Origin of the sequence: Antarctobacter albus (assembly GCF_900101505.1) — a bacterium.
In the GTDB taxonomy this organism is placed as follows: Bacteria; Pseudomonadota; Alphaproteobacteria; order Rhodobacterales; family Rhodobacteraceae; genus Antarctobacter; species Antarctobacter albus.
The window spans coordinates 1-56,693 of the sequence record NZ_FMZI01000013.1 but is presented as its reverse complement, the minus strand read 5'-3'; the positions used below and the strand labels follow the sequence as shown (position 1 = coordinate 56,693).

Here is a 56,693-nt window from a genome sequence, read left to right as displayed (position 1 = left end):
ACCATTCGCCGCAGATGGCGTTTCTTGGGCTTTACCTCTGCCTGCCGGAATATCGTGGACGGGGAATCGGCTATGCGCTGTGGACACAGGCGCTGACCCACGCCGGGGCGCGCACAGTGGGGCTGGATGGCGTACCCGCGCAAGAAGCAAACTATGCCAAGTCCGGTTTCGTGCTGGCCGGCCGCACCCGGCGGTTCGAAGGCACGTTGGACCGCTGCGATACCGCCGCGAGTCTTGCCGGCGCGGCCGATCTGGATGCCATTACGCGATTGGACAGGGCGGCCAACGGCTATGACCGGCCCGCTTTCCTTGCAGAATGGACAACACAGTCAGACAGCCGAAAAACGGTCTTGCTGCGGACGCCGCAGGGCATCACCGGCTTTGCCAGCGCCCGCCTTTGCCGGAAAGGCTGCAAGATCGGCCCGATCGTGGCCCCGACCGTCGACGAGGCATTGAACCTGACCCGGCAGGCCGCCTCGGCGCTGGAGTGCACAGACGTCATCATCGACACGCCCGATGTTCCCGGCGCCCTGGGTCAAAACCTGCAAGGCATGGGCTTCGAGGAAAGCTTTGCCACAGCCCGCATGTACCGTGGCCCGGCCCCCTCGCCCGGCCCGACACTGCAGGCCATCGCAACGATGGAACTGGGCTAGAGGCTCAGCCGCGCCGGGGCGGCTCGTTGCCGCCTGCCCCCTTACGCGGTTTGCCCGGGCCTTTCCCCGCACCGCCGGCGCGCGGCCTGCCCGGTTTGCCAGCCGCTCCCGGAGGCGTGAACCGCTTGGACGTGTCAGAGGCCTGCGCCTTGGGCGCCGCGGGCTTGCGCGGACCGCCGTCGGGTTTGGCGCCACGTCCTTTCGGGCCCGCCCCACCCGGTTTGCCGAAGGGCTTGCCCCCGGGCTTGCCGCCGGGTTTACCCGCGGGCCTGCCGTCCGGTTTTCCCGTGTATTTTCCCTTGGGCTTGCCGGGGCCTTCCTTGCCGGCGGCGGGCTTGCCCGGCCGCCGCTCCTTGTGGGCCTCACCGTCGGGCCGTTTCGGCTTGCGCGCGACCGGAGCATCGGGCGCCGTAGATGCGGGCGCCTCGGCAACCGGCGCAGCGGACGCCTCGGCCTTCGGCTCCGGGCGCGGTTTGCCCTTCGGGCGATCATCCGGCCGGGCCGGTTTCTTGTGGCCCTGCGGGCGGTCAGGTTTGCGTCCGGCCGGGGCAGGCTTGCGCGGCGCAGAGGTGAATTCCGGAGCGCTGTCCAGTTTGCGGACCGTCACGCCCTCTTGCAGCTCCGCCCCTTCGCCAATCGCGGAGAGGAACCCCGGAACGCTGGCCTCGGCCAGTTCGACATAGCTTTCCGATTGCTGGATGCGGATCGCACCGATGGCGTCCTTGTCCAGGTTCCCCACGCGGCACAAGAGCGGCAACAGCCAGCGCGGTTCTGCCCGGTCGCCCCGCCCGACAGACAGCGCGAACCACGTGCTGGGACCGAAAGGCTTGCGCTCCTTGCGCTCGGGGCGGGCGTCGGGGTCCGCCAGGTCCTCCGGGGCGGACAGGCGAGCACGATGCAGCGCCAGGTAGGCGGCGGCGATCTTTTCCGGTCCGTAGAGATCAAGCAGACGGGCGGCGAAGGCCTCCTGCTCGGGCGTGGTCTCTGCCTCCCAGACAGGATCGGCCAGAAGGCGTTCCTCGTCCTTGCGCAGGATGTCGTCGGCAGAGGGCGGCAGGATCCAGTCGGCCTCAATCTTGGCGAATTTCAGCAGGCGCTCGGCCTTCTTGGTCACCTTGGGCGGCACGATCAGTGCGGAAATCCCCTTGCGCCCAGCCCGGCCCGTGCGTCCGGAACGGTGCAGCAACCCTTCGGCGTTCGAGGGCAGTTCGGCGTGAATCACCAGTTCCAGCCCAGGCAGGTCGATGCCGCGCGCCGCCACGTCGGTCGCCACGCAGACCTTCGCGCGCCCGTCGCGCATCGCCTGCAGCGCGTGGGTACGTTCGTTCTGGCTCAACTCGCCCGACAGGGCCACGACGGAAAAGCCCCGGTTCGTCAGTCGCGCGGTCAGGCGGTTCACCATCGCACGGGTATTGGCAAAGACGATTGCATTCTGCGCATCGTGAAAGCGCAGCAGGTTGATGATGGCGTTTTCCGCGTCCTGTTGGGCCACGCGCAACGCCTGGTAGGCGATGTCGGCGTGCTGCCGCTCGCCGGTGAGCGTGGTCACGCGGACCGCGTCACGCTGGTATTGCTGGGCCAGCTTGGCGATCATCGGCGGCACGGTGGCCGAAAACAGCAGCGTGCGCTTGTCCTCGGGCGCCTCGCCCAGCATGAATTCCAGGTCCTCGCGGAACCCGAGGTCCAGCATCTCGTCCGCCTCGTCCAGCACGATGGCGCGCAGGCTGCCCAGGTCCAGCGAACCGCGCTGGATGTGGTCGCGCAGACGCCCGGGCGTGCCGACGACGATATGTGCCCCCCGCTCCAGCGCACGGCGTTCGTCACGCATGTCCATGCCGCCGATACAGGTCGTCACCCGCGCGCCCGCCTTGGCATAGAGCCAACCCAGCTCGCGCATCACCTGCAACGCCAGTTCACGCGTGGGCGCGACGATCAGGGCCAGGGGCGCCGCTGCCGGTTCCATTGACTCTGCCTCGCCCAATAGGGTCGGTGCGATGGCAAGGCCAAAGCCCACCGTCTTGCCCGATCCGGTCTGGGCCGAGACCAGCAGGTCCTTGTCCTCGAGGTCGGGATTGGTGACGGCCTCCTGGACGGCGGTCAAAGTTTCGTAGCCGCGCTCGGACAGCGCATCGGCGAGGGCCTGGATCATGTTTGAAATCAGTCTGGACATTTGGGGCGCAGATGCGCGGTCGGCCCGTGCCGACCGGCAAAGGCAAGCCTAGCCCATTATACCCTTGCGGGCCGGCTGTATACCTCTAATCGCGCAATATGTTGGCCGAAACGCCGTGTTCACCCCGACCCGGCGATCAGCAGGATACCATGCGCGACCAGCGCGGGCCGGTCCTGGCCCTGTATCTCGAAGGTGGACTTCAGTTCGACACGGACGCCACCGTCTCGCGGTTCCGCCGCGATCACCTCCTGTCGCAGCCGGACGAAGGCGCCACAGGGCACCGGCGCGGTAAAGCGCACCTTTTCATAACCATAGTTCAGCCCGGCGCCGCGCCGTTCGATGCGGAACAACTGCCGTTGCAGTCGCGGCGCCAACGCCAGCAGGAACAGCCCGTGCGCGATGGTACGCCCGTCCGGCTGCTCGGAGGCGGCGCGTTCGGTGTCGACGTGAATCCAATGGTCATCGCCGGTCAGCTCGGCGAAAGCGTCGAGCTTGTCCTGCGTGATTTCCACCCAGTCCGTGGCGCCTAGGCTGGCACCCTGGTGGTCCGTGAAATCCATAGGGGTCTGCAGGATCAGCATCTCTTTCCTCCCGGCTGGCGGAACTGCCGGTCCGCAAATGAATCATTAAATCATAAATATAATTTTTAACTTGCGCAAGCGGGCGGTTCTCTTGAAGATACGGCGCAACTTGACGTGTTTTGGAGGGACAGGATGCCCGGGGCTTTGAATCACCTGAAGGTGCTGGATTTCAGTCGGATCTTCGCGGGGCCGTGGACCGCGCAGATGCTGGCCGATTTCGGCGCAGATGTCGTGAAGGTCGAACATGTGAAAGGCGGCGATGACGTGCGCCGTATGGGCGTGCCGCACCTTGGGGCCGATGGCGAACCCACCGGAGAGACCTCGTCTTTCCTGGCGATGAACCGGGGCAAACGCTCGCTCGCGCTGGACCTGTCGAAACCCGAGGGGCAGGACATCGCACTCCGCCTCGTCGCCGAGGCCGACGTGCTGATCGAGAACTTCAAAACCGGCACGCTGGCGCGTTTCGGGCTGGACTACCAGGAAGTGGCCAAGCTGAACCCCCGGCTGGTCTATTGTTCGATCACCGGCTTCGGCCAGACCGGCCCGATGAAGCACCTGCCCGGCTACGATCCGATCTTCCAGGCGATGAGCGGGCTGCTCAGCATGACCGGCATCCCCGATGGACAGCCGGGCGCGGGCCCCGCGCTGGTGGGCTACTCGATTTCGGACATCACCGCCGGCCAATACGCGGTCTCCGCCATCCTTGCCGCGCTGAACCACCGCGACGCGGTCTCCGGCGAGGGACAGTTCATCGACATCGCCCTGCTGGACACACAGATCCACGCGGCCTCGCACATGGCGATGAACTACCTGTCCTCGGGCCGCCTGCCCCGGCGCAACGGCACTGCCTCGCAGATCACCTGCCCCTGGCAGGCCTTCGACTGTGCCGACCGCCCGATCATGATCGCCATCGGCAACGACGCACAGTTTTCCCGGTTCGCCGACTACCTGGGCCTGCCGGAGCTGGCGCAGGACGACCGCTATGCCACCAACCTTGCCCGGGTGCAGAACGCCGACACGCTGATCCCCCAGATCGCCGCCAAGCTGGCCACGAAACAGGCCGACGCCTGCTATGCCGAGCTTGAGGCCATCGGCATTCCCGCCGGGCCGCTCAACAGTTTCGACGACGTCTTTCGCATGGAACAGGTGCAAGAGCGCGGCCTCCTGCAGGAAATGCAGCACGGCAGCGCGGGCCTCGTCCGCTATGTGTCCAACCCGGTGAAATTCTCGGGGCTGGACGCGGGCACCGACATGCCGCCGCCGCGCTTTGCCGAACATACCGACGCGGTTCTGACAGGGCTGGGGCTGGACGCGGACCAGATCGCGGGCCTGCGGGCTGCAGGCATCGTGAAATGAAGGAGACCGGCATGGACGGAAGCATGAACGAGGACTGGCAGGAAAACGCGCGCATGATCGTCGAAAGCGCGCGCGCCGTGGTGCCCGCCGATGGCGCGCTCGACCGGGTCCGCAAGGCGCGGTTCGACGGGGCCGGTTTTGACCGCGCTGTGATGCAGCAGGCTGCCGAACTGGGCTGGCCTCTGATGTGGATCGGTGAAGAGGCCGGCGGCCTGGGTCTTGGCCTGCGCGAAACCTGCGCCCTGATGGAGGTGCTGGGCCGCGGGCTGGTGCCCGAACCTGTGCTGTCCACGATGATGGCCGGCGCGCTCTTGCAAGAGGCGCTGCCCGAAACCGTCATGACCGGCGAGGCGGTGATCCTGACTGCCTGGCAGGACGTCACCGGCGCGCTGGACTGGCAGGGCGGTGCCAAGGGCGACCTCCTGATCGGCACCAAGGTCAACCTGCGCGGCGCTGTCGAGGCGGATCTCTTTGCCATCGTCACTGACGCAGGGCTTGCCGTTGTGCCCCGCTCCGCCGAGGGCCTGACCATCGAAACAGCAGAGACGCTGGACGGCGGCACGATGGACCGCCTGCACATGACCGGCGTCGCGGCGGACTTCTTGCCCTGCGCCCGGGTCGAAGCCGTATTGCAGGACGCCACGCTGGCCCATTCGGCCTACCTGCTGGGCCTCGCAGACCGCGCGCTGGAGATCACGCTGGACTACCTGCGCGTCCGCAAGCAGTTCGACCGCCCCATCGGCAGCTTCCAGTCGCTTCAGCACCGGGCAACCGAAATGAAAATCCAGCTGGAACTGACCCGCGCCGCGATTGCCGCCACCGCGCGGCGGTTCGACACCGGGGCGGACGCCGCCACCCGCGCCGCCGGCGCCGCCCGTTGCAAGCTGCGCGCGGCAGAGCTGGCCATGCTGGTCGCTCGCGAGGCGGTGCAGATGCATGGTGCGATGGGCATCACCGACGAGGCCGACATCGGCCTGTTCGTCCGCAAGGCCATGACAGAGGCCAATCTTTTTGGCAGCCCGCGCCAACAGCGCCGCATGCTTGCCACCCGGCTCGACCAGGAGGAGGCCGCATGACCGCCCTGCCCGATTACAACGCCATGAGCGACGCCGAGTTTCGCCGGACCGTGCGCACCTTTGTCGAAACCAACTATCCGGACATCCCGCGCTATTCGCTCAGCCGCCTGCATTGGGACGAGGTGAAACCCTGGTACATGGTCTTGTCGGAACATGGCTGGATCTGTCCCACCTGGCCGCGCGAACATGGCGGCATGGGCCTGAACGCGGGCAAGCACCTGATCCTGATCGAGGAATTCGAACGCTTTGGCGCCGCGCGCGTGAACGACATCGGCCCGGTCATGCTGGGTCCCCTGCTTCTGAAACACGGGACAGAGGCGCAGAAGGCACATTTCCTGCCCCGGATCCTGTCCGGTGAGGACGTCTGGGCACAGGGCTATTCCGAACCGGGCGCCGGGTCCGACCTGGCGGCGGTGCGCTGCGAGGCGGTGCTGGACGGCGAGGAATGGGTCATCAACGGGCAAAAGACCTGGTGCACGCTGGGCATGGATGCCAACTGGATCTTCATCCTCGCCCGCACCGACAAGACCGTGAAGAAACAGGCGGGTATCAGCTTTCTGCTGGTGCCGATGGATGCGCAGGGCGTGACCATCCGCAACATCGAGAATCTGGAGCTCGAGGCAGAATTCTGCGAGGTCTTTTTCAATGACGTGCGCGTGCCCGCCGATCACATCGTGGGCCGTGTCAATGACGGTTGGTCGGTGGCCAAGGCGCTGCTGGGGCATGAACGGGTCTTCATCGGCGCGCCGCGCCTGTCTGCCGCTGCCCTGTCGCGTCTGAAACGCATCGCCCAACGTGCCGGGGCCTGGGACGACCCCGTCTTCCGGGATCGCTACGTGGCGCTGCAATGCGACGTGCTGGATCTCAGCGACCTCTTCGAGACCTATGTCGACCGGTTGCGCGATGGGCGCGAGATCGGTGCCGACGTGGCCATGCTCAAGATCTTCCAGAGCGAACTGTACCAGCGCATTTCCGAACTGATGATTCAGGTTGCCGCAGAGGACGCGGGCCTGCGCCATGCCCCCGAGGGCGACCGCCAGTTGCACGCGGCGGCCACATACCTGTCGGCCCGCCCGACGACGATTTTCGGCGGCTCGACAGAGATCATGCGCAATGTCCTGGCCAAGGCCGTGCTGGAGCTTCCAAGCTGACTAGGCTCTATAAACTATAGTTTTGACTTTTTAATACATCACGTCTAGTTTCGACCAGAGTTGAAACGGGGAGGAGACCCCCGGATTCGGACCGACCAAGCAACAGGAGGAGTTACGTTGCTGTATTCCAAGATCATCCGTGGGGCCGCCATCGCCGCCCTTGGCCTTGCCGCGCAGGCCGCCTTTGCCCAGGACGTGACCTTGCCGCGCGCAATGGTCTGGACATCCTATGACCTGGGCTCGACCGGTTATGCCGAAGCCTCGGCAATGGCCGATGCGCTGGACAAGAAATACGGCACCACCGTGCGCCTGACGCCCTCGGGCACGGCCATCGGCCGGATGCTGCCGCTGGCTCGTGGCCGGGCGACCTTCGGCTTCATGGGCAATGAAATCTTCTTTGCCTCCGAGGCCGATTTCGAGTTCGCCGCACCCGACTGGGGACCGCAGGACGTGCGCGTCCTGCTGGGCCGTCCCGCCGCCGTGGGTCTGATCACCGGCGAAGACACCGATATCCAGTCGATCCAGGACCTGAAGGGCCGCAAGGTCGGTTTCGTGCAGGCCAGCCCCTCGACCCTGATGAACACCAAGGCCGCGCTGGCCTTTGGCGGGCTGACCGTCGATGACGTCGAAGAAGTGATCTACCCCGGCTACGGCGCGATGGTCCAGGGCTTCATCTCGGGCGAGATCGACGCCGTCCCCGTCACCCCCACCGTTTCGGCCCTGCGCGAGGCAGAGGGCGGTCGCGGCGTGCGCTGGCTGGACATGCCCGGATCGGACGCTGCGGGCTGGGAGCGCGTGCGCGCCTCGTCCTCGGTGTTCTCGCCCGTCTCGATGACCGTGGGCGTCAGCATCTCGGAAGAGGACCCGGCGGAACTGCTGGGCTACCGCTATCCGCAGCTGACCACCTATGCCGCAACGGACGATGACGAGGTCTACAACTTCGTCAAGGCCCTGGACGAGAGCTTTGATCTCTACAAGGACGCCAACAAGGTGATCGGTCGCTGGAACGTCGGCGATGCCGGCACCTCTCCGGCGGGCGCCCCCTTCCACCCGGGCGCGATCAAGTACCTGCGCGAGATCGGCGTCTGGGATGCCGAGGATGACGCCTGGAACGAGGCCCGCATCGCACGGATCGAGGCCGTCAAGACGGCCTGGGCCGCAGCCCGTGAAAAGGCCGAGGCAGACGGTGTCTCCGACGCAGACTGGCCCGACTTCTGGCAGGCCTACCGCGCCGAAGCGCTGGACTGATCCCCCCACCGACCGCGCCTGCCGCCCTCACTCCCGGCGGCACGGCACGGTCACGGCGCGGGCCGACCGGCCCGCCGCCGCCCGGCCCCGGCCCGCGTGCCGGCGGCTCTCCCCTCCCGCATTCCGGATACCGCCATGCAGACCGACACACTTTCTCAGACGCAGGACCAGCCAAAGCCCTGGGCGCAACCCGGCAGCAGGCTGACCGGCCCGGCCTGGTTCACCGTCCTCATCCTGTCGACGACGGGCCTGGCGATCATCATCAACCAGATCTTCAACCTGCAGTTCCTCGGGTTCCGCCCGATCAGCACGGCCTACTATTACATCATCGTCGGCCTGTTCATGCCGGTGGCCTTCCTCAATTCCCCCGCCCGCACCGCCGATGCCGATCGCGTCCGCTGGTACGACTGGCTGCTGGCCGCGGCGGCGCTGGGAACCTGTTTCTATTTCGCCCTTCACGCCAACGACATCCTGACCCGGGGCTGGGAATTCGAGGCGCCCCTGCCGGTGGTCCTGCTGGCCGGCCTGCTGGTGCTGATGTCGCTGGAGGCCGTGCGCCGCTGCGCGGGCTTGCCGCTGTTCCTGATCTGCGCGGTCTTCGCGGCCTTCCCGCTCTATACCGGTCACATGCCCGGTTTCCTCTGGGGCGTTCAGATGTCGCTGTCGGAAACCGTGCTCAGCCATTCCCTGGGGGTCGAAAGCATCATCGGCATCCCGATCCGCGTGATCGCGGACCTTCTGATCGGCTTCATCGTCTTCGGCGTGGCACTGACCGTCTCCGGCGGGGGCACCTTCTTCATGGACTTGGCCAGCGCCCTGATGGGCCATGCCCGCGGCGGCCCCGCCAAGGTGGCCATCCTGTCCTCGGGCTTTTTCGGTTCGCTCTCGGGCAGCGTGATTTCCAACGTCATCTCGACCGGTTCGATGACCATCCCGACGATGAAACGCTGCGGTTATCCGGCGGCCTATGCCGGCGCGGTCGAAAGCTGTGCCTCGACAGGTGGCGCGCTGATGCCGCCGGTCATGGGCTCGGTCGCCTTTGTCATGGCCTCGTTCATGAACGTGCCCTATGCCGACATCATGGTGGCTGCGACGGTGCCCGCGCTGCTGTTCTACCTTGTCCTGCTGATCCAGACGGATTGCTACGCGGCGCGCAACGGCCTGCAAGGCCTGCCGCGTGACCAGCTGCCAAAGATCTGGGTCGTGCTGCGGTCGGGCTGGATCTTCCTGCTGAGCCTCGGCCTGCTGGTCTTTCTGCTGCTCGCCACCAACGCCGAGGCGAAATCGCCCTTCTACATCACCGTGCTGCTGCTGATCACCGCCCTGGTGCGCGCCCGCAAAAGCGGAGTCCTGACCCCGATCCTGACCCTGCTGATCGAGACCGGAGCCACCATCGGGATGCTGGTGGGCGTGCTGGCCGGGGTCGGCATGGTCGTCGGTGCGCTGGCGATCACCGGGGTCGGCAATGCCTTCAGCCGCGAGCTGCTGCAATACGCGGGCGGCAACGTCTACCTGCTACTGGCCTTCGGCGCATTGACCAGCTTCATCCTGGGCATGGGGATGACGGTTTCGGCCTGCTACATCTTCCTCGCCGTGGTGCTGGCGCCTGCCCTGGTACAGGGCGGCCTGTCCGAGATGGGCAGCCACCTGTTCATCCTCTATTGGGCGATGCTGTCTTACATCACGCCGCCGGTCGCGATGGCCGCCGTTGCCGCCTCTTCGATCGCCAAGGCACCCGCCATGCGGACCGGCATCGTGGCGATGCGGCTGGGGGCGATCCTCTTCGTGCTGCCCTTCCTCTTCGTTCTGAACCCCAGCCTGATCCTTCAGGGCGAGCCGCTGGAAATCACCCTGTCGGTCTCGACCGCGATCCTCTCCATCCTGATGTTGTCGGCCGCTTCCGAGCGTTACATCTACGTCCTCGGCCGTGGCGCCCGTGGGTGGGAGGCGCTGGTGCTGCTGGCAGGCGGTCTGTGCCTGCTGGTGCCCGACCTCCTGACCGATCTCGTCGGGCTGTCGGCGCTGGCGCTGGTCATGGGCATCGGACTTCTCAACAAACCTGCGATGGCGGCCACTCCGGTCAGCCAGAAAGGGATCGAATGACCCGCAACCTCACTGTCCCCCTGCCCGATGGCGGCCAGCTGAACGCCTGTATCGACGGGCCGGACGGGGCGCCCTGGGTGGTCTTTTCCAACTCGGTCATGACCGACCTGTCGGTCTGGGACGCACAGGCCACCGCCCTCGCGGACCGCTACCAGGTGCTGCGCTACGACCAGCGGGGCCACGGCGCCTCCAGCCTGCCCGACCGCCCGATGAGCTTTGACGGCTACGGCGCGGACCTGACAGCGCTGCTGGATCATTGCGGGATCACCCGCTGCGTCCTGGTCGGCCTGTCGATGGGTGTGCCCACCTGCCTCGCCGCCGCCAAGGCCCGGCCGGACCGCGTTGCCGCATTCGTCATCGTGGATGGCGTCTCGCGCAGCGCAGCGGGGCGCGAGGCCTTCTGGACCGAGCGACGTGAGACCGCGCGTGCCGATGGCATGGCGCGCATCGCCGCAGAGACCGCGCCGCGCTGGCTGCCCGATGTGGCTGCGGATGCCCCGATTGCACAGGGCCTGAGCGCCATGATCGCCGCCACCCCGGTGGAGGGCTTCGCCGCCGCGACCCATGCCCTGGCCTCTTACGACCAGTCCGCCGCGCTGGCGTCCCTGACCTGCCCCGTGCTGGGCCTGGCCGGGGAAAAGGATGGCGCCATGCCCGACGCGATCCGGGCCCAGTTCGGCCCCCTGCCCGACATACGTTTCGATACCATTCCCGGGGCGGGCCATGTGCCCAACTTCCAATGCCCCGAGGCCTTCAATGCCGCGCTTGCGCCGTTCCTGGACGCCGTGGCCCAAGACCAACAGGAGCTTTCGTGATGCCCGGCCCGCTTTCTCATATCCGTGTTCTCGACCTCTCACGCATCATGGCCGGCCCCTGGTGCGGCCAGATCCTGGCCGACCTGGGGGCTGACGTCATCAAGGTCGAACGCTTGGGCGCCGGGGACGATACCCGCCGCTGGGGCCCGCCGTTCCTCAAGGACAGCGAGGGCAACACCACCAAGGAGGCCGGTTATTACCTGTCGGTCAACCGGGGCAAACGCTCGGTCGAGCTGGACCTGAAATCCGAAGAAGGCCGCGATGCCGTCCGCGCCCTGGCGCGCGAGTCCGACATCCTGCTGGAGAACTTCAAGACCGGCACCCTAGGCCGCATGGGCCTGGGCTATGACGACCTCAAGGAGGTGAACCCGCGCCTGATCTACGCCTCCGTCACCGGCTTTGGCCTGTCCGGGCCACAGGCGAACGACGCGGCCTATGACTTCATGATCCAGGGCATGGGCGGCCTGATGAGCGTCACCGGCGGCCCGGATGGAGAGCCCGGCGGCGGCCCGCAGAAGGTCGGTGTGCCGATCATCGACATCATGACCGGCATGTATACCGCCATCGGCACCCTTGCGGCGCTGGCCAACCGCGATCAGACCGGCAAGGGCGATCACATCGACATCGCCATGCTGGACGTCTCCGTCGCGATGCTGGCGAACCAGGCGATGAACTACCTCGTCTCGGGTCAGAAGCCCGTGCGGCGCGGCAACCGCCACCCCAATATCCAACCGCAGAACGTCTATCCGGCTAAGGACGGTTTCATCGTCCTGGCGGTGGGCAACGACGGCCAGTTCGTCAAGTTCTGTGAGGTCATCGGGCAACCCGCCCTGTCCGGTGACCCGAAATTCGCCACCAATGCCGCTCGGGTCGAAAACCTGGAAGAGCTGGAGGCGCTGCTGATCGCGGCCCTGGCCGACCGCACCATCACCGAGTGGTGCGAGGCCTTTGCCGCGGCGGGTGTTCCCTCCGGCCCGATCAACACCATCGACCGGGTGTTCGAGGAACCGCAGGTCAAGCACCGCCGGATGCTGCGCGACATTCCGCATCCTCTGTCGGGCACGGTCAAACAGGTGGTCAGCCCGATGAACTTTCTCAACGCGCCGCTGAGTTTCGACAAGGCGCCGCCGCTGTTGGGGGAACATACCGAAGAGGTGCTGCAGGCACTCGGACTGGGGGAGACGCAGGCATGAAGACCGGACAGGACACCGCCAAGGTCGAGGGACGCATCAGCTTTCCCGAGCCGGAGACCATGACCGCCGCCCAGCGCGAGGTCTATGACCAGATCATTTCCGGCCCGCGCCGGACGTTGGTCGGGCCCTTGCGCGCCGCGCTGCACAACCCGGTGCTGGCCGATCGCTGGCAACGCATGGGCCAGGTGCTGCGGTTCGAGACATCGCTGCCGACGCGCCTGTCGGAACTGGCGATCCTCGTGACCGCGCGGCGCTGGAACAGCCGCCTGGAATGGGCGATCCACGCCCGCGACGCGGACCGCGCGGGTCTTGACCCGGCCATCGCAGAGTCGGTGCGCCTGTGCCAGCCGCCCAGCTTCGGCGACGATGCCGAAGCCCGCGAGATTTATGATTTCGCCCGCCAGATCGTGCAGACCGGGGATGTGGCGCCCGACACCTATACCGCCATCGTCGCCCGCTGGGGCGAAGTCGGCGCGGTCGAACTGACCGCCGTCATCGGCTACTATTCTCTGGTGGCGATGACGCTCAACGTCCACCGCATTCCCCTACCCGAGGGCGTCAGCGCCACTCTTCCGGGCGAGGCGGGCGTTCTGGCCGAGCTTCCGGCGCCGGCGGGGGCCTGAGCGTCATGTTCCACGACCCCCGGCACGACGCGCACGGGTTGGCGCATGGCCCCTGGATGGCCCTGATCGCCCCCCGTCCCATCGCCTGGATATCGACCGTTTCGGCGGAAGGGGTGCGCAACCTTGCCCCCTACAGCGCCTTCAACACCGTCGCCTCCAAGCCGCCATTCGTGATGTTTTCCTCGGACGGGCCAAAGGACACGCTGGCCAACATCGAGGCGAGCGGGGAATTCTGCGTGAACATCCCCGGCGACGACCTGAAAGAGGCGATGAACGCCACCTCTGGCAGCTACCCGCCAGAGGTCGACGAATTCGCCATCGCGGGCGTCACCCCCGCCCCCTGCACCAACATCGACGCCCCCCGCGTCGCCGAGGCGCCGATCTCGATCGAATGCCGTCTGGACAAGATCGTGGGGCTGGACACCTCTACCGGCGTGCCCTGCCACAACCGCGTGGTCTTTGGCGAGGTCGTCGGCATCCACATCGCCGACCGCATCCTGCGCGACGGCAAGGTCGCGACAGATCTGCTGCGCCCGCTCGCGCGGCTGGGATACCGCGACTACTGCACAGTGACAGAGACATTCGAGATGATCCGCCCCCTGGTGGACCAGACAGGCACGAGGACTTGACGAAAATGAGCCACGAGACACTGACCCTGGACGTCAGCGACCATATCGCCACCATCACCATCACCCGCCCGCCGGTAAATGCCCAGAACAACCGCTTTCGCGAAGAACTGGTCGAGGTGGTCGATGCGCTTGGCGACCGTTCGGATGTGCGCGCCATCGTGATCACCGGCGAGGGCAAGGCCTTTTCCGCGGGCGCCGACCTGTCAGAACGTCCGACGCAGGACCCCGGTCATTACACCGCGCACAATCGCCGCGTGCGAGCCAGCTTTGACTGCCTGCTGGAATCCCCCAAGCCGATCATCGCCGCCGTCAACGGCGCGGCCATCGGCGCGGGCTGCGTGACCGCCTTGTGCTGCGACATCATCGTGACGTCCGAAAAGGGATTCCTGCAGATGACCGAGGTCATGGTCGGCCTCGCCGGGGGGGTGACCCATGTGCGGCGGCATTTCGGCGAAAGCGACGCCCGCATGATGATCTACACCGCGCGCCGCGTCTATGGCCCCGAGCTGTTGCGGATGAACGTCGCCTCGGCCTGCGTCGCGCCAGAGGACCTTTTGGAGACTGCGCGCGGCATCGCCACTGACATCGCCAAGGCAAGCCCCTCGGCGGTGCGGGCGGCCAAGAAGTCGTTCCAGGTCACGGAAGGCGTGTCGATCTACGAAGGCTACCGGTTCGAACAGGGCCAGACCAAGGCGCTGTCCACCTCCGAGGATACCGCCGAGGCGATGGCGGCCTTCCGCGAAAAGCGCGCGCCGGTCTTCAAAGGCTGAGCGGCCCGCGGCGCTGCCGCCCGGCAGGTTCGACACACCAATCCGCCAGCCCGTTTGTTCGGGCTTGCGGCCAAGCCGGTTCTTGCGCGATGGCCTTCCCGGGATTTCCGGAATAAGAGAACCGGCAAAGTTTCATCGCGCGGGAAGGACAGCATGATACCCTATCGCTCAAAGACATCGACTTCTGGACGCAACATGGCCGGCGCCCGGGCCCTGTGGCGCGCCACCGGGATGAAGGATGGCGACTTCGGCAAGCCGATCATCGCCATCGTGAACTCCTTTACCCAGTTCGTGCCCGGCCACGTCCACCTCAAGGATCTGGGCCAGATGGTCGCCCGCGAGGTCGAGGCGGCAGGCGGTGTCGCCAAGGAATTCAACACGATCGCCGTGGACGATGGCATCGCGATGGGCCACGACGGCATGCTCTACTCGCTGCCGTCGCGCGAGATCATCGCGGACAGCGTGGAATACATGGTCAACGCGCATTGCGCGGATGCCATGATCTGCATTTCCAACTGCGACAAGATCACGCCCGGTATGCTGATGGCGGCGATGCGCGTCGATATTCCCGCGATCTTCGTCTCCGGCGGCCCGATGGAGGCCGGAAAGGTCAATGTCGACGGCAAAGACATCGCGGTCGACCTGGTGGACGCGATGGTGCAGGCGGCGAACCCCGACCTGAGCGATGAACAGGTCAATGCTTTCGAGGTCAACGCCTGCCCGACCTGCGGGTCCTGTTCCGGCATGTTCACCGCGAACTCGATGAACTGCCTGGCCGAGGCCCTGGGCCTTGCCCTGCCCGGCAACGGTTCGACCCTGGCCACCCACGCCGACCGCAAGGCCCTGTTCCTGGAGGCCGGGCGCCGGATCGTGGACCTGGCCAAGCGCCACTACGAGGGCGGCGACCAATCGGTCACGCCGCGCGGCATCGCCACCCATGCCGCATTCCAGAACGCCATGACGCTGGACATCGCGATGGGCGGCTCGACGAACACGGTGCTGCACCTGCTGGCCATCGCCCGCGAGGCCGAGGTGGACTTCACCCTGGACGACATGGACAAGCTGAGCCGGATCACGCCCTGCCTGTGCAAGGTCGCGCCCGCCGTGGGCGACGTGCACATGGAAGACGTGCACCGCGCCGGCGGCATCTTCGGCATCCTCGGGCAGCTCGACGATGCCGGGCTGATCAACCGCGATGTTTCGACCGTCCATGTGCCGACCATCGGCGAGGCCATCGACCAGTGGGACATTGCGCGCACCAAGGACAACAAGGTGCACGAACTGTTCAGCGCCGCGCCGGGCGGCGTGCGCACCACAGAGGCCTTCAGCCAGGCCAGCCGCTATCGCAGCCTCGACACGGACCGCGAAAACGGCGTCATCCGGTCCAAGGAACACGCCTTCAGCCAGGACGGCGGCCTGGCCGTGCTGTTCGGCAACATCGCGCAGGAAGGCTGCGTGGTGAAAACCGCGGGCGTGGACGACAGCATCCTGAAATTCAGCGGGCCGGCAAAGGTCTGCGAAAGCCAGGACGAGGCGGTGAACCGGATTCTCGGAAAGGAAATCCAGGCCGGTGACGTGGTCATCATCCGCTATGAAGGGCCGCGTGGCGGGCCGGGGATGCAGGAAATGCTCTACCCGACCAGCTACCTGAAATCCATGAAGCTGGGCAAGGCCTGCGCCCTGATCACCGACGGCCGTTTCTCCGGCGGCACCTCCGGTCTTTCGATCGGTCACGTCTCGCCCGAGGCCGCCGAAGGCGGCAACATCGGCCTGCTGGTCGAAGGCGACATGATCGAGATCGACATTCCCAACCGAACGATCAACGTGGCGCTCAGCGACGAAGACCTGGCAGCGCGCCGCGCCGAGATGGAGGCCAGGGGCGACGCCGCCTGGAAACCCGCCAAGCCGCGAAAGCGCAAGGTCAGCCGCGCGCTCAAGGCCTATGCCTCGCTGGTGGCCAATGCCAGCCACGGGGCCGTCCGCCTGGACCCGTGATCGACTGAGACGGCTGGAAACAGATGCGCCCCGAACCGGACTGCCGGTTCGGGGCGCATTTTCTTTGAACTGACGGGGTCGCGCGGACCAGTCCCGCTACCGCAGCTTGACCTCTATCTTCATCATGTCGCCACGATAGATCCCGTTGGCCAGCATGATGATGTCACCGTTCTGGTTGACCACCGTCCGCTGCACGCGGGCAATCGGATCACCGATCGAGATGTTCAGCTGCGAAGCGGTTTCAAGGTCTGCCGCGCCGATGGTGACGATCTGGTTGGCGTTCACCACCGTCTGCCCGGGCAGATCCGCCACCAGCCGCATGGCCGTGACCTTGGTGTAATTCTCTTCCGGTATCAGGTCGCAGATGCGTTCATCGACGTAGACATCGGCCAGCAGAAAGGCCAGGTCGTCACGACTATGCCTGCGCTTGAGATGCCGGTAGGCCGGTGCGGCATTGCCGATATCACCATCATGACGGGGCAGTTGCGCGCCAAGTTCATCGCCCAGGATCTCGATCACCGCGTTGTCGCGCGCGATCAGCAGGCCGGTCCAGTCCGTCTTGACCTCGCACCAGAGATCACGCTTGGGTTGTTCGACGACAAAGGTGCCCTTGGCACGGTAGCGCTCGATCAGGCCTTCCTTTTCGAGGATGTCCAGCGATTGCCGGATCGTCATCGTCGCCACGCCGCATTGATCGGCCAGTTCCTTGACCGTGGGGATCTTTTCCCCCACTTCCCACTCGCCGCTTTCGATCCGCTGACGGAACAGGCTGGCAAGCTGGATGTATCGCGACACGTTGCTCTTTTGCAGCGCCTTCACGGTCGCATTTTCAGACTTCATACCGGCCATCGCGCCCTCTTTGCCACTGTCACACAAGGATAGAGGGAGCTGGACGCTTCTTCAATCAATAAAACTAGTTTTTAGATCAAGCACCGGGCGCGGGAATCATGCCCGCGCCCGGGCCATGTTCAGAATGCCAGGCGGCCCAGGGTGATTTCGTTTTCCCCCTCGCCCTGGTCGTTGACCACCGGGTTCGCGGAGACGGAGGCGCGCGCGGCCATCTCCGCCTCCCAGGCGGCCAGCGCCGGGAAATGATCGCGCCAGCCGCAATCGGGCCAGCGGAAATCCTGCTGGCCCAGCGCACAGATCACCGCCACATGGCCAATCCCGAAACCCGACGCTCTCAGATCCGGAACCTCGGACTCCAGCCGGGCCATCGACGCACGCACCTTGGCCAACCATCCTTCTGTCACCGCTTCCCAAGGGCCGGTTTCACGGGTCAGTTCGGTGCGCCAGAGCAGCAGGATATCGGTCAGCCCGTCGCCCAGAGCCTGCCAGGTCAGCTGGTCCACCCGCGCCGTTGGGTCCACAGGAAACAGGCCGGTCCCGGCCCGGAGGTCGAGGTATTCGCAGATCACGCGGCTGTCGAACAGCGCCTTGCCCTCCTCGGTGACTAGGGTGGGGATCTTGCCCAAAGGGTTGTCCGCCATGACCGCCTCGTTCGGCGGCAGCGGCATGGCCACCACGGACCGCACCTGCTCCACCTGTTCCGTCAGGCCGGTTTCCTCCAACACGATCATGACCTTGCGCACGAAAGGGGAGCGCGGCGACCAATGCAGTTTCATCATCTCAGGCGGCCTCCAACCCGATGGCGATTCCCTGTCCCACGCCGATGCACATGGTGGCAAGCGCGCGTTTCCCCTCGCCCCGCGCCAGTGCGCGGGCGGCGGTTCCGGTGATCCGGGCGCCAGACATGCCCAGAGGATGACCAAGGGCAATGGCCCCGCCGCGTGGGTTCACATGATCCGCGTCATCCGGCAGGCCCAGCCGCCGCAACACCGCCAGCGCCTGCGAGGCGAAGGCCTCGTTCAGTTCCACCAGGTCAAAATCCGCGGGCGTCAGCCCCTGCTGCGCACAGAGTTTTTCCGTCGCGGGTGCGGGCCCCATGCCCATGATGCGTGGCGCGACCCCGGCGGTGGCCCCGCACGTGATCCGCGCCAAGGGCGTCAGCCCGTGGCGTTTCACCCCCGCCTCGGTCGCCAGGATCAGCGCCGCCGCACCATCGTTGACACCAGAGGCATTGCCCGCCGTGACCGACCCGCCTTCACGGAAGGGGGCCGGCAGTTTGCCCAGCTTTTCCAAGGTCGAAGCGCGCGGATGTTCATCCGTGTCAAAGACCAGCGGGTCCCCCCGCCGCTGCGGCACCTGCACCGGGACGATCTCTTCGCCCAGCACGCCCGAGGCGATGGCCGCCGCCGCCCGTTCCTGCGAGCGCAGGGCAAAGGCGTCCTGGTCGACGCGCGAGATACCGAAATCGGCGGCCACGTTCTCGGCCGTTTCGGGCATCGACTCCGTCCCGTAGAGCCGCTGCATCACCGGGTTGATGAAGCGCCAGCCAATTGTCGTATCCTCGACGCTGGTGGCCCGGGAAAAGGCAGAGGTTGCCTTGGGCATGACAAAGGGCGCACGGCTCATGCTTTCGACCCCGCCGGCGATGGCCAGGTCACCCTCGCCCACGGCCAGCCGTCGCCAGGCCGCCAGCACCGCATCCATGCCGGAGCCGCAGAGCCGGTTGATCGTGGTGCCGGACACCGTCTCTGGCAAACCGGCCAGCAAGAGCGACATGCGCGCAACGCTACGGTTGTCCTCGCCCGCCTGGTTGGCGCAGCCATAGATCACGTCCACCACCTCTGCCCAGTCCAGCGCCGGGTGGCGCTCCTGAAGCGCCTTCAACGGCACGGCGCCAAGGTCATCGGCGCGGATACCGGACAGGCTGCCGCCGTAGCGGCCGATGGGTGTTCGGATGTAATCGCAGATATAGACAGGCTGCATCATTGGCCCTCCGTCGGGATGTCGATCTGGTCGAGTGTCCGGGCAACCGGCCCGGCGCGGAAACCATGGCCCACGGCCTGCGCGAGGTCGGCCAGATCGGCCTCCAGCGCCGCGCGGTCCTGCCGGGCCGCCCAATACAGCGGCCCGCCACGCCAGCGGGGAAAGCCATATCCATTGGTCAGCACCACGTCGATGTCCGAGGCCCGCTGCGCGATCCCCTCGTCCAGCAGGCAGGCCGCCTCGTTCACGATGGCCGCCAGCAACTGTCGCTGGATCGTCTCGGCGTCATAGCTGCGCGGGGAAATCCCGGCGTCGGCACGCGCCGCCCCGATCAGGGCGGCAACCTCCGGGTCCGGCACGGGTTTGCCGCCTGAATGATCGTACCAGCCCTTTCCCGTCTTGCGGCCCAGCCGCCCGGCCTCGCAGAGGCGGTCGGGGATGGTGACATAGCGCGCCTTCGGGTCGCGTGTCGCGGCTTGCCGCTTGCGCATGGCCCAGGCGATATCCAGTCCCGACATGTCCGAGACCGCAAAGGGCCCCATCGCAAAGCCGAAAGCCTTGGCGGCGGCATCCACCGCCTCGGGTGCGGCCCCATCCAGAACCAGCAGTTCGGCGCGTCGGCGATAGGCGGCATAGATCCGGTTGCCGACAAAGCCCTCTCCCACGCGGGCCACCACCGGCTGCTTGCCCAGCCTGCGGGCCAGCTTCAGCCCGGTTGCCAGAACGGCCTCCGAGGTAAGTTCGGCGCGGACCACCTCGAGCAGTTTCATCACGTCGGCGGGGCTGAAGAAATGCAGGCCGATCACGCGGTCGGGACGGGACAGGCCCTGCGCCATCTGGTCGATGTCCAGATAGGACGTGTTGGTGGCCAGGATCGCACTGTCTGGCAGATGTTGTTCCAGGCTCGCCAGCAGCGCCGTCTTGACGGCCATGTCTTCAAAGACCGCCTCGATCACCAGGTCGCAGCCCGCCAGGCCCGCGTGGTCCACCGTGCCGGCGAGGGCCGCCTTGCGCCCCTCGGCCACCTCCTGCGACAGGCGCCCCGAGGCCACCTGGCGGTCGATCCCGGCCCTTGTCCGCTCCAGCGCGCTGGACAGCGCCTCCTGATCCCGTTCGACGAGGACCACCGGCAGATCGGCGGCGAGGAAGGCGCGGGCAATCCCCTGCCCCATCGTCCCGCCGCCGACCACACCGACGCGGGTCACGTCGCGGGCCTGCGCCATGTCCAGACCATCGACAGAGGCCGCCTTGCGCTCGGCGAAGAAAAGATGGCGCAGGGCGAAGGCATCCTCGCTCAACCGCAGCCGATGAAAGACCGCGCGTTCCTCGGCAAGCGCCGCATCGGCATCACCACCAGAGGCGCGGACCAGCCGGATCGCCTCGGCCACGTTGGGCCTCTTGCCGCCGCGTGCCAGCATCTTGGTGGCCACGGCATCGATGGCCTCGGGCGTTTCCTCTGGCGGTGTCAGGTTCTTGGCAAGGCGCTTGCCGCGCCCCTCGGCCAGGATGGCAAATGCCGCTTGCAGCAGGTCCCCCTCGGCGATGGCGTCGATCAGCCCGATCTCCTGCGCCTCTTCGGTGGGGATGCGGGAGGCACGACAGATCAGGTCGATGGCGCGGGACTGGCCGACAAGGCGCGGCAGGCGCTGCGTCCCGCCCGCGCCCGGGATGAAGCCCAGCGACACCTCCGGCAAACCGACCTTGGTGCCCGGCGCCGCGATCCGCCAGTCACAGCCCAGGGCCAGTTCCAACCCGCCGCCCAGCGCCACGCCGTGCAAGGCCGCGACCACGGGAAAGGGCGCCGCCTCGATACTGGCGATCATGTCCGGCAGTTCCGGCTGTTCCAGCGGACGGCCGAATTCGCGCAGGTCCGAGCCCGAGATGAACGTCCGGCCCGCGCCGATCAGGACCGCGCCCCGGGCGCCCGCCTCTTGCGCCGCCGCGATGCCGGCAACGACACCGAGGCGCACGCCCAGCGATCCAGCGTTTACCGGCGGATTGTCGATCGTCAGGACGGCGATCCCGTCCTGCATGACGAAAGCGACCCGGCCCCGCGCTGCCGCCGGGTGGTCGGATGTGACCATCGTATTCACGTCTTCTGCCCTTTCGTAGGTCTCAGTCAGGCGTCCCGGCGCGCAGGGCGCGAATCCAGGGCACCATGATTGCCGCCACTCCGGCGGGCTTTTCGTCGGGCAGCGCGTGACTGGCCCCGTCCACGGTCACCAGTTCGACCCGGGGGGCGAACTCGTGCAGGTAGAATTCGCGCCCATCTGCCGGGCGAAACGGGTCCTGCAGGCCGACGACGTCCAGGATCGGCGCGCGGCCCGAGGGCCACCAACTGTCACGGTCGGTCGCTGCACGGGCGGCCCTCTGCGCGCGCACCAGCTCACCGGACCATCCCGACAGCCAGGGGCGCGGGTCGTGCCCCTCGGCGAAGAACCCCAGTTGCAGCGCGGCGAGCCTGTCGGCCTCTGGCGCCTCCGGGTCCATCGCAACCTCGATCGCGCGGGAGAGTTCCGGCGCCCATTTGCCGCCGCCCGCCGCCAGCAGCACGATCCCGTCAACCAGGTCCGGCCGGTCCTGCGCCAGGGTCCGCGCGATCCAGCAACCGTAGGCATGACCGACGATCACCGCACCGCCCGGACCGGCCTCGGCCTGCAGCGCGGCGCCGGCATCGGCGGCCAGGTCGTGAAAGTCGATACCGTCCAGCGCACCCGTGCTGCCGCCCGTGCCGCGCGGCCAGGGCAGGACAACGCGCAGACCGGCCTCCGCCAGATGCGCGGCCAGGTGGGCGAAATCCTCTGGCCCGCGCCCTGTCGAGGCCACGAGGCAGAGTGTCACCGCACTCGGCTCTTCAGAGCCGCAGACCGCGTAGGCGATACGCGCCTCTCCATTCGCAACCGTCTTGATCCGGCCCGGAACGTCCGTCGTCATCACTGCCCTTTCCGTTCTGTCATTTCAGCGTCACGCGCAGGCGCGCGCTGTCACCGCGATAGATGCCCTCGACCGCAAGGAACCGCAGTCCGGCCTCGTCGACCGCGACGCGCACGACCCGCGCCATAGGCTCTCCCAGTCGCACCGACAGTTCGTTTGCCACCGAGAGGTCGGCGCCGGTCACGGTCAGTTCCTGTTCCGCCGCCGCAATCGCCCGCCCCGGCACCGCCGAGGCCATCTGCATCGCGGTCATGGACGCCAGAGCGCCTTCCGGCAGGGCAGCATAGGCGCCCGCCTCGACATAGAGATCCGCCACCAGGAAGGCCGCGCCCTGTCGCCAGTGACGGCGGCGGATGCGGCGATACCTCGGGGCACTGACACCGGGCCAGTCGCCCTCGCTCAGGAAAGCGGGAGGCGGTGAGGGCACATCCTCCAGCACCTCGATCCGGCTGCTGTAGCGCGCGATCAGCAGGCCCGAGAAATCCGTGTTCACGGCGCACCAAGTGTCGCGTTCGGGGCGGCGTCGCACAAAGGTGCCCTTGGCGCGGAACCGCTCGATCAGCCCGTCCTCTTCGAGAATGTCCAGCGCCCGGCGCACCGTCACGGCGGCCACGCCGCAATCGGCGGCAAGTTCGGTGATCGTCGGAATGCGCTGGTCCAGGGCCCATTCGCCCTGTTCGATCCGTCGGCGGAACATGCCCGCCAATTGCAGGTAGCGCGATACCGCGCTCTTGCTCAGGGCCTCGGCGGTCGGGGTGGCAAGGGGGCGCGGCGCGTTCATGTCAGCGCGCGCAGCAACCTGCCCTCCAGCCAGTTGTCCACGTTTTCCACCGCCTCGCGGTAGTAGACGCGATAATTCTCTTGCGTGACGTAGCCGATGTGCGGCGTGGCCAGCACGTTGGTCAGGCGGCGATAGGGGTGGTCGGCAGGCAGCGGCTCCTGATCGAAGACATCCAGCACGGCCCCACCGATCCGTTGGCACTCCAGTGCCGCGATCAGCGCCGCCTCATCCACGATGGGGCCGCGCGAGGTGTTCACCAGAACCGCGTCGGGGCGCATCCGCCCCAGCAGATCCGCGGACACCAGCCCCCGGGTGCCGTCCACCAGGGACAGCTGGATCGTAATGACATCGCTGGAGGCAAAGAGCCCGGGCAGGTCGACCGGTTCGATCCCCAGCGTTTCGGCCCGCGCCTCAAGGTCGCTGCGGGTCCAGCCGCAGACCTCCATCCCGAAGGCCTGGCCAAACCGCGCCATCTGGCGGCCCAGCTTGCCCAGCCCGACAATGCCCAGCCGCTTGTGCTGCAGCGACCGGCCCAGCCCGGTCTGCCAGGGGCCTCCGGCGCGGAAATTCGCGACTTCCTCGGGCAGTTGCCGCATGAAGGCCAACAACCCGCCCCAGGCCAGTTCCGCCGCAGGGTTCCCCGCGGCACCGGTACCGCAGACGGTGATGCCGAGGTCCGCCGCAGCCTGCAGGTCGATGCTGCGATTGCGCATGCCCGTCGTGACCAGCAGCTTGAGCCTCGGCAGCCGGCGCAGCAGGCTTGCCGGGAACGGCGTCCGTTCCCGCATCGCCACGATCACCGTGCAATCCGCCAATGCCCGCGCCACCGCGTCCTCGTCACCCAGGTGGGCATCGTAGCGGCGCAGGTTGATCCGTCCGTCCAGCGCGGACCAGTCGGCGCAGGCAAGGGCCGCGTCCTGATAGTCGTCGAGGATGGCACAGATGGGCAGGTCGGTCATGCTACGCTCCGGGTTCTGGGTGGACGGGCCGACCGGCAAGGGCCGGCCCGCGCGGGGTCACTTGCTGATGCCCTGGGAGACGGCCAGCGCCTTCCACTTGGTCAACTCCTCGTCGACCTGCTGGGCAAAGCCCTCGGGCGTGCTCTGGAACAGGGTCCAGTCCAGCGGGGTGACGGTGGCGACGAACTCGGGGGTCTGCAGGGCCTCGTTCACGTCGGCGTTGATCTTGGCAACGATGGCCGGATCGGTACCGGCGGGGGCGAACATGCCCACCCACTGCTTGATCTCGAGATCCGGAAAGCCCAGTTCCGCGGTCGATGGCACGTCCGGCAATGCGTCGATGCGCTCGTTGCCCAGCACCGCCAGCGCCTTGACCTTGCCGGTCTTGAGGTTCTCACCGGCCGAGCTGATCGAAGAGCCGTAGATGTCGGTTTCCTTGGACAGGATCGACACGACTGCGGGGCCGCCGCCCTTGAAGTGCACCACGTCCACGTCGGCGCCACTGTCTGCGATGAACTTCTCGATGGCGAAATGCGTGGTCGTGCCCAGCCCCGCCGTGGCGGCGAATTTCGGCGCGTCCTTGCTCTGGGCGATGAAGTCCTCAAGCGTGTCGAAGCCGGAGTCTCCGTTGGTCACAAGCACGTAGGAGACGTGGCCGACATTGGCGACAGGCGCAAATGCCTCACGGGAATCGAAGGGCAGAGAGGTCTGGATTGCAGGAGCGGTCACAAAGGCCGAGGTGGTCACCAGCAGCGTATGGCCGTCCGGCTCTGCCTGGGCGACGATGGCCGTGCCCACCATCGACCCGCCGCCGGGGCGGTTGTCGATGACGATCGGCTGACCCCATTTCTCTTCGAGATAGGGGGCAAGGTGGCGGGTGAACACGTCGGTGTTGCCCGAGGGAGAATAGGGAACGATGATCGTCACCGGTCCGGTGGGAAAGTCCTGTGCGGCCAGCGGCTGGGCCAGTCCCAGCGCCACGGCGGCTGCGGTCAGAATGGATTTCATGGGGTCTCCTCCTTGGTTGGATACGTTCGGGTCTTTGCGTCAAGTGGGCCTGTCTGTTGCCTCGGGGGTGTGATCCACCTCGCCCTCGGACAGCAGTTGACGCTTGCGGCTGCGTTCGGCGCTGACGACGCCCCAGATCAGCACGAGGCCGGTCAGCGCCATGATCGTCGCGCTGATGGGACGTTCGAAGAAGGTCATGAAGTCCCCCCGCGACAGCACCATCGCGCGGCGGAAATGCTCTTCCATCAGCGGCCCCAGGACAAAGCCCAGCAACAGCGGCGCACCCGGAAAGTGGAAGATCCGCATCAGGTAGCCCAGCACGCCGAAGGCAAAGACCATCCAGACGTTCAGCGGCGAAAAGCCCGAGGTGAAGGCGCCGATGCAGATGAAGGCCAGCACGGCGGGAAAGAGGATGTGATAGGGGATCGTCAGCATCCGCACCCAAACCCCGATCAGCGGAATGTTGAGCAGAAGCAGGATCAGGTTGCCGACCCAGAAGCTCATGATGAGGCCCCAGAACAGCTCTGGCTGCGAGGAAATCAGGTTCGGCCCCGGCGCGACGCCGTGGATCATCAGCACCCCCAGCATCAGGGCCATCGTGGCACTGCCGGGCACGCCCAGGCTCAGCGTCGGGATGAAGGCGGTCTGGTCGGCGGCATTGTTTGCGGCCTCGGGCGCCATGATCCCCTCGATCGCGCCCTTGCCAAAACGTTCCGGCGTGCGCGAGATCCGCTTTTCGATGGCATAGGACAGGAAGGCGGCAATCGACGGACCGGTGCCCGGAAGCGTTCCGAAGAACGAGCCCATCGAGGACCCGCGCAGCATCGGGAACCAGGACCGGCGCATCTCGTCCCGGCTGGGCTTGATCGCCTTCAGCTTCAGGCTTTCGGGGTCGATGTCGGCGGTCTTGACCCGGCGCACCGACATGATGATCTCGGCCACACCGAAGACCCCCATCGCCAGCGCAATCAGGCTGACGCCCTCCAGCAGGCCCAGGATGCCAAAGCTGAAGCGGACCGTGGCGCTTTGCGTGTCCATGCCGACCAGGCCGATGATGATGCCCAAAACGACCATCGCCAGCCCCTTGATGGCCGAGCCTTCGGAAATGGTCGAGGCCGCCACCAGCCCCATCAGCATCAGGGCGAAATATTCGGCCGATCCGAACTGTAGCGCGTATTCGGCGATGATCGGCGTGAACAGCGTCAGCAGGATGATCCCGAAGGACGCGCCAAAGAACGAGGCCACGGTGGTCATGAACAGGGCAACGCCGCCCCGCCCCTGTTTCGCCATCGGGTAGCCGTCGAGGCAGGTCACGGCATTGGCGGGCGTGCCCGGCAGGTTCAGCAGGATCGAGGCGGTCGAACCGCCGTAGGTGGTGCCGTACCAGATGCCGGCCAGCATGATCAGCGCCGTGGTCGGCTCGAGGTGGAAGGTCAGCGGGAACAGCATCGAGATCGCCGCCAGCACGCCCAGGCCCGGGATCACCCCCACCAGCGTGCCTAGGAGGGCACCGAGAAAGCAGTAGAAGATGTTGGTCAGGCTCAGTGCGACGCTGAAGCCCAGCCCGATATTGCTGAAGAAATCCATCAGAGCGGCCACCGGATCAGAGGAATGGGCAGGCCGAGGCCGACGACGAAGACAAGCGGCGCCATCAGGCACAGCGCAAGGCAAAGCAGCGCAAGGCTGACAGGCCGGATGCGCAGTTCCGCCAGGGACGAGATCACCACGATCGAGACGATGGCCGGGATCAGGCCCGCTGGCGTGATCAGCAGCGCAAAGCTGGCGACGCCGGCCAGGACGAAGAGCGGCGAAAAGACCCTGATGTCCGGGCGTTTGCCGGTGCGGCGCAGCGCCTGCAGCGCCAGCATGATGCCCAGCCCGCCCAGCACGACACCGAGGATCGCCGGGAACATGCCCGGCCCCATGCGCTGCAGGGTGCCCAGCGGGTAGTGCTGGATGGCGACCAGGCTGACGCCCGCGCCCAGCGCAACCAGCAATAGCCCCCCGACCAGATCGGTGTAATCTATCCTGTACATCTGTCTCCCCTCCCGGCGACCGCCCCTCCGGCCGATGCATGCGGTTTGCCCCGGACTGCACATGAGCATGCGAATCCTGAACGCCGCCAATAAAGATAGAAATATAGCTTTTTGTCAAATAGCGTTTTCAAGGAAGCTCTCGCCTGGGTGGCACTTCAGGAAAAATCCATCAATATCAATTTGATAACCCCACACTCAACAGCACATCACCATCGGACGCCACTTATTCTCAACGCTTCCGACGTATCGCACAGACACCGCGCCTGCATGAAGGTTCGACACAAACACGGCCCCCATTGAATCATTTTTATAGCTCTTTATACTCCCACCAAAGACAACACCCATCACGCCCACCACCACGGGCGCCCCGTTCCATCTCTGGAGGAAAGCGATGCGCATCTCCCCGGCGCTGCCGGTGCTCTTTCTTGCCGCGACCGCCGCGGGCTACCTGATGTCCCTGCTCGGCGCGCCGCTCCCCTGGATGATCGGCCCGCTTGTCCTGACGGCGGCTGCAACGGCATCGGGACTGTTCACCGAACGGGTGCCGACCCGGATCCGGCCCTTCGGACAGATCACCGTCGCCACTTTCGTCGGCGCGCATTTCACGCCCGAGGCGCTGCACGCGCTCCTGGCCACCGCGCCCCTGCTGATTGCCGTCAGCCTCTGGGTGTTAATGGCGGCGATGCTGGTCGCCCGGCTGCAACGGCGGCTCTTTGGAGGCAGCCTGGTGGCCAATTTCCTCGCCGTCGTGCCGACCTCGCCGGTCGAGGCCGTGGTCATGGCCGAACACCACGGGGTGCCGACCGCCCCCGTCATCCTGTCGCAAACCCTGCGCATCGCGCTGGTGGTCACGGTCATCCCGATCCTGCTGTACGCCGGGACGGACGGCCCTGCCCCGTCCCCGGAGGCATTGCGCCGGGACGGCCTGACCGGCGCCGCGCTGACGCTGGCGGGCGCCCTGCTGGGACCAGTGCTCTTTCGCGCCATCCGCCTGGCCAACCCCTACTTCCTTGGCCCGCTCTTCATGGCGGCACTGATTTCCTCGCTGGACCTGCCCGCCTTCGACATGCCCGGACCGCTGCTGGCCGCCGCGCAGATCGTGCTGGGCACCTGGCTGGGCGGGGCCTTTCGGCGCGAGCTGCTGGGCGGCCCGCTTCTGGGGTCCGCGCTTTTGTCCTCGGGCCTGCTGCTGGCGACCTGCGGCCTGGGCGCCTGGGCGCTGTCGCGGGTCTTTGGCGCGCCCTTTGCCACGGTCATGCTGGGCATCGCGCCCGGGGGCGTGACCGAAATGGCCCTGACCGCCGGCATCCTGGCCCAGGACGTGGCGCTGGTCACGGCCATGCACCTCACCCGCATCTTCGTCATCATGCCCAACGCGGGCTGGATCGCGCGGCTTTCGAACCGCGCCGATGCCTCTGCCCGCCGCGACACCGGGCGCTGACCCGGAAAAGGAGACCCCAATGCCCCGAGCCTTTGACGGCCTGCGCGTCATCGACGCGACCCATGTGCTTGCCGGCCCCTTCGCCTCGTACCAACTGGCCGTTCTGGGCGCCGACGTCATCAAGATCGATCGCCCGGACGACCCAGACCAGGTGCGCATCCAGGGCCCCGACAGGGCGCTGAACGACGCGGGCATGGGCACAACCTACCTGGCACAAGGCGCCAACAAGCGGTCCCTTGCGCTTGATCTCAAGACAGAGGACGGGCGCGCAGCCCTGCGCGTCCTTCTGAAGACGGCGGATGTCTTCGTGCAGAACTACCGGCCCGGCGCGCTGGAGACCCTGGGGCTGGGCTATAACGACATGGCGGCGCTGAATCCGCGGCTGGTCTACTGCTCTGTCTCGGCCTTCGGACACGATGGCCCACGGCGCGAGGAAACCGGCTATGACAACGTGTTCCAGGCGATTTCCGGCCTGATGGCCGCAACGGGCACACCCGAGGTCGCACCGCTCAAGACCGGGGCGCCGGTGGTGGACTATTCGACCGGCTACATGACCGCCTTCGCGATCGCCGCCGCCCTGTTCCAGCGCAGCCAGACCGGGGTCGGCCAGCATGTCGACCTGGCCATGTTCGACGCCACGCTGATGCTGATGAGCACCCATGTCACCGCCCTGACCGCCGCCGGCAAGGCGCCCCGCCCCGAGGGCAACCGCTATGCCGTGGCGGGCCTGGGCACCTATGATTGCGCCGAGGGCAAGCTGATGCTGGGCGCCGCCAACCTGCGACAGCAGAAACGCCTGTGGGAGGCATTGGGCCACCCCGAGATGGTCAAGCACTCGAACAACGAACGCTTTGACGACTACGACCGCGAAGAGGCGCTGCTGGCGCGCATCCTCGCCACGCGCAGCGCCGCCGAGTGGGAGGTATTTCTGCGTGACCATCGCGTTCCCGCTGGCCGCGTGCGCGGGCTGGACGAGGCCCTGGCCGATCCGCAGCTGGATCATCGCGGCGTTCTGCACGAGCTGGACGCCCCCGAGGGACGCGAGGGAACCTACAAGGTGCCGGTCGCGCCCTTCCTGATGTCTGCCGGAAATCCCGCCATCGACCGCGCCCCCCCGCGCATCGGAGAGCATTCCGCCGAAGTGCTGGCCGAGGCGGGCTTTGATGCTGACAGGATCGCGCGGATGTTCGAAAGCGGAGCGGCGGCGAAACCTGGGTGACTGGGACAGCGCCCCCGGATTGCACCCGGCCTGGACAAACGAAGGGGCGGCACTGGCCGCCCCGCTATTCTCATTTCTTCTTCATCGCCGCCAGCAGGGCATCGCCCAGAGCGCCCTGTCCCCCGGACTTGCCCCCGGATTGACCACCCGACTGGCCACCGCCTTGACGGCCGCCATGCTTGGGCGGGCGCCCCTTGCCACCGGCGCCGGCGGTCTTGCCCTTTGGCCCGGAGTCGCGACCGGAAGCCTGTCGATCCCCCCCGTCCTTGCGCATCGACAAGCCGATCCGCTTGCGCGGAATATCCACCTCCGTCACGCGTACACGCACCACGTCCCCGGCCTTGACCACCTCGTGCGGGTCCTTGACGAAACGGTCTGCCAGTTGGCTGACATGCACCAGACCGTCCTGGTGCACACCCACGTCGACAAAGGCGCCAAAGGCCGCGACATTCGTCACCGTCCCTTCCAGCATCATGCCCGGCTTGAGGTCCTTGATGTCCTCGACCCCGTCGGCAAAGCTGGCGGTCTTGAACTCGGGGCGCGGGTCGCGGCCCGGTTTTTCCAGTTCCGACAGGATGTCCCGCACGGTCGGCAGGCCAAAGGTGTCGTCGACGAAATCCTCGGCTCGCAGGCCACGCAGGGCGGTGGGTTGACCCATGATCGAACGGATGTCCCGCCCGCAGGCCGACACGATCCGGCGCGCCACGTCGTAGGCCTCGGGGTGGACCGAAGAGGCATCCAGCGGCTCTTCCCCTTCGCGGATGCGCAGGAAGCCCGCACATTGTTCAAACGCCTTGGGGCCAAGGCCCGACACCTTGAGCAGCGCCTTGCGCGAAGGGAATGCCCCTGTCGCGTCACGATGTGCCACGATGGCCTCTGCCAGGCGCGGACCCAGGCCGGCCACATGCGCCAGCAAGGGTGCCGAGGCGATGTTCAGATCGACCCCGACGGCGTTCACCGCGTCCTCGACCACCGCCTCCAGCGCCTGCGCCAGGCGGCGCTGGTCGACATCGTGCTGATACTGGCCCACGCCGATGCTTTCGGGCGTGATCTTGACCAGTTCGGCCAGCGGATCCTGCAGGCGCCGGGCGATGGACACCGCCCCGCGCAGGGAGACGTCGAGATCGGGAAACTCTTTCGCGGCCAGTTCCGAGGCCGAGTAGACAGAGGCGCCGGCCTCCGACACGACGACCTTTGTGGGCTTCGGTCCCTCGATCAGTTTCAGCGTGTCGGCCACCATGCGCTCGGTCTCGCGGCTGGCGGTGCCGTTGCCGATGGCGATCAGCTCGACCCCGTGCTTCTTGACCATGCGGGCAATCGCCTCTTGCGCGCCGCGCAGGTCCATCCGCGGCTGGAAAGGGTAGAGCGTCGCCGTCTCGACCAGCTTGCCGGTGGCATCGACCACGGCCGCCTTGACCCCCGTCCGGATGCCCGGGTCCAGGCCCAGCGTCGGGCGGTTGCCCGCAGGCGCGGCCAGCAGCAGGTCCTTGAGGTTGCGGGCAAAGACGCCAATCGCCTCTTCGTGCGCGCGACGGCGCAGGTCGGTCAGCAGGTCGACATACATCGACAGCGACAGCTTGACCCGCCAGGTCCAGCCAGCAGCCGTGCGCAGCCACTGGTCGCCCGGACCGTCGCCGGGAATGCCGATGGCGGTGCAGACGATGCCGACGGCGCGGGTCGCGCCCTCTTCGCCCTCGGGCGCGATCTCGATGGTCACCACTTCTTCCTTGGCCGCGCGCAGGATGGCCAGCGCCCGGTGACCGGGGATCTTGGCCCAGCTTTCGCGGTGGTCGAAGTAGTCGCTGAACTTGGCGCCGGCCTCTTCCTTGCCCGGCTGCACCCGCGCCGTGATGACCGCCTCGCGCATCATGTAGTCGCGCAGCCGCCCCAGCAGGTCGGCGTTCTCGGTCAGCTCTTCGGCCAGGATGTCGCGCGCACCTTCCAGCGCGGCCTTGACCGTCTCGACCGCCTCGCCGGTATAGCCCTCGGCCAGCTTGGCCGGGTCCGCGTCCCGGTTTTCCTCGATCGCGCGCAACAGCGGCTCCAACCCGTTTTCACGGGCGATCATCGCCTTGGTGCGCCGCTTGGGCTTGTAGGGCAGATAGATGTCTTCCAGCGTCGCCTTCGTGTCGGCCTGCGCAATGGCGCGGGCCAGGTCGTCGGTCAGCTTGCCCTGCCCCTTGATCGAATCGAGGATCGTTGCGCGCCGTGCCTCCATCTCGCGCAGATAGGTCAGGCGGTCGGCCAGGGTGCGCAGCTGGGTGTCGTCGAGGCCGCCGGTCACCTCCTTGCGGTAGCGGGCGACGAAGGGCACCGTCGCCCCTTCGTCCAGCAGCCCGACCGCTGCGGTGACCTGTGCCGCGCTGGCAGCGATCTCGGTGGCGATGGTGCGGGCGATGCGGTCGGCGGTGGTGCTCACGTGCGTCCTCCAAGTCTGCGGTACGCCGTCTTAGCCAAGCGCGCGGGCTTCGCCAAGGGTGATCGCCGCGCGCGGCCAAGATCGCGGTTTTTCGCCGGACCGGGTCAGGGCGCCGTGAGGTAGTCGGCCGAGACATAGCCCGTGACCGCGGGCGCATCGGCAAGCGAGACCCGGCACCAAAGCTGCCCCAGTTCGGTCACGCAATCGCGGCGCACCAGCACGGTTCCGTCCGGCAGGCCCAGCTTGACCTTATAGCCCAACCCCGGCCCGTAGCGCAGTTTCAACAGCTCGTCCGGGCCTGCGCCCTTGACCACGGTGCGTCCGCCCGTCACGCCACTGCAACTGGCGGCCAGCAAAAGGGCGCCAAATATCGCGAGTTTCTGTCTGCTCATGTTCCGGCCTCTGTCGTTTCTTGTTTTTCCCTCCTTGCCGTGTCCGGCAGGGGGTCGCAACAGGATCACGCTTTTTCAGGCCGGGGTCGAGTCCCCCATGCCCTCGCCGGGCGGCGGCCTCAGGCGGCCGCCGCTTTTGCCTCCTTCCGGGCCCGCGCGTCGGCCTTTCGCGCGCGCGGAAAGAAGCTGTAGTAGAACACCGGCGCCGCGACCAGCGTCAGGACAGAGGCAAAGCCGAGGCCGCCCATGATCGTCACCGCCATCGAGGCAAAGAAGGCGTCCGACAGCAGCGGAATCATGCCCAGGATCGTCGTCGCGGCGGCCAGGACCACCGGCCGCAGACGCGAGGTGGAGGCATCCAGGACCGCCTTGCGGAACGGCACGCCCTCGGCCCGGACCAGGTCGATCTCCTCGACCAGGACGATACCGTTCTTGATCAGCATGCCCGACAGGCTGAGCAGGCCCAGAAGCGCGGTGAAGGAGAACGGCAGACCGGTGCCCAACAGGCCCAGCGCAACGCCGTTCACGCTCATCGGGACCAGCAGCCAGATGATGACCGGCTGGCGGATCGTTCCGAACAGCAAGACGGAAATCAGCACCATGATGATCAGGGACAGCGGCAACTGCTTGCCCAGAGAGGACTGTGCCTCGGTCGAGCTTTCGTATTCCCCGCCCCACTCCAGGATATAGCCCTCTGGCAGTTCGATGGCCTCGACTGCACCACGCACCTGGGCAAAGACGCTGGAGGCGTTCACTCCCGCCGGCACACCCGCCTGGACAGAAATCGTCGGCACCCGGTCGCGCCGCACCAGGAAGGTGTTCTGCGCTTCCCAGGCGAAGCCATCGGTGATCTGCGCCACCGGGATATAGGTCCCTGCCGCCGCCGAATAGACCGGCAGGTCGACAAGGTGGCCCGCGCCTTCGCTCTGCGCCGTGTCGGTGCGCATGATGATGGGGATCAGGCGGTCCGCCTCGCGGTAATGGCCGACCTGCAGGCCGTCGGTGCCCAGCGTCAGCGCCTGTGCCAGGGCTTCGCGGGTGACGCCCGCAGCCTTGGCCCGTTCGTCGGCAAAGCGTGGCACGATCACCAGTTCCCGTTCACGCCAGTCCGTCCGCAGATCCTGCAACTGGTCGGATGCCCCAAGCAGCGCGGCCTCTGCCTGTTCCGCCAGTTGACGCAGCACCACCGGGTCCGGCCCCGAAAAGCGCGCCGCGATGGGCGCGCCGCCGCCGGGACCAAAGGCCAGCCGTTCGGTGCGGAACTCGCCCGAGGTCAGCGTGCTGCGGCCAAAGGTTTCCAGATCGGCCCGCAATTGCGGGATCTGCTCAAGGCTCTCGGCCCGGATTATCAGGTGGCCGTAGGTCGGCAGGGCCTCTTCGGGGGCATAAGTCAGCATGAAGCGCGTCGCGCCACCGCCGATGAAGGTCGCGACCGAGGTGACATCGTCACGTTCCGCCAGCCAGTTTTCCAGCAGGGTCATGTCGTCGGACACCTGGTGGATGCTCGATCCCTGCGGCAGCTTGTAATGGACGTAGAACAGCGGCGTGTTCGAGTCCGGGAAGAACTGTTGCTTGACCTGGCCAAAGCCGATGTAACACAGGACGGTCACACCGATCAGCGCCAGGATCACCAGGTGGCGCAGGGTCAGCGCCGCAGACAGAACCGCCCGGTAGGCCCGGAACAGCGGCCCGCCGTAGTGGTCCGCATCGTCCCCCGATCCGACCTTGAAGAAGTAATGCGCCAAGAGCGGCGTCGCCGTGATCGCCAGGATCCAGGACAGCAGCAGCGAAATCCCGATCACCGCAAACAGCGAGAACAGGAATTCCCCGGTCGCGTCCGGCGACAATCCGATCCCGGCAAAGGCCATGATGCCGATCACGGTCGCGCCCAGCAGAGGGGTCTGGGTTTTCTTGGCAACGTCCTCGGCGGCATCGCGGGCGGATTTGCCCTTGGCCATGTCGCCCTGCATGCCCTCGGCCACGACGATGGCGTTGTCCACCAGCATCCCCATCGCGATGATCAGCGCCCCCAGCGAAATCCGCTCCATCTCGATCCCGAAGATCGCCATCAGGAACACCGTGCCCACGACGGTCAACAGCAGCGTCGCGCCGACGACCACGGCCGCCCGCCATCCCATGAAAAGCGCCAGCACAATGACCACGATGGCCACCGACATCGCCAGGTTCAGCAAAAAGGCGTTCGAGGCCTCGTCAACCACGACATGCTGTTGATAGATCGGGTGCAGTTCGACCCCGGCGGGCACGTCGCGCATGATCTCGGCCAGCCGCGCGTCCACGCTTTTGCCGACTTCGACGATGTTCAGAGCGGCCTTGCCCGCAACACCCAGCGTAAAGGCTTCCTGTCCCTGGAAGCGGATGATCTCGTTGGGGTCGGTGACGCGCGACCGCGTGACCGTCGCGATGTCCAGAAGGTCGATCACGTCGCCGCCGACGCCGATGGTCAGGTTGGCGATGTCCAGGACCGTGTCGCTGCCGCCGGGCGCCTGCAGGCGGACCTCCTGCGCCGGGTAGGACACGCTGCCCGCCGGGGTGCGGGTGTCGGTGCTGGACAATGCCGCGCCGATGCTGTCCGGCGCGATCCCCAGGTTGGTGACGATGGAGGTGCGCGCATCGACGTAGATCGCCTCGGACGGCAATCCGGCCACGGCCACGTCGGCCACCCCGTCCACCGCCAGCAGTTCGCGGCGCAGGTATTCCGAGATCTCATGCACTTCGGCATCGGTGAACCCCGGCGCCGTCACCGCGTAGAACACGCCGAACACGTCGCCGAAAGTGTCGTTGACGATAGGCTGCCCCGCTTCGGGCGGCAGGCTGCGCCGGGCATCCTCGACCCGGTTGCGCAGCTTGGTCCAGATGGCGGGCAGTTCGGTGCCGTCGTAGGTGGATTCGATATTGACCGAGATCCGGCTGACACCCGGCTTGTTGGACGAGGTGATGAAGTCGATCTCGCCCATCTTCTGGATCTCGGACTCGATGGGTTCCGAGACCTCGCGCGCCACCTGCTCGGCGGAAGCGCCGGGGTATTGCGTGATGATGATGGCGTTCTTGATCGTGAAGGCGGGATCTTCGAGACGGCCGATCGTGGAGAAGCCCCAGATGCCGCCCAGTAGACAGCCCAGCATGAGGATCCAGGTGATCAGCGCCTTGTCGATGGAGGCGCGCGCGATGGACATGGGCTTACTCTCCGATCCGGGTGAAGGGGCGCACGGACTGGCCGTCGCGCAACTGCGACGCGCCGGTCATGACGATCTTCGTCCCGTCGGCGGGTCCGTCCATCATGTAGAGCTTGCCGTCGTCATGCAGTTCGATCCTGACCGGGGTGCGCCGCACCGTGCCATCCCGAAAGACCATGACAGAGGCCTTGCCGGCCGCATCGTAGACCAGCGCCGTGGCGGGCAGGATCACGCCGTCTGGCGCGGCACCTTCGAGCGTTGCAAAGACGGTCACGGATGCGCCTGGAAAGACGAAATCGCCGGGGCTTTCGGCAAAGCCAAGGGTGATACGGTAAGTCTGGCCGACACTGGATGTTTCCGTCTCGAACTCGCGCATTTCCAGCGGGTACATGGCGTTGTCCCCGGGGAATTGCGCAACAAAGGTCACGTCCGCCTTGTCACCTGCCTGACGAAACAGCACCTCCGGCACCTGGATGTCGACGCGCAGTTCCGAGACATCGTGCAGCCGGACCACAGGCGTTCCCGGAGAGACCGTCTGGAAATTCGCCACCAGCCGCCGCGCGACAAGCGCGTCAAACGGCGCCTTCAGGGTGGCATGTTCCAGGTCATCCTGAGCGCTTTCCAGCGCGATCTCGGCCAGGCGCAGCTGGGTTTCTGCATCGCGGACCTGGACGGCGGACACCGCCTGCCCGCTCAGGCTCTCAAAGCGTTCCGCGTCCCGCTGCGCCTTGTCGTAATTTACCTGCGCCTGCGCCACGGCCCGCTCGTAGCCGGATATATCCAGTTGCGCGACCAGCTCGCCTTTCGGCTTGGACGTGCCTTCTTCGGCTTCGAGGATCTCGAGCTGCCCCCCCACCTGAAAGGCAAGATCGACGGTCTGGCGCGCCGTCACCTGGCCAAAGAACTGGCGGCGTTGCACGACCGGGCGCGACGACAGCTCCATCAGCTTGACGGGTTTCGGCGTGTCGGGAACAGCCTGATCCTGGGCCGCAGCGGCGATGGGAAGGATCAGGGCAACGAAGGCAAGAACGGAAACAAGGTGGCGCATGGTGCTTTTTTCTGTCGAAAGGATGGGCAGGCTGCCTGCAGGTAGGCGACAGGACCGAAAAAAGCAAACCGTTTAGTTCAGTTTTTGGCAAAAGGAGGCGCGCGCCGCAGGAAAACGCGTCACCAAGATGCATTTTTTGATTTCACCGGCCCGCGCAAAGCGCCCAGTTCGAATCGACAGCGTGCAGCAGGCACGCGCACCGGGACAGCAAGGGCTTGCCCGCCCCCTGCCCCGGTTCCGCTCGTTCAGTCGAGAAACGCTTTCTCGACCACGAAATGACGAGGCGCGGAATTGGCGCCTTCCTCCAGCCCATGCATCTCGCACAGGCCGATGATGTCCTTGTTGAGGGCGAGGTTGCCGCAGATCATCACGCGATCCTCTTCTGGCGTCCAGGCCGGCAGATCCAGCGCCGCAAAGACGCGTCCGTCGCGGATGTGATCGCTGATCCGGCCCTCGATGTCGGACCGATCGCGGGTGGTCGTGGGATAATACCGCAACTTGTCGCCAACCAGTTCCCCGATCAGCGGATCGTCCGGCAGGGCGGAAACGATTTCTGCGCCATAGGCCAGCTCGGCCCTCGTGCGGCAAGTATGGGCAACAATCACCTGATCATAGCTTTCCCAGGTCTCCGGATCGCGCAAAAGCGAGGCAAAAGGGGCAATCCCCGTCCCGGTGCAGATCATCCAAAGCCGCTTGCCCGGCAAGAGCGCGTCCAGAACCAGCGTCCCCACGGGCTTCGGCCGCAGGATGATCTGGTCGCCGCTCTCGATCTTTTGCAGGCGCGAGGTCAGCGGACCGTCGGGCACCTTGATCGAATAGAACTCCAGCTCGTCATCCCAAGAGGGCGAGGCGATGGAATAGGCGCGCAAGAGCGGCTTTTCCCGACCGGTTTTCGCATCGGTCTGCATCAGGCCGATCATGACAAACTCACCCGAGCGAAAGCGCAGGCTGCGCGGGCGTGTGACGCGAAAGGAAAACAGCGTGTCACTCCAATGCGTGACCGTCGTCACCATCTGTGCATCGGGCAGGATCTTTGCGGGGGTTGCGATGTTCATGGCGCGTCTCCTCAGGCGTCTTCGGTGGCGGGGTTTTCGGAAAACTGGCTGGCCAGCTTGTCGGGCTTGCCGTCCATCTCATCCGCGCTCGGCAGCGGCTCCTTCGCCTCAAGGATCACGGGCCAGAGCGCCGCGTACTTGGCGTTGAAAGCCACCCATTTCTCCATGTCGCCTTCGGTATCGGCGCGAATCGCATCGGCGGGACACTCGGGTTCGCAGACACCGCAGTCGATGCATTCCTCGGGGTCGATCACCAGCATGTTCTCGCCTTCGTAAAAGCAGTCCACGGGGCAGACCTCGACGCAATCGGTGTATTTGCAGGCGATGCAATTGTCTGTGACGACATAGGTCATTGGGGGCGTTCCTCTCTGTTGCCCCTCTGGATTGCCGCAACGCAGCGCACCCGTCCGTCAACTAATTGCTATTTCCCGCCCCCCCCATTTCGGCAGCCTGTCCACAGCACGACAGGAGTGAAAAAATGATCGAACAGATGATGACGGATGCCGGCGGTACACGCCTGACGGTGACCTGGGAAGATGGCGGGCAAAGCCATCTCTCGGCCGAGACGCTGCGCGTAAACGCCCGGGATGCATGGACAAAACGGGAAATAATCGACACCGGCACCGTCACCTTGGCGCCCGGACTGACGATCACCGGCATTCACCCGGTAGGCGGCTATGGCGTGAACCTCTGGTTCTCTGACGGGCATGACAAGGCGATCTTCCCTTTCGTCTACCTTCGCGAACTTTCCGACACCCACGACAACTAATTGACATAACCCGCGCTGCACTGCGGCGCAGGCTGATCCCGACACAGAATTCAAGGAGCCCCTGGCATGGACGAGATTCTCGACGGTCTGACCCAGATCGACTGCGACATCCTGGTGATCGGCGGCGGCACCGCCGGACCGATGGCCGCGCTCAAGGCCAAGAAGAAGAACCCCAAGGCCAACGTAGTGCTGCTGGACAAGGCCAACGTGAAACGCTCGGGCGCGATCTCGATGGGCATGGACGGGCTGAACAACTCGGTCATCCCGGGCTATGCCACGCCAGAGCAGTACACCAAGGAAATCACCGTCGCCAATGACGGCATATGCGATCAGGCGGCGGTCTATCGCTACGCGCAGGAGTGTTACGGCATCATCCAGGAACTGGATGACTTCGGCATTCGGTTCCAAAAGGACCAGAACGGCGAATACGACGTCAAGAAGGTGCACCATATCGGCACCTACGTCTTGCCGATGCCGAACGGCGACACGGTCAAGAAGGCGCTCTATCGCCAGTTGCGCAAGGCGCGCATCAACATCGTCAACCGCTACATGGCCACCCGCCTGCTGACCGGCGAGGGCCGCATCGCGGGCGCGGTCTGCGTCAACACGCGCACGGCGGAATTCCTCGTGGTGCGGGCCAAGGCCGTCATCATGGGGCTGGGCGCCGCCGGGCGGCTGGGCCTGCCGACCTCGGGCTATCTCTATGGCACCTATGAGAACGCGTCGAACTCTGGCGAGGGCTATGCGATGGCCTACCACGCGGGCGCCGGCCTGGCGAACCTGGAGTGTTACCAGATCAACCCGCTGATCAAGGATTACAACGGTCCGGCATGCGCCTATGTCGCCGGTCCGATGGGCGGCTACACCGCCAACGCGCAGGGCGAACGCTTTATCGAGTGCGACTACTGGTCGGGCCAGATGATGCAGGAGTTCTACGACGAACTGCAGGGCGGCAAGGGGCCGGTCTATCTCAAGCTCAACCACCTGGCGGAGGAAACCATCAGCGAGATCGAGCGCGTGCTGCACATCGTCGAACGCCCGACCCGCGGGCATTTCCACAAGGGCCGTGGCACCGATTACCGCAAGCAGATGATCGAGATGCACATCTCGGAAATCGGCTTCTGCTCGGGGCATTCCGCCTCCGGCGTCTTTGTCGACGAACACGCACGGACGACGATCCCCGGCCTCTACGCGGCGGGTGACATGGCGAACGTGCCCCACAACTACATGCTGGGGGCCTTTACCAACGGGGCGTTCGCCGGTCTCGATGCCGCTGACTTCATCGCCGATGTGGATTTCGCCGCCTTCGACGAGGCCGAGGTGGAAGCAGAGCGCACCCGCGTCCTGGCGCCCACCAAGCGCGACGATGGCATCCCGCCCAACCAGATCGAATACAAGACCCGCCGCCTGGTGAACGACTACCTGCAACCACCCAAGGTGACGGCCAAGATGGAACTGGCCCAAGAGCGTTTCGAAGAGGTCCGCGAGGACATGGAACAGGGCATGTACGTCCGCGACTCTCACGAGCTGATGCGCGCGCTCGAGGCCTCCTCGATCCTGGATTGCGCCGACATGGCGGCCAGCGCCTCGCTCTACCGCACCGAAAGCCGCTGGGGTCTTTACCACAACCGCGTGGAATACGACCGCGATGACGAGAACTGGTTCTGCCACACGATCCTGACCAAGGGCGACGACGGCAAGCCGGCGCACCGCAAGCAGGAGGTGAAACCCTACATCGTCGAAATCGCCGAGGACGAGAAGGACGCCTACAACAACCAGCGCGTCGGTGCCTCGGTCGCGGCCGAATAACGAACAGAAGGAGACAGACAGATGCCTCTCGCCCAGACCGCGACCACCGTTCCCGTCACCGTGAATGCCGATCTCTGCATCGCCGACAAGGGCTGCACCGTCTGCGTGGATGTCTGCCCGCTCGACGTGCTGCGCATCGCCGAGACCGAGGACGGATCCAAGACGGCCTACATGAAATACGACGAATGCTGGTACTGCATGCCCTGCGAGGCCGACTGCCCAACCGGCGCCGTCACCGTGAACCTTCCCTACCTGCTGAAGTGAGGACAGAGATGAGCGGACTTTTCGAAGATTTCGACGACATCGCGGACCTCGCCGAGGGGCTGGACGACCCGGTGCCCGGCGCGCGGATCATGGCGGTGATCGACCTGACCGACAGCGCCGATCCGGCGGCCATTCCCCACCTTGCCCGCGCCATCGCCGACGAAGACGCCGGCGTCCGCAAGCAGGCCGCCCAGGGGTTGACCGATTTCGACGGGCCAGAGGTGGCCGCGGCCCTGGTTTCGGCCCTGACCGATCCTGACCCAGCAGTCGTGGCCGCGGCCTCTGTATCCCTGACCGAACTCAAGGATCCGACGTCCGGGGATGCGATCCTGCCGCACCTGGGGGACGCGAACGAGGTCAAGCTGACCGCCTGCCTCGCCGGGATCAAGGAGTTGCGTCGGCCAGAGGCCATGACGCCCGCCGTCGCCGCGCTGAAACACGCTGCCCCCGGTGTGCGGGCGCAGGCGGTTGGCGTGATCGGCTGGCTGCAGGACGAAACCTCCCTGCCCGCGCTGCAGGAGGCCGCGCATGATACGGATGTCAACGTGCGGCGCACGGCGCTGGCGGCAATGGGGTTCTCGCAGTCCGAGGCCGCGCAATCGGCCCTGATCGCGGCCCTGACAGACCCGGAATGGATCGTGCGCGAGGCAGCGGCGGAAACGCTGGCGAAGTCCGGCGGTCCGTCCTGCATCCCTGCCCTGCGCGGCGCCCTGGCCGACGACTACTGGCAGGTGCGGCTGAAGGCCGTGCGGTCGCTGGGCAAGCTGGGCGCGACCGAGGCGGCGATGGAAATCGCCCCGATGATGGACCTGCCCGTGCCCAACCTGCGCAAGGAATGCGCCGCAGTTCTGGGCGAACTCGCTGTGCCGGCGACGGCCTCGTACCTGAAGAAATATGCCGACGACAACGACCCGGATGTGCGCAAGAACGTGCGTTGGGCGCTGGAGCGCATGGCCGCCTGAACAGGCACGTTCCCACTGAAATCGCTGCATTTTTAATCCTCCCGGGCATCGCTCCCCGGGGGGTATTCGCGCATCCGAACTTCAAACCAAGTTACTGATATAAAACGATATTTTTATATGCGATTCGCAGATCGGCGGTCCGAATTGCGGCGCCTTAGCGGTCATCGGCCGCAAATCAAGCACAAAAAGAGGGCAATCCGGAAATCCGGTCAGAAAGCACCCCCTCGACCTTTTACAGGGCGCATCGAAGGGCCGGATACTGCTGGAGGAACGATCGACGACTTCTCGGAAACTCACAGGAGAGACGTGATGAAGACCTTCCTCAAGACCACCCTTACGAGTACAGCCTTGGTCCCCCTCGCATTCGCGGCATGGGCCGAAGAGATCACGATTGCGATCGGGCACCAGTCGATGTGCACAGACACCTATACGGCGGGCATCGTCGTCAAGGAACTCGGCCTGCTGGAAAAATACCTACCCACGGATGGCGAATATGCCGACGCGGAATGGAACATCACCTGGTCCGACTATAGCTCTGGCGGGCCGATCACCAACCAGATGCTGGCCAACAAGCTGAACATCGGCGTCATGGGCGACTATCCCCTGATCGTGAACGGCGCCAAGTTCCAGGAAACCGACAGCCTGCGGTCGATCTATGTCGCGGGCACCGGCTATAACCTCAAGGGGTCGGGCAATGCCATCGTCGTCCCGGTCGAGAGCGACATCTATTCCATCGACCAGCTGCGCGGCAAATCCGTCTCGACGCCGGTCGGCTCCGCCGCCTGGGGCATGTTGCTGAAGGCGATGCAGGACAACGACATGCCCGCGGGCGAATACGTCCTGAAGAACCAGAGCCCCGCCGTGGGCGCGGCCAATATCGCGGCTGGCAAGATCGACGCGCACAGCGATTTCTGCCCCTGGTCCGAGATCATGGAATTCCGGGGCACGGGCCGCAAGATCTATGACGGCTCCGAGGCTGGCGTGCCCTACCTGCACGGCGTCGTCGTCCGCGAGGATTTTGCCGAAGAGTATCCCGAGGTCGTCGAGGCCTTCCTGAAGGCCGTGATCGAGGCGGGCGAGTGGATCCGCGAGGATCCGATGCGCGCCGTGACCGAGATGGAAACCTGGACCGGGGTCGAGAAAGAGGTTCTGTACCTCTACTTCTCCAAGGGCGGGCACCTGACGCTGGATCCGACGATCAAGGCCGAATGGGTCGATGCGCTGAAATTCGACCACGGTGTCCTGGTGCGCGAAAAGGCGATCCCGCCGCTGGATTTCGACGCCTGGATCACCGAGGACTACATCAAGGCCGCCTACGCCGACATGGGGCTGGACTACGAGGCCGACAAGGCCGCGACGGTCGATCCGAAAGAGGCCAACGCCGGCCTGCCAGCCGAGATCTGGCATGCGCGTGACGGCGTCTCGACCTATGAGACCATGCCTGAGTTCCTTGCCGCCGTTGCCGCGATGCAGGGTACCGGGGCCAAGCTGAATGCCACCTATGTCTACGACAGCGAAACCGGGCTGAAGCTCTTTGGCAAGACCGCCTTCTGGGTCAAGGCCGGCGAGGATTACGCCACCTTCCTGCGCAAGGGCGAGGCCGAGACATATGCCGCAAGCCATTCGGGCGAGGTCATCACCTTCGACGCCGCCATCGCGGATTTCACCTCCGAGGGCTGACCCCTTCCCCTCCAGAAAAGGCCCGGGGCGGACGTTCCGCCCCGGGTACGCAGCAAGCTCCACCGGAGGCAAGCCATGTCCCAAGCGCTGAAGACGACCGAAACCCCGCCCGTAAACGCCACGCCGGAACCGGCAGTTGTGGCCAGCCCAGCGCCGCCACCGGCCGGGCCAACCCTTCGCCTGCCACGGATCAGCGCCGCGCAACTGGGCAATCTGGGGCTGGTCGCGCTTTCGCTGACGCTGGGCGTGCTGGCCTGGCACCTGCTGACCGCCAACAACGTGGATTTCTACATCAACTTCCAGAATGTCCCCTCGCCCTGGCGCGTCTTTGACGCCTTCGTGACGCATGTGCAGACCGGGATCTTCTGGACCCATATCGGCGTCTCGATGCGCCGTATCCTCATCAGCTATTCGCTGGCCTGCGCCCTTGGCATCGGGATCGGCCTGGTGATGGGACGATCGCGCCTCGCCCGGGCGCTGATCATGCCCTACATCGAAGTTGTACGCCCCATTCCCGCCGTGGCCTGGATACCGCTGGCGATCCTGATGTGGCCGACCGAGGAAAGCTCGATCATCTACATCACCTTCCTTGGCGCGCTCTTTCCCATCGTGCTGAACACCCTGCACGGGGTCGAACAGACGCCTGAGGTGCTGGTGCGGGCCACGCAGTCGCTGGGTGCCTCGCGCTGGGACGTTTTCCGGCATGTGGTCATCCCGGCCGCCCTGCCCTCGATCGCGGCGGGTCTGGCCATCGGCATGGGGGTCAGCTGGTTCTCGCTTTTGGCCGGAGAGATCATCTCGGGGCAATACGGCATCGGCTATTTCACCTGGAACGCCTACAGCCTGATCAACTACCAGGACATCGTCGTCGGCATGCTGGTGATCGGGTTCCTCGGCACCGGCTCGACCGCGGCGGTCAAGCTGCTGACCGCGCCGATGCTGGCCTGGCAGAAAAGGACGCGGTGATGGCCCCGCTCACCATCATCGCGGGCGAGATCCGCCAGCGCTGGCGACACCTGCTGCTCTGGGGCGTCCTCTTCGCCCTGCTGCACCAGGTCGCCATGTTCGCCGCGCTCCTGCTGCGGTTCCGCGCCTGGCCCAATTACGTCACCTTCTACGACTGGCCGGGCAACGTGCTGCACATCATCCGGTCCACGCCATCGGTGCGCGACATGGTCGGGATCATCCGCGAAGAGTGGCTGATCGAGATCGGGCGCATGAACTACGACTACGGCACCGGCATTTCCGAGTGGAGCCTGAACATCATGCCCTCGCGCCTGCTGGTGCTGTGCCTGCTGGGCGCGATGGTGGGGCTGGCCGTCTCGCTCTTGCACCGGACGGCCTGCGCCGCTCCGGCCCGCAATAGCCTCAGGGCGACTGCCGGGCTGGGCGCCTTTCTCGTGGCGCTGACCAACGTCACGATGAGCTGGGTTGTCTGCTGCGCCACGCCATCGTGGGTTGTCGGCCTGGCGATGCTCGGCCTCGGCACTTCGACCTCATTGGCGCTGGAACGTTCCGGCCCGCTGCTGTCGGTCCTGGGCTTCGGCCTGCTGACGGCGCTGATCCTCTACCTCGCGTGGCGCAAATCGCGCCCCGCTCAACAGTCAAAGGGAGTCCCGGCCCATGCTTGATATCCTCAAATTCAAGGCCCCTCAGCAACGCGATGACATCGGCAAGGGCCGCATCGAGGTCAAGGACGTCTCGATCACCTTCGGCAAGGGCAAATCGGCCTACCGCGCGACCGAGACCACCGACATCACCATCGAGGCGGGCGAATTCGTCTGCATCCTCGGCCCGTCCGGCTGCGGCAAGTCCACGCTCCTGAATGCCATCGCCGGCTATGTCGAGCCTTCGACAGGCGCGGTCCTGGTCGATGGCAAGGAGGTGCGCAAACCCGGGCCGGACCGGGGCATGGTGTTTCAGCAGTATTCGCTGCTGCCCTGGAAGACGGTCTATGAAAACGTGGCTTTCGGCCCCCGGATGGCCGGTCATTCCCGGACCGAGTCCGGATCGACCGCCAATACCTTCCTCGAACTCGTGGGGCTGAAGAAATTCGGTGACCGCTACCCGGCGGAACTGTCGGGCGGGATGCAGCAACGGGTCGGCATCGCGCGGGCGCTGGCGAATTACCCCTCGGTCCTGCTGATGGACGAACCTTTTGGCGCGCTCGACGCGCAAACACGCCTGATGATGCAGGAAAGCCTGCTGGATATCTGGCGCAAGTTCGGCACGACGGTTGTCTTTGTCACCCATGACGTCGACGAAGCGGTGTTCCTGGCCGACCGCGTCCTGATCATGAGCGCGGCCCCTGGGCGTATCATCGAGGACGTGCGCATCGACCTGCCCCGCCCGCGCTCGACCGACATGGCCACCGAACCGGCCTACATGCAGGCGCGCCAGCACTGCCTGGCCACGATCAAGGCCGAAAGCCGCAAATCCTTCGAAAGCCAGAACGCATGAGACGCCTTGCCATTCTACTGTCGCTGATCGCCGCGCCGCTGATGGCGCAGGTCCAGGGCGTCGAACTGGACGAGCCCGTGGCCCTGCCCGCCTTTCACCTGGAAAACGATCTGGGCGAGACCTTGGACAAGGACGCCCTAAACGGACACTGGACTCTGGTGATGTTCGGCTTTCTCTCCTGCCCCGATGTCTGCCCCTTCACCCTGGGCAACCTCGAGGCCGCGGTATCCGAGACCTCGATGCGGGTGCGGCCGGACAATGTCCCGCAGGTGGTCTTTGTCTCGGTCGATCCGGCGCGGGACGCCGGCACGGTCAGTGACTACGCGCGCTATTTTCACCCGGATTTTCGCGGCTTCACCGGCACGCGCGACCAGATCGACACCCTGATCGAGGCGACAGACAGTTTCTATCGCCTGATGAAACCGGATGCCTCGGGCTACTACGAGGTGCAGCACAGTTCCGCGGTCTCGGTGATCGCCCCGGACGGAACTCTGCGGGCCAAGCTGCAGCCCCCGTTCGATCCCGGCGCCACCGCCGAGTTCCTCGCCCGTCTGCAAATCGCCTACCGCAGGAGCCTGAACCAATGAAACGCCTTGCTGTCCTTGCCCTCTCACTGATGATGCCCCTCGCCGCCTCCGCCGGCGGCCTGACCGTTTCGGACGCTTTCGTGCCGATGGCCCCGCCGGGCGTCATGGCCCATGCCGCCTATTTCAAGCTGACCAACGACAGCCCGGAAACGCGCCGCCTGATCGGCGTCCGGGCCGAGGGATACGCGATGGCGCATCTGCACCGCTCCGTGGAGATGGGGGACGTGGCGACGATGTCGGCGGTGGATGCCATCGACATTGCCCCCGGCCAGCGCATCGTCTTCACCCCCGGCGGGCTGCACGTCATGCTGATGCATCCTGCCGCGAAGCAGGCAGAGGGCGACACGGTCTTGCTCACCCTGACGTTTGCGAACGGGGAAACCCTGCCGGTGCAGGTTCCGGTCACACGGGTGCGGCATGGGTCCTAAAGCCACGTTCATCGCCATTGCGCTGGCAATGGCTACACCAGCCAGCGCCGATTTCGACGCCGAGGCCTTTCCGCCCTACGAACGCTGCGCGCTCTGCCACGGACTGTTCGGGGTGTCAGCCAATGCCCGCTTTCCCAACCTCGCGGGACAAGAGCCGGTCTACATCGAAAACCAGGTCCGCGCCTTCCTGTCGGGTGATCGCCACAACGACGGGGGGCAGATGACCAGCATCGTGACCGAGCTGAAACCCGAGGAGATCGCGGTGGTGGTCGAGTGGTTCTCGACCCAGGATCCGCCCGCCCCGGCGCCTCAGGGGAATGCCGAGGGCCGCGCCCTCTACGAGGCGCGGAACTGCGGCACCTGCCATGACGCCGAGACCCCGTATCTGGGCGTGCCCCACCTTACCGCGCAGCACGCGGATTACCTGGTCAAACAGATGCGCGACTTCCGCGATGGCACGCGCGGCACGCACCTGGGGTGCCTTCCCCACGGGCCGATGATGCCAGCCGACGACAGCGAGATCGCGGCCATCGCCGCCTACCTTGCCTCGGTGCCGCGCCCATGAGCGAAGAGACCGACATCGACAATACCGGCCCCGGCGCGATCTACCTGTCGGAGTATTTCCTGGAACTCAACGAGGGCGCCGGTTTCCTGGCCAGCCTGTCCCCGGATCAGCGCAAGAAAGTCCGCAAGCTTGGCACACGCTGCAGCTTTTCCAAGGGAGAAGGCATCTTTCACCAGGGCGCGGCCCATACCGGCGTCTGGGTGATCGAGGAAGGCCGCGTGCGGACCTTCTACACCGGCCCTTCGGGGCGCGAGATCACGCTCGCCTACTGGAGCCCGGGCCATTTCGTCGGCGGGCCAGAGGTCTTTGGCCGCGGCCGCCACGTCTGGTCGGCGGATTCGCTTGAGGATTGCCAGCTGCTGTTCCTCTCCGGCACCAGCCTGCACCACCTGGTCCGGGAAGTACCCGAAGTGGCAATCGCCGTGATCGACGGGCTGGTGGCGAAGGGCAAGAGCTATTCCGCACTGATCCAGATGCTGGGCACGCGCACCGTGTCCGAGAGGCTGCGACAGCTGCTTGTCATCCTCGCCGATGCGCATGGGCGCGAGGAAGGCCAGACCATCGTCGTGGATCGCACCCTGACCTATGAACAGATCGCCGCCATCGTGGGCGCCACCCGACAGTGGGTCACGCAATCGCTGGACAAATTGAAATCCGCCGGCGTTCTCGAGATAACGCGCAGCGAGATCATCATCCACAACCTCGAAAGCCTGGAAGAATGAACCTAACGCGCGTCTCGCCGCCGCTGTCGATCCTCCGCGCCCGCGCCGAAGAGCACCTGCCCGGCGTCGCGGTGGCCGTGGTCATCAGCATCGCCGCCTTTGCCATCGCCGCACGCTATGACGCGCCGGTCATGCTGTTTGCGCTGTTGCTGGGCATGGCCATGTCCTTCCTGGCCGAAGATGAACGCACCGCAACCGGGATCCGGCTGGTGGCCTCGACCGGGCTGAAACTGGGGGTCGCCCTGATGGGGCTGCGTATCTCGTTCGAGCAGTTGTTTGACCTCGGCCCCGCGGTCTTCCTGCTCATCCTCCTGGGCAGCGCAAGCACGATCCTGCTGGGACTGGCCATCGGACGGGCGATGGGCTGGTCCGGGCCTGCCTCTCTGATCGCCTCCGGAGCCGTTGCGATCTGTGGCGCCTCGGCGGCTCTGGCGCTGGCCTCTGTCACCCGTGGGTTCCAGGGCAAGGATGATCACACCCTGCTGGTCATCATGACCGCGACGGCCATGTCGACGGTTGCGATGATCTTCTACCCGGTTCTCCTCGGGCTGGCCGGGTTCGACTTTTTGCAAGAGGGCATCATCCTGGGCGCCTCCATCCACGATGTCGCGCAAGTGATCGGGGCCGGGTTCTCCGTGTCGGAAACCACCGGAGAGACCGCCACGCTGGCCAAGATGACGCGGGTCGCGATGCTGCCGGTCCTGCTCTTGCTGGTGACGACCGGGACAGGACAGGCACGTGGCGGTTTCCGCCTGCCCTGGTTCGTTGTCGCCTTCGTCGTCCTGATGATGCTCAACCAGGTGGTCGCCCTGCCCGCCGCTGTCATGGACGGCAGCAGGACGTTGTCCGGCGCGCTGTTGGTCACCGCCGTCGCCGCCTTGGGCCTGGGCAGTGCGCCCCGCAAACTGCTGCGCGCCAGCGGCGGGGCCTTTGCCCTGATGGCCGGCCTGTCGATCTGGTTGCTGGCGGTTGCCGCGCTGGGTGTCTGGCTCTGGGCCTGATTTCCCGCTCAACGCAGGACGGTGAGCAGCCCGGCCAGCAAGAGCACCATAGACAACAGAGGCTGCAACCGCCCCGGCGCCAGGGCCTGCGCCCAACGGGCCCCGGCAATGACGCCGACCACAACCGGCAAGACAAGCAGTGCCACAAGCTGCACGTCAATCACGTTCAGGACCGCAAAACCGATACAGGCACAGCCAGTCACCGGCAGCTGGATCACCTGCGCCATACCGGTCACTTCGCGCGGGTCCTTCCCCAGCCAGAGCAGCGGTGGAACCAACAGCAGCGGGCCGCTTGTTCCCGACAGGGAAGAGCCCAACCCCACCATGCCGAACAGCGCGCCAAACACCGAGCCGGACATGCCTTCGGACTTGGTTGGTCCGGCATCCCGGTTCCGGAGACTGCCGACGAAACCCAGCGCACAGATCGTCACTACGCCACATGTGATGACCCCGGGCGGCACGACGGGCAGCAGGACCGCCCCGATCATGGCCCCCAGCCCCGCTGGCACGAAAGACGCCAGCGCCGCCCGCCTGTCGACCCGGCCATGTCGGGCAAAGACACAGGACCCCGCAAGGCCCGAGCAGAGAGCGACCGTCATGCCCACAGGGATCGCCTGCGCAATCGGAACCTCGCAGATCAGGGCAATCATCGGAACAAGCAGCACACCCCCGACCGAGGTCGCCCCCATGAGCCCCCCTATCACAAGCGCCGAGGCCGCCAGCGCGGCAAACTGAAGAACAGAAAAATCCATACCCGTTTCAAGCAGATTCCGCAGGTTGCCGCAGGCAAGTTATTGTCACCAAGCCTTTGAAATCGGGGAAACTCCCATGTTTTTTGGTGCCTGACCACAGCCGCCGCAGGCTCTGTCACGCGATCGCCAGCCCCACCCATCCGCACTTCGCTGCGGGACATGCGGTCCCTCTTGCGAAAGACCGCTTCGGAGAGGCCAGATCGGCTCATACACTCCGCCGGAGTGACAGTGTCCTGTATCGACCACTGGCCAGGCTCCACAGGGCCAGGGCCAATGTGACCAAGGCCAGCACCGCGGTGCCCGCGAAGGTCATCGAAAAGGCCCTTCCGACCTCCTCGGCCGTCGCTTGCGTGGCATCCCCGGTGCCCAGGAAGATGACAAAGACGGTCGACATCGCGGATGCGCCGGTCATCAGCCCAAGGTTTCGGGAAAGCCCCAGAAGCCCGGACAGCCGACCGCGTTGCGCCTGCGCGGCACCAGACATGACCGCAGTATTGTTTGCCGCAAGGAACATCTGGAATGCCGGGGTCAAGGCCATCAGCGCGGCGACATATCCCCCGACCCCGAAGAGACGCGGCAGGTAGGCCAGGCAAAGCAGTCCAATGATGATCTGACCCAGCCCCAGGACCATCACCCGGCCTGCGCCCAGTCGGTCGGTCAACCAGCCCGACGGGATCCCGGACACCGCGGCAACCGCAGGCCCCACGGCGAGAACAAGACCGACTTGCGCTTCGCTCAACCCCAATGAAAAGGCCAGGAAGAATGGGCCGACCACCAGGGTGGACATCATGACCGTGCCTATGGCGAGGTTCATGGCAAAACCGATGCCCACGGCCCGGTCCCGCAACAGGCCCATCGGCACAAGCGGCGCCGCCACGCGGCATTCCAAGAAAACAAACAGAAGAATCGCGATCAGTGCACCGGACATCAGCACAGGTGGCGACACCGGTACGCCAGAAACGCCCCCGCTCGTCGCGAGGGCATATGCCGCGAGGGCCACTACCAGCACAAGCGTTCCCGGCAGATCCAGTTCGCGGACGGAAACCGCATTTCGCCGGTGGTCTGACCTGATCGACCAGGCAACCAGGACCAGCGCCGCACAGGCAAACCCGGCGAGCAGCCAGAAGGCCAGGCGCCAGTCGCTCCAGGCCAGGAGCAAACCACCCAGCGACGGCCCGAGCGCCGTTCCAAAGGCAGATGTGGTCCCCAAAAGGCCCATCGCCATGCCAAGCCGCCCTTCCGGAACCAGGTCACGGGCTAGGGACATCGGCAGCGCGATCAGGATCGCCCCACCCAGTCCCTGCGCGGCGCGCCCCGCAACCAGAACACCAAGACCCGGTGCGGTTGCGCAAATGACCGAAGCGACAGCGAAAAGAATGAGCCCGCCGATCAGCACGCGGCGATGACCGAAGAGGTCGCCAATGCGGCCGGCCGAGACGATGGCGATGGTCACCGAGACGAGATAGGCCAAAACGACCCACTGTACCTCGGTCACCGACACGGCAAAGCTGCGGGTCAACGTGGGCAACAGGACCGAGGCAACGCTGATCCCAAGCGATGCGGATAAGGTCGCCCCTGCCAAAGCGATCAAGACAGGTATGGCGGTGCGGTTCTGCGATGCGGTGTTCATGGCGGGGGTCCTCTTGCCTTGAGTGCCAGTGGACAGCTACCCTGCCACTTCAAGTCAACTTGAGGTCAACCATGAATCTTCTCGACATCGGCGCGGTGTCCAGACACAGCGGCATCCCGCCCTCGACGCTTCGGTACTACGAGGAAATCGGCCTGATCCAATCGGTCGGCCGGCACGGGCTGCGTCGGCAGTTCGATACCCCGGTGCTGACGCAACTCGCTTTGATCTCGTTGGGGAAACTGGCCGGGTTCTCGCTTGACGACATCAAGGGGATGTTCGCCGGGGATGGGTCTCCGCAATTGCCGCGCCCCGAGCTGCACCAGCGCGCAGACATGCTCGATCAGCAGATCAAGGGGCTGACACGGCTGAGGGATGCCTTGCGCCATGTCGCCGATTGCCCGGCCGAGACCCACATGGACTGTCCGAAGTTCAAACGCCTGATGGAGTTTGCCAGCCGCACCGCAAACAGGCGCTAATGGAATGAGAGCAGACGGTGCGAGACGATATCCCAAGGCAGGACCAAGGACTGCGTGTCAATCGGCACAGACTATGGTCCCCTTATCGGCGTCCAAAGATGCCCCCTTCCGGCGCCACGGAAACTGGCCCTATGCGGTGTGACCTCCACACAGCGCAGCCGCATCGGGCCAGCGGCGGTCTCGATACAAGCGGGCCTTGGAGCGGCTGCTCTTGTTGCCGATTTCCACGATGTCGCAATGATGGTTCAGGCGATCGGGTAAGCGCGGTAGAAGACCGCGCGCTTCCCGATGCCCCTGCTGTCAAAGTTAAAGACGCGCAAGGGGCTTGAAGTTTGCTGGCGCAATCAACCTGTCAGGCCAATGCCCGTCAGCCGTGAAAACCATCGCCCCGATGGACCAACGACCTACCATGCACTAACACTCGACGCGGACCAATCAGGCGGGGCCGATCATCGTCCCTGCCCAACGCGAGGCAAAGGAGGAAGGTGCGTGACAACAGAACTGCCAGCCGATTTCGCCGGCAAACCGCTCATCGCCTGTCCGACTTGCGACACCTTGCATGTCGAGCCGAGTGTTCCGACAAATCATGCCGCATGCTGCCGGCGTTGCGGTCGGGTTCTGGCCGCTCCCCGAGAGAACGCAGTGCGCAATGTTCTTGCCTTGGCAGTGACGTCGACCATCCTGATGACCGGCGCAGTCTTCTTTCCGTTCATCGAATTGCAGGCGGCGGGCCTGCACAACCGCGCTTCCGTGCTGGACGCCGCAATGGCTTTTTCGCAGGGGATCATGGCGCCGCTCGCCATTGCCGTGGCCTTTCTCATCATCCTGATTCCAACCGCCCGCCTGGTCGCGATCATCTACACCCTCCTCCCCCTGGTCCAGAAGCGGCAGCCCTACCGGTTCGCAGCACATGCCTTCAGGCTGGCCGAACGCTTGCGCCCCTGGTCGATGGCAGAGATATTTGTTCTTGGTGTCGCCGTGGCGCTGGTCAAGGTCGCCGGGCTGGCCACGGTCAGCCTTGGTCCCGCGTTCTGGGCTTTTGCAGTTCTCGTTGTCGTCAACGTCCTTCAGGACAACACGATGTGCCGGTATACAATATGGAAATCCCTGGAAACGACGCGGCGCTGATCTCGGCGCAACGCGCGGGCCTGGTCGCCTGCAGCCATTGTGGCCGGGTCTATCCCCCGGGAACGGAGAGCTGTGGCCGCTGCGGCTCGGGACTGGACCCGGACGGGCGCAAGTCCCTGCAGGGCGTCTGGGCCTGGCTTGCAGCGGGGATCCTTGTCTACCTCCCCGCCAACATCTACCCTATGCTGAGGACAAACACGCTGCTCGATAGCTCGGAAAGCACGATTGTCGGCGGCGCGATCGAGCTTTTCCACCACGGCGCCTATGCGGTGGCCGCCATCGTCTTCGTCGCCAGCATCCTGATCCCGATCGGAAAATTCCTTGCCATCGGCTACCTGGCCATGAGCCTGGGACGCCGCTCGCGGATGTCGGTCCATCATCGGCACATGCTTTTCGAAGTGGTCGAATTCATCGGCCGCTGGTCCATGATCGATGTTTTCGTGGTTGCGATCCTCTCTGCCCTTGTCCATCTGGGTTCGGTCGCTAACGTTAACCCTGGGATTGCGGCAGTCAGTTTCGCGCTTTCGGTAGCCTTTACGATGTTGTCTGCGCAAAGCCTCGACCCGAGGCTGATCTGGGACGCAGACGAGGAGGACCGATGACCGAACCTTCCCCGGCAGACCCTATCGTGCGCCCGGCTCGGCGCGGGCCGATGTCGCGGCTGTCGCCTGTCTGGCTGGTGCCGATCCTTGCACTTGCGGTGTCTCTGGGCATCGCCTGGCAAAGCTACGCTGAAAGAGGCGTGCTGATCGAGATCGCCTTTCCAAGCGCCTCTGGCGTGGCCGCAGAGAAGACCGAGCTGAAATACCGCGAGGTTTCTGTAGGGCTCGTCGAAACAGTCAGCTTTTCCGACGACCTGTCCGAGGTCATCGTCGCGGTGCGGGTGGATCGCAAGCTTGCGCCTTACATGGACGAGGATGCGCGTTTCTGGGTCGTCCGGCCCGAAGTGTCCGCGCAGGGCATCAGCGGCCTGAACACCGTGCTGTCGGGCGTCTACATCGAGGGCAGCTGGGATTCCGAGGCCGGAACCGCGCAGACTGCCTTTGCGGGGCTGGCACGCGCGCCATTGGCCGATCCGACGCGCAAGGGCACGGCGATACAGCTGTCCGCGCGCGATGGAAATTCGATCGTGGCGGGCGCGCCGATCCTCTATCGCGGCATCCCCGTGGGGGCGGTGGAGGCACCTGAACTGACCGATACCGGCGACGGCGTCATCATACGCGGTTTCGTCGAGGCCCCACATGACCGCAACCTCTCGACCAACACGCGCTTCTGGGACATCTCGGGCGTTTCGGTCTCTCTGGGGCCGGGCGGCGTGTCGCTGGATTTCTCGTCCGTGGCCTCGCTGGTGCAGGGTGGGATCAGCTTTGACACGATGGTCGCCGGCGGCGAGGCAGTGGAACAGGGGCAGGTCTTTCCGCTCTACGCCAATCAGGCCGCGGCGCGGGCCAGCCTGCTGGACGACCCGAGCCTCGACAGCCTCAAGGTGCTGGCCGTGTTCGACGGATCCATTGGCGGCCTGTCGGAAGGGGCGATCGTCCGGTTTCGCGGCGTGCAGGTGGGCGCGGTCGAAAACGTCGCCATGATCGCCTCGGACCAAAGCGGCCGCAAGGTCGTGCAACTGCATGCGACCCTGGCCATCAACCCGGCGCGGCTGGGCCTTGGCGAAGGGGCCGGACCGGAGGACGGGCTGAATTTCCTGCGCGACTACGTCGCCCAGGGTCTGCGCGTCCGGCTGGCGACGGCAAGCCTGCTGTCGGGCCAGTTGGTCGTCGACCTCGTGGAATTGCCGGAGGCAGAGGCCGCGGAAGTCACGATGACAGAGGACAAGCTGCCGCAACTGCCCACGGTCGAGGCCGACGTCGCCGATCTGAACGCAACGGCCGAAGGCGTGTTCCAGCGGATCAACAACCTGCCCGTCGAGGAGCTTCTTGCGTCCCTGCAATCGTTGATCGACTCGGCGAATACCATCGTGGCGGCCGATGAAACGCGCGCGCTTGTGCCCGGCATCAATGCCACGATGGCGGAATTGCAGACCCTGGTCCCGGATCTGAAGGCAACGCTTGCCAAGACCGAGGCGACACTGGAAGAGGCCCGCAAGATCACGGCTGGCCTGCGCGAAAGCGGGGCGACCGAGAACGTGAACAAGGTGTTTTCCTCGGCCGCCGCCGCGGCTGACGCGGTGGAAATTGCGGTGGCGGAACTGCCCAAGCTCACGGCACGGCTCAATACGCTTGCCGCCCGGACCGAAAACGTGCTCAGTGCCTATGACGACAGCTCGCGCCTGATCACCAATGCCCTGTCGACGTTGCGCGATATCAGCGAGGCCGCAGACGCCTTGCGCACCTTGGCGCGGACGCTCCAAAGAAACCCGAACTCGCTGCTGATGGGACGGTGACATGACCTTCAAGACACTGGCTGCGGCCCTTGCCATATTTAGCCTGACCGCTTGCGGCACTGGTGGCCCACAGTACCTCGTGGAAAGCAAACCTTCCGACCTGCATGTGCGGGCCAGCGTCTCGACGCTGCTGGTCCGGACGGTCAGCCTGCCGACCTATGCGGCGGACGAAAAGATCGCGATCCAGGACGAGAAAGGCGTCGTGCGGGAGGCCGAGTTCGGCCTTTGGGCGGATGAGCCGGAACGCGCGACGACGCTTCAGGTGAGCCGGCAGTTGAACCAGATGACCTCTGCCAAGGTGGCACCCGAGCCCTGGCCGCTCCCTGAGCCGCCGCAGGGGGTGCTGGACATCAGGTTCGAGACCTTCATTGCCACAAATGAGAACGTGTTCCGCATGTCGGGGCAGTACTTCATGGGGTCCGAAACGCCAGACCCCATCGACGACCCGGATTTCGACAAGCCGCCGCGCCAAGTGCCTCCGCCGCTCCCATCCAAGGCGCGGCTTTTCGACATTGCCATCCCGCTTGCGAACAAGGGACCGGCCGCCATCGCCGCGGCACAAGCAGCGGCTCTAACATCCCTCACAGAAAGTATTGCCCGGGATCTGTCTCGCTGAAATGGAACGGCCAAACTGGGCTGGCCACTGCCCGCAGACCAGGTCTGACGTCCCGCTGGCTGGTGTTTCAGTTCAAGATGGCGCCGATCCATCAGCGGCAGCGGGCTCAATGTTTGAATTGCTTCTCGGACCAAGAGCCGGTCGTGTAAGTGACGATGGCAGCGCACGCGCTGTCTGACGTCAGCGCCATTGGGACAGTTTTGGGTGATTTGGATTCCTGGCACATCGTAGCCACCAAGGCGTAAACGCAAGACAGAAACCCGGGGCCGTCCGGGGCCTTCCAATCCAGCGCTTCGGAAACCCTGCCTCCAGACGCTGTGCCGCGACACCAAGCATATCCCGCTTTTTTTAGCGGCCTATCCGCCTCCGGTGCGATGAGCCAATCCAGATCTTCACGTGCCAAGGCAATTGTCTGGCGCATCGTGCCCTAGGGTCAGGACCCATTGATTTGGTCTGACTGGCATGTTTCACGGTTCGAAAACGAGCGGTGATCATGTCTGATCTTTTCTGGTTGAGCGACGCACAGATGGCGCGTCTGGAGCCTTACTTTCCGAAGTCGCACGGCAAGCCCCGCGTCGACGACCGGCGTGTCTTGAGCGGGATTATCTTCATCAATCGCAACGGTTTGCGGTGGCGCGACGCCCCAAGGGAGTACGGCCCCCACAAGACACTCTACAACCGGTGGAAGCGGTGGAGCGATCGGGGCGTCTTCGCCCGGATCATGGCGGGTCTGGCGGCCGAGCACGGTGAGGAAACGACCGTTAT

General features: G+C 65.7%; 53 protein-coding genes (1 of these 53 running past the window's edge). 33 read left to right on the top strand and 20 right to left on the bottom strand.

From position 1 onward, the window contains the following. On the top strand, positions 1 to 653 hold the 3' portion of the coding sequence (locus BLQ71_RS20080; protein WP_074623007.1) for a GNAT family N-acetyltransferase. It extends 181 nt beyond the left edge of the window; 653 of the gene's 834 nt are visible here — the last part of the coding sequence; its start codon lies beyond the left edge, outside the window; it ends in the stop codon at positions 651 to 653. Positions 654 to 657: 4 nt separating this feature from the next. Here the strand turns inward: BLQ71_RS20080 and BLQ71_RS20075 are convergent, their stop codons facing one another. Both BLQ71_RS20075 and BLQ71_RS20070 read right to left on the bottom strand, forming a co-directional pair. Further along, entirely contained in the window at positions 658 to 2,802 is a 2,145-nt protein-coding gene (locus BLQ71_RS20075) for a DEAD/DEAH box helicase (protein WP_074623006.1), read from the bottom strand. Between the two features lie 140 nt (positions 2,803 to 2,942). Then, a complete protein-coding gene (locus BLQ71_RS20070) occupies positions 2,943 to 3,404 on the bottom strand; it encodes a MaoC family dehydratase (RefSeq protein WP_074623005.1) in 462 nt (153 codons plus the stop codon). A gap of 132 nt (positions 3,405 to 3,536) precedes the next feature. Here BLQ71_RS20070 and BLQ71_RS20065 point away from each other — a divergent pair, with 132 nt between their 5' ends. From BLQ71_RS20065 to ilvD, 11 genes are all read left to right on the top strand, one after another. Further along, positions 3,537 to 4,760 (top strand): CaiB/BaiF CoA transferase family protein, encoded by a 1,224-nt coding sequence (locus tag BLQ71_RS20065; protein WP_074623004.1) that lies wholly within the window; start codon positions 3,537 to 3,539, stop codon positions 4,758 to 4,760. Positions 4,761 to 4,771: 11 nt separating this feature from the next. Continuing rightward, entirely contained in the window at positions 4,772 to 5,836 is a 1,065-nt protein-coding gene (locus BLQ71_RS20060) for an acyl-CoA dehydrogenase family protein (RefSeq protein ID WP_074623052.1), read from the top strand. Continuing rightward, entirely contained in the window at positions 5,833 to 6,987 is a 1,155-nt protein-coding gene (locus BLQ71_RS20055; RefSeq protein WP_088702469.1) for an acyl-CoA dehydrogenase family protein, read from the top strand. Before BLQ71_RS20060 ends, BLQ71_RS20055 begins: the two co-directional genes overlap by 4 nt. Before the next feature lie 117 nt (positions 6,988 to 7,104). Continuing rightward, positions 7,105 to 8,235, top strand: a complete 1,131-nt coding sequence (locus BLQ71_RS20050) for a TAXI family TRAP transporter solute-binding subunit (protein ID WP_083342315.1) — start codon at positions 7,105 to 7,107, stop codon at positions 8,233 to 8,235. Positions 8,236 to 8,370: 135 nt separating this feature from the next. Further along, complete coding sequence (locus BLQ71_RS20045; protein ID WP_074623003.1) at positions 8,371 to 10,338, top strand: TRAP transporter permease; 1,968 nt, start codon at positions 8,371 to 8,373, stop codon at positions 10,336 to 10,338. After that, the gene (locus BLQ71_RS20040; RefSeq protein ID WP_074623002.1) at positions 10,335 to 11,153 is read left to right on the top strand and encodes an alpha/beta fold hydrolase; all 819 of its coding nucleotides are present in this window, start codon (positions 10,335 to 10,337) and stop codon (positions 11,151 to 11,153) included. The genes BLQ71_RS20045 and BLQ71_RS20040 overlap by 4 nt, the downstream gene beginning before the upstream one ends. Further along, positions 11,153 to 12,346 carry a CaiB/BaiF CoA transferase family protein gene (locus tag BLQ71_RS20035; RefSeq protein WP_074623001.1) on the top strand — a complete coding sequence of 398 codons (1,194 nt, stop codon included), beginning with the start codon at positions 11,153 to 11,155 and terminating at the stop codon, positions 12,344 to 12,346. The genes BLQ71_RS20040 and BLQ71_RS20035 overlap by 1 nt, the downstream gene beginning before the upstream one ends. After that, positions 12,343 to 12,969 carry a carboxymuconolactone decarboxylase family protein gene (locus BLQ71_RS20030; protein WP_074623000.1) on the top strand — a complete coding sequence of 209 codons (627 nt, stop codon included), beginning with the start codon at positions 12,343 to 12,345 and terminating at the stop codon, positions 12,967 to 12,969. The genes BLQ71_RS20035 and BLQ71_RS20030 overlap by 4 nt, the downstream gene beginning before the upstream one ends. Positions 12,970 to 12,974: 5 nt before the next feature. Next, the gene (locus tag BLQ71_RS20025) at positions 12,975 to 13,598 is read left to right on the top strand and encodes a flavin reductase family protein (protein ID WP_074622999.1); all 624 of its coding nucleotides are present in this window, start codon (positions 12,975 to 12,977) and stop codon (positions 13,596 to 13,598) included. A 5-nt stretch (positions 13,599 to 13,603) separates the two neighbouring features. After that, a complete protein-coding gene (locus BLQ71_RS20020) occupies positions 13,604 to 14,368 on the top strand; it encodes an enoyl-CoA hydratase/isomerase family protein (RefSeq protein ID WP_074622998.1) in 765 nt (254 codons plus the stop codon). 153 nt (positions 14,369 to 14,521) lie between these two features. Further along, the gene (gene ilvD, locus BLQ71_RS20015) at positions 14,522 to 16,363 is read left to right on the top strand and encodes a dihydroxy-acid dehydratase (protein ID WP_069208619.1); all 1,842 of its coding nucleotides are present in this window, start codon (positions 14,522 to 14,524) and stop codon (positions 16,361 to 16,363) included. 96 nt (positions 16,364 to 16,459) lie between these two features. Here the strand turns inward: ilvD and BLQ71_RS20010 are convergent, their stop codons facing one another. From BLQ71_RS20010 to BLQ71_RS19965, 10 genes are all read right to left on the bottom strand, one after another. Beyond that, on the bottom strand, positions 16,460 to 17,212 hold the full coding sequence (locus BLQ71_RS20010; protein WP_043144821.1) for a GntR family transcriptional regulator: 753 nt from the start codon (positions 17,210 to 17,212) through the stop codon (positions 16,460 to 16,462). 119 nt (positions 17,213 to 17,331) lie between these two features. Next, positions 17,332 to 17,991, bottom strand: coding sequence for a glutathione S-transferase family protein (locus tag BLQ71_RS20005; protein WP_229754925.1), 660 nt, complete (start codon positions 17,989 to 17,991; stop codon positions 17,332 to 17,334). A 1-nt stretch (position 17,992) separates the two neighbouring features. Next, positions 17,993 to 19,195, bottom strand: a complete 1,203-nt coding sequence (pcaF, locus tag BLQ71_RS20000; protein ID WP_074623049.1) for a 3-oxoadipyl-CoA thiolase — start codon at positions 19,193 to 19,195, stop codon at positions 17,993 to 17,995. Next, a complete protein-coding gene (locus BLQ71_RS19995; protein WP_162846284.1) occupies positions 19,195 to 21,279 on the bottom strand; it encodes a 3-hydroxyacyl-CoA dehydrogenase NAD-binding domain-containing protein in 2,085 nt (694 codons plus the stop codon). Before BLQ71_RS19995 ends, pcaF begins: the two co-directional genes overlap by 1 nt. 31 nt (positions 21,280 to 21,310) lie before the next feature. Beyond that, on the bottom strand, positions 21,311 to 22,129 hold the full coding sequence (locus BLQ71_RS19990) for an alpha/beta fold hydrolase (RefSeq protein ID WP_074622997.1): 819 nt from the start codon (positions 22,127 to 22,129) through the stop codon (positions 21,311 to 21,313). Between the two features lie 19 nt (positions 22,130 to 22,148). Beyond that, on the bottom strand, positions 22,149 to 22,910 hold the full coding sequence (locus BLQ71_RS19985; RefSeq protein WP_074622996.1) for a GntR family transcriptional regulator: 762 nt from the start codon (positions 22,908 to 22,910) through the stop codon (positions 22,149 to 22,151). Further along, a complete protein-coding gene (locus BLQ71_RS19980; protein WP_074622995.1) occupies positions 22,907 to 23,869 on the bottom strand; it encodes a D-2-hydroxyacid dehydrogenase family protein in 963 nt (320 codons plus the stop codon). The genes BLQ71_RS19985 and BLQ71_RS19980 overlap by 4 nt, the downstream gene beginning before the upstream one ends. Positions 23,870 to 23,926: 57 nt before the next feature. Next, positions 23,927 to 24,877 carry a Bug family tripartite tricarboxylate transporter substrate binding protein gene (locus BLQ71_RS19975; RefSeq protein WP_074622994.1) on the bottom strand — a complete coding sequence of 317 codons (951 nt, stop codon included), beginning with the start codon at positions 24,875 to 24,877 and terminating at the stop codon, positions 23,927 to 23,929. Between the two features lie 39 nt (positions 24,878 to 24,916). After that, positions 24,917 to 26,464, bottom strand: coding sequence for a tripartite tricarboxylate transporter permease (locus BLQ71_RS19970; protein WP_074622993.1), 1,548 nt, complete (start codon positions 26,462 to 26,464; stop codon positions 24,917 to 24,919). Then, positions 26,464 to 26,913: a tripartite tricarboxylate transporter TctB family protein gene (locus BLQ71_RS19965; RefSeq protein WP_074622992.1), complete on the bottom strand. Its 450-nt coding sequence runs from the start codon at positions 26,911 to 26,913 to the stop codon at positions 26,464 to 26,466. Before BLQ71_RS19965 ends, BLQ71_RS19970 begins: the two co-directional genes overlap by 1 nt. A 391-nt stretch (positions 26,914 to 27,304) precedes the next feature. Here BLQ71_RS19965 and BLQ71_RS19960 point away from each other — a divergent pair, with 391 nt between their 5' ends. Together BLQ71_RS19960 and BLQ71_RS19955 are read left to right on the top strand one after the other, a co-directional pair. After that, entirely contained in the window at positions 27,305 to 28,354 is a 1,050-nt protein-coding gene (locus BLQ71_RS19960) for an AbrB family transcriptional regulator (protein WP_074622991.1), read from the top strand. A 19-nt stretch (positions 28,355 to 28,373) separates the two neighbouring features. Further along, the gene (locus BLQ71_RS19955) at positions 28,374 to 29,573 is read left to right on the top strand and encodes a CaiB/BaiF CoA transferase family protein (RefSeq protein WP_074622990.1); all 1,200 of its coding nucleotides are present in this window, start codon (positions 28,374 to 28,376) and stop codon (positions 29,571 to 29,573) included. 70 nt (positions 29,574 to 29,643) lie between these two features. Here the strand turns inward: BLQ71_RS19955 and BLQ71_RS19950 are convergent, their stop codons facing one another. The 6 genes from BLQ71_RS19950 to fdxA all read right to left on the bottom strand — a co-directional run bounded on the left by BLQ71_RS19950 (position 29,644) and on the right by fdxA (position 38,034). Then, complete coding sequence (locus BLQ71_RS19950; protein ID WP_074622989.1) at positions 29,644 to 31,992, bottom strand: Tex family protein; 2,349 nt, start codon at positions 31,990 to 31,992, stop codon at positions 29,644 to 29,646. 104 nt (positions 31,993 to 32,096) lie between these two features. Beyond that, the gene (locus BLQ71_RS19945; RefSeq protein ID WP_074622988.1) at positions 32,097 to 32,384 is read right to left on the bottom strand and encodes an SH3 domain-containing protein; all 288 of its coding nucleotides are present in this window, start codon (positions 32,382 to 32,384) and stop codon (positions 32,097 to 32,099) included. A gap of 119 nt (positions 32,385 to 32,503) precedes the next feature. Next, the gene (locus BLQ71_RS19940) at positions 32,504 to 35,578 is read right to left on the bottom strand and encodes an efflux RND transporter permease subunit (RefSeq protein ID WP_074622987.1); all 3,075 of its coding nucleotides are present in this window, start codon (positions 35,576 to 35,578) and stop codon (positions 32,504 to 32,506) included. Positions 35,579 to 35,582: 4 nt separating this feature from the next. Next, complete coding sequence (locus BLQ71_RS19935; protein ID WP_074622986.1) at positions 35,583 to 36,626, bottom strand: efflux RND transporter periplasmic adaptor subunit; 1,044 nt, start codon at positions 36,624 to 36,626, stop codon at positions 35,583 to 35,585. Between the two features lie 245 nt (positions 36,627 to 36,871). Beyond that, entirely contained in the window at positions 36,872 to 37,681 is an 810-nt protein-coding gene (locus tag BLQ71_RS19930) for a ferredoxin--NADP reductase (protein WP_074622985.1), read from the bottom strand. An 11-nt stretch (positions 37,682 to 37,692) separates the two neighbouring features. Next, complete coding sequence (fdxA, locus tag BLQ71_RS19925; RefSeq protein ID WP_043144809.1) at positions 37,693 to 38,034, bottom strand: ferredoxin FdxA; 342 nt, start codon at positions 38,032 to 38,034, stop codon at positions 37,693 to 37,695. A 125-nt stretch (positions 38,035 to 38,159) separates the two neighbouring features. On the opposite strand from fdxA, the gene BLQ71_RS19920 reads away from it, so the two are divergent. From BLQ71_RS19920 to BLQ71_RS19860, 13 genes are all read left to right on the top strand, one after another. After that, the gene (locus tag BLQ71_RS19920; protein WP_074622984.1) at positions 38,160 to 38,450 is read left to right on the top strand and encodes a DUF971 domain-containing protein; all 291 of its coding nucleotides are present in this window, start codon (positions 38,160 to 38,162) and stop codon (positions 38,448 to 38,450) included. Between the two features lie 66 nt (positions 38,451 to 38,516). Further along, a complete protein-coding gene (locus BLQ71_RS19915) occupies positions 38,517 to 40,259 on the top strand; it encodes a fumarate reductase/succinate dehydrogenase flavoprotein subunit (RefSeq protein WP_074622983.1) in 1,743 nt (580 codons plus the stop codon). A 21-nt stretch (positions 40,260 to 40,280) separates the two neighbouring features. Further along, positions 40,281 to 40,523: a 4Fe-4S dicluster domain-containing protein gene (locus tag BLQ71_RS19910; RefSeq protein WP_043144807.1), complete on the top strand. Its 243-nt coding sequence runs from the start codon at positions 40,281 to 40,283 to the stop codon at positions 40,521 to 40,523. 8 nt (positions 40,524 to 40,531) lie between these two features. Further along, complete coding sequence (locus BLQ71_RS19905; RefSeq protein WP_074622982.1) at positions 40,532 to 41,485, top strand: HEAT repeat domain-containing protein; 954 nt, start codon at positions 40,532 to 40,534, stop codon at positions 41,483 to 41,485. Positions 41,486 to 41,794: 309 nt separating this feature from the next. Next, positions 41,795 to 43,165, top strand: a complete 1,371-nt coding sequence (locus BLQ71_RS19900) for an ABC transporter substrate-binding protein (protein ID WP_074622981.1) — start codon at positions 41,795 to 41,797, stop codon at positions 43,163 to 43,165. Positions 43,166 to 43,240: 75 nt separating this feature from the next. Beyond that, a complete protein-coding gene (locus BLQ71_RS19895) occupies positions 43,241 to 44,131 on the top strand; it encodes an ABC transporter permease (RefSeq protein ID WP_074622980.1) in 891 nt (296 codons plus the stop codon). Further along, complete coding sequence (locus BLQ71_RS19890) at positions 44,131 to 44,796, top strand: hypothetical protein (RefSeq protein ID WP_074622979.1); 666 nt, start codon at positions 44,131 to 44,133, stop codon at positions 44,794 to 44,796. The genes BLQ71_RS19895 and BLQ71_RS19890 overlap by 1 nt, the downstream gene beginning before the upstream one ends. Continuing rightward, complete coding sequence (locus BLQ71_RS19885; RefSeq protein ID WP_083242211.1) at positions 44,789 to 45,625, top strand: ABC transporter ATP-binding protein; 837 nt, start codon at positions 44,789 to 44,791, stop codon at positions 45,623 to 45,625. Before BLQ71_RS19890 ends, BLQ71_RS19885 begins: the two co-directional genes overlap by 8 nt. After that, a complete protein-coding gene (locus BLQ71_RS19880; RefSeq protein ID WP_074622978.1) occupies positions 45,622 to 46,212 on the top strand; it encodes an SCO family protein in 591 nt (196 codons plus the stop codon). Before BLQ71_RS19885 ends, BLQ71_RS19880 begins: the two co-directional genes overlap by 4 nt. Continuing rightward, positions 46,209 to 46,640 (top strand): copper chaperone PCu(A)C, encoded by a 432-nt coding sequence (locus BLQ71_RS19875; RefSeq protein ID WP_074622977.1) that lies wholly within the window; start codon positions 46,209 to 46,211, stop codon positions 46,638 to 46,640. Before BLQ71_RS19880 ends, BLQ71_RS19875 begins: the two co-directional genes overlap by 4 nt. Beyond that, entirely contained in the window at positions 46,630 to 47,205 is a 576-nt protein-coding gene (locus tag BLQ71_RS19870; protein WP_074622976.1) for a c-type cytochrome, read from the top strand. Before BLQ71_RS19875 ends, BLQ71_RS19870 begins: the two co-directional genes overlap by 11 nt. Next, entirely contained in the window at positions 47,202 to 47,927 is a 726-nt protein-coding gene (locus BLQ71_RS19865) for a Crp/Fnr family transcriptional regulator (RefSeq protein WP_074622975.1), read from the top strand. The genes BLQ71_RS19870 and BLQ71_RS19865 overlap by 4 nt, the downstream gene beginning before the upstream one ends. Then, positions 47,924 to 48,928, top strand: coding sequence for a YeiH family protein (locus tag BLQ71_RS19860; RefSeq protein WP_074622974.1), 1,005 nt, complete (start codon positions 47,924 to 47,926; stop codon positions 48,926 to 48,928). The genes BLQ71_RS19865 and BLQ71_RS19860 overlap by 4 nt, the downstream gene beginning before the upstream one ends. An 8-nt stretch (positions 48,929 to 48,936) precedes the next feature. Here the strand turns inward: BLQ71_RS19860 and BLQ71_RS19855 are convergent, their stop codons facing one another. Together BLQ71_RS19855 and BLQ71_RS19850 are read right to left on the bottom strand one after the other, a co-directional pair. Next, positions 48,937 to 49,680, bottom strand: a complete 744-nt coding sequence (locus BLQ71_RS19855) for a sulfite exporter TauE/SafE family protein (RefSeq protein WP_074622973.1) — start codon at positions 49,678 to 49,680, stop codon at positions 48,937 to 48,939. A 205-nt stretch (positions 49,681 to 49,885) separates the two neighbouring features. Beyond that, on the bottom strand, positions 49,886 to 51,310 hold the full coding sequence (locus BLQ71_RS19850; RefSeq protein WP_083342313.1) for an MFS transporter: 1,425 nt from the start codon (positions 51,308 to 51,310) through the stop codon (positions 49,886 to 49,888). Between the two features lie 71 nt (positions 51,311 to 51,381). On the opposite strand from BLQ71_RS19850, the gene BLQ71_RS19845 reads away from it, so the two are divergent. The 6 genes from BLQ71_RS19845 to BLQ71_RS19820 form a co-directional block, all read left to right on the top strand. Beyond that, positions 51,382 to 51,786: a helix-turn-helix domain-containing protein gene (locus BLQ71_RS19845; protein WP_069208600.1), complete on the top strand. Its 405-nt coding sequence runs from the start codon at positions 51,382 to 51,384 to the stop codon at positions 51,784 to 51,786. A 489-nt stretch (positions 51,787 to 52,275) separates the two neighbouring features. Continuing rightward, positions 52,276 to 52,914, top strand: a complete 639-nt coding sequence (locus BLQ71_RS19840; RefSeq protein ID WP_052244696.1) for a paraquat-inducible protein A — start codon at positions 52,276 to 52,278, stop codon at positions 52,912 to 52,914. Further along, complete coding sequence (locus tag BLQ71_RS19835; RefSeq protein WP_074622972.1) at positions 52,884 to 53,516, top strand: paraquat-inducible protein A; 633 nt, start codon at positions 52,884 to 52,886, stop codon at positions 53,514 to 53,516. The genes BLQ71_RS19840 and BLQ71_RS19835 overlap by 31 nt, the downstream gene beginning before the upstream one ends. Beyond that, the gene (locus BLQ71_RS19830; RefSeq protein WP_083342312.1) at positions 53,513 to 55,312 is read left to right on the top strand and encodes a PqiB family protein; all 1,800 of its coding nucleotides are present in this window, start codon (positions 53,513 to 53,515) and stop codon (positions 55,310 to 55,312) included. The genes BLQ71_RS19835 and BLQ71_RS19830 overlap by 4 nt, the downstream gene beginning before the upstream one ends. A gap of 1 nt (position 55,313) precedes the next feature. Next, complete coding sequence (locus BLQ71_RS19825; protein WP_052244694.1) at positions 55,314 to 55,928, top strand: PqiC family protein; 615 nt, start codon at positions 55,314 to 55,316, stop codon at positions 55,926 to 55,928. 493 nt (positions 55,929 to 56,421) lie between these two features. After that, positions 56,422 to 56,693 (top strand): IS5/IS1182 family transposase (locus BLQ71_RS19820; RefSeq protein ID WP_074622971.1); only part of this gene is annotated, 272 nt, incomplete at its 3' end.

Bases quoted from the DNA above. Each gene is read 5' to 3' on its own strand.
- BLQ71_RS20075 (WP_074623006.1), bottom strand. From the start codon at position 2,802: ATGATCCAGGCCCTCGCCGATGCGCTGTCCGAGCGCGGCTACGAAACT.
- BLQ71_RS20070 (WP_074623005.1), bottom strand. From the start codon at position 3,404: ATGCTGATCCTGCAGACCCCTATGGATTTCACGGACCACCAGGGTGCC.
- BLQ71_RS20065 (WP_074623004.1), top strand. From the start codon at position 3,537: ATGCCCGGGGCTTTGAATCACCTGAAGGTGCTGGATTTCAGTCGGATC.
- BLQ71_RS20060 (WP_074623052.1), top strand. From the start codon at position 4,772: ATGGACGGAAGCATGAACGAGGACTGGCAGGAAAACGCGCGCATGATC.
- BLQ71_RS20055 (WP_088702469.1), top strand. From the start codon at position 5,833: ATGACCGCCCTGCCCGATTACAACGCCATGAGCGACGCCGAGTTTCGC.
- BLQ71_RS20045 (WP_074623003.1), top strand. From the start codon at position 8,371: ATGCAGACCGACACACTTTCTCAGACGCAGGACCAGCCAAAGCCCTGG.
- BLQ71_RS20040 (WP_074623002.1), top strand. From the start codon at position 10,335: ATGACCCGCAACCTCACTGTCCCCCTGCCCGATGGCGGCCAGCTGAAC.
- BLQ71_RS20035 (WP_074623001.1), top strand. From the start codon at position 11,153: ATGCCCGGCCCGCTTTCTCATATCCGTGTTCTCGACCTCTCACGCATC.
- BLQ71_RS20030 (WP_074623000.1), top strand. From the start codon at position 12,343: ATGAAGACCGGACAGGACACCGCCAAGGTCGAGGGACGCATCAGCTTT.
- BLQ71_RS20025 (WP_074622999.1), top strand. From the start codon at position 12,975: ATGTTCCACGACCCCCGGCACGACGCGCACGGGTTGGCGCATGGCCCC.
- BLQ71_RS20020 (WP_074622998.1), top strand. From the start codon at position 13,604: ATGAGCCACGAGACACTGACCCTGGACGTCAGCGACCATATCGCCACC.
- ilvD (WP_069208619.1), top strand. From the start codon at position 14,522: ATGATACCCTATCGCTCAAAGACATCGACTTCTGGACGCAACATGGCC.
- BLQ71_RS20010 (WP_043144821.1), bottom strand. From the start codon at position 17,212: ATGGCCGGTATGAAGTCTGAAAATGCGACCGTGAAGGCGCTGCAAAAG.
- BLQ71_RS20005 (WP_229754925.1), bottom strand. From the start codon at position 17,991: ATGATGAAACTGCATTGGTCGCCGCGCTCCCCTTTCGTGCGCAAGGTC.
- pcaF (WP_074623049.1), bottom strand. From the start codon at position 19,195: ATGCAGCCTGTCTATATCTGCGATTACATCCGAACACCCATCGGCCGC.
- BLQ71_RS19995 (WP_162846284.1), bottom strand. From the start codon at position 21,279: ATGGTCACATCCGACCACCCGGCGGCAGCGCGGGGCCGGGTCGCTTTC.
- BLQ71_RS19990 (WP_074622997.1), bottom strand. From the start codon at position 22,129: ATGACGACGGACGTTCCGGGCCGGATCAAGACGGTTGCGAATGGAGAG.
- BLQ71_RS19985 (WP_074622996.1), bottom strand. From the start codon at position 22,910: ATGAACGCGCCGCGCCCCCTTGCCACCCCGACCGCCGAGGCCCTGAGC.
- BLQ71_RS19980 (WP_074622995.1), bottom strand. From the start codon at position 23,869: ATGACCGACCTGCCCATCTGTGCCATCCTCGACGACTATCAGGACGCG.
- BLQ71_RS19975 (WP_074622994.1), bottom strand. From the start codon at position 24,877: ATGAAATCCATTCTGACCGCAGCCGCCGTGGCGCTGGGACTGGCCCAG.
- BLQ71_RS19970 (WP_074622993.1), bottom strand. From the start codon at position 26,464: ATGGATTTCTTCAGCAATATCGGGCTGGGCTTCAGCGTCGCACTGAGC.
- BLQ71_RS19965 (WP_074622992.1), bottom strand. From the start codon at position 26,913: ATGTACAGGATAGATTACACCGATCTGGTCGGGGGGCTATTGCTGGTT.
- BLQ71_RS19960 (WP_074622991.1), top strand. From the start codon at position 27,305: ATGCGCATCTCCCCGGCGCTGCCGGTGCTCTTTCTTGCCGCGACCGCC.
- BLQ71_RS19955 (WP_074622990.1), top strand. From the start codon at position 28,374: ATGCCCCGAGCCTTTGACGGCCTGCGCGTCATCGACGCGACCCATGTG.
- BLQ71_RS19945 (WP_074622988.1), bottom strand. From the start codon at position 32,384: ATGAGCAGACAGAAACTCGCGATATTTGGCGCCCTTTTGCTGGCCGCC.
- BLQ71_RS19940 (WP_074622987.1), bottom strand. From the start codon at position 35,578: ATGTCCATCGCGCGCGCCTCCATCGACAAGGCGCTGATCACCTGGATC.
- BLQ71_RS19935 (WP_074622986.1), bottom strand. From the start codon at position 36,626: ATGCGCCACCTTGTTTCCGTTCTTGCCTTCGTTGCCCTGATCCTTCCC.
- BLQ71_RS19930 (WP_074622985.1), bottom strand. From the start codon at position 37,681: ATGAACATCGCAACCCCCGCAAAGATCCTGCCCGATGCACAGATGGTG.
- fdxA (WP_043144809.1), bottom strand. From the start codon at position 38,034: ATGACCTATGTCGTCACAGACAATTGCATCGCCTGCAAATACACCGAT.
- BLQ71_RS19920 (WP_074622984.1), top strand. From the start codon at position 38,160: ATGATCGAACAGATGATGACGGATGCCGGCGGTACACGCCTGACGGTG.
- BLQ71_RS19915 (WP_074622983.1), top strand. From the start codon at position 38,517: ATGGACGAGATTCTCGACGGTCTGACCCAGATCGACTGCGACATCCTG.
- BLQ71_RS19910 (WP_043144807.1), top strand. From the start codon at position 40,281: ATGCCTCTCGCCCAGACCGCGACCACCGTTCCCGTCACCGTGAATGCC.
- BLQ71_RS19905 (WP_074622982.1), top strand. From the start codon at position 40,532: ATGAGCGGACTTTTCGAAGATTTCGACGACATCGCGGACCTCGCCGAG.
- BLQ71_RS19900 (WP_074622981.1), top strand. From the start codon at position 41,795: ATGAAGACCTTCCTCAAGACCACCCTTACGAGTACAGCCTTGGTCCCC.
- BLQ71_RS19895 (WP_074622980.1), top strand. From the start codon at position 43,241: ATGTCCCAAGCGCTGAAGACGACCGAAACCCCGCCCGTAAACGCCACG.
- BLQ71_RS19890 (WP_074622979.1), top strand. From the start codon at position 44,131: ATGGCCCCGCTCACCATCATCGCGGGCGAGATCCGCCAGCGCTGGCGA.
- BLQ71_RS19885 (WP_083242211.1), top strand. From the start codon at position 44,789: ATGCTTGATATCCTCAAATTCAAGGCCCCTCAGCAACGCGATGACATC.
- BLQ71_RS19880 (WP_074622978.1), top strand. From the start codon at position 45,622: ATGAGACGCCTTGCCATTCTACTGTCGCTGATCGCCGCGCCGCTGATG.
- BLQ71_RS19875 (WP_074622977.1), top strand. From the start codon at position 46,209: ATGAAACGCCTTGCTGTCCTTGCCCTCTCACTGATGATGCCCCTCGCC.
- BLQ71_RS19870 (WP_074622976.1), top strand. From the start codon at position 46,630: ATGGGTCCTAAAGCCACGTTCATCGCCATTGCGCTGGCAATGGCTACA.
- BLQ71_RS19865 (WP_074622975.1), top strand. From the start codon at position 47,202: ATGAGCGAAGAGACCGACATCGACAATACCGGCCCCGGCGCGATCTAC.
- BLQ71_RS19860 (WP_074622974.1), top strand. From the start codon at position 47,924: ATGAACCTAACGCGCGTCTCGCCGCCGCTGTCGATCCTCCGCGCCCGC.
- BLQ71_RS19855 (WP_074622973.1), bottom strand. From the start codon at position 49,680: ATGGATTTTTCTGTTCTTCAGTTTGCCGCGCTGGCGGCCTCGGCGCTT.
- BLQ71_RS19850 (WP_083342313.1), bottom strand. From the start codon at position 51,310: ATGAACACCGCATCGCAGAACCGCACCGCCATACCTGTCTTGATCGCT.
- BLQ71_RS19845 (WP_069208600.1), top strand. From the start codon at position 51,382: ATGAATCTTCTCGACATCGGCGCGGTGTCCAGACACAGCGGCATCCCG.
- BLQ71_RS19835 (WP_074622972.1), top strand. From the start codon at position 52,884: ATGGAAATCCCTGGAAACGACGCGGCGCTGATCTCGGCGCAACGCGCG.
- BLQ71_RS19830 (WP_083342312.1), top strand. From the start codon at position 53,513: ATGACCGAACCTTCCCCGGCAGACCCTATCGTGCGCCCGGCTCGGCGC.
- BLQ71_RS19825 (WP_052244694.1), top strand. From the start codon at position 55,314: ATGACCTTCAAGACACTGGCTGCGGCCCTTGCCATATTTAGCCTGACC.